Origin of the sequence: Serratia sp. JUb9, assembly GCF_014298095.1 — a bacterium.
Classification (GTDB): Bacteria; Pseudomonadota; Gammaproteobacteria; order Enterobacterales; family Enterobacteriaceae; genus Serratia_B; species Serratia_B rhizosphaerae.
This window is the reverse complement of sequence record NZ_CP060416.1, coordinates 1-57,671: the sequence shown is the minus strand read 5'-3', so window position 1 is coordinate 57,671 and position 57,671 is coordinate 1. Positions and strand designations below refer to the sequence as shown.

Annotated in this window: 50 protein-coding genes, 1 tRNA gene and 3 rRNA genes (1 of these 54 running past the window's edge); 19 read left to right on the top strand and 35 right to left on the bottom strand. The window is 55.1% G+C overall.

The annotated features are described in order from the left end of the window. A protein-coding gene (gene slmA, locus HF675_RS00270) for a nucleoid occlusion factor SlmA (protein WP_015962367.1) crosses the window boundary here: on the top strand, window positions 1-517 show its 3' portion. 80 nt of this gene lie to the left of the window's left edge; 517 of the gene's 597 nt are visible here — the last part of the coding sequence; its start codon lies beyond the left edge, outside the window; its stop codon occupies window positions 515-517. A 46-nt stretch (window positions 518-563) separates the two neighbouring features. Here slmA and pyrE read toward each other — a convergent pair whose 3' ends face one another. Next, a complete protein-coding gene (gene pyrE / locus HF675_RS00265) occupies window positions 564-1,205 on the bottom strand; it encodes an orotate phosphoribosyltransferase (RefSeq protein ID WP_105233090.1) in 642 nt (213 codons plus the stop codon). Between the two features lie 85 nt (window positions 1,206-1,290). Then, window positions 1,291-2,007 (bottom strand): ribonuclease PH, encoded by a 717-nt coding sequence (gene rph / locus HF675_RS00260; protein WP_105233091.1) that lies wholly within the window; start codon window positions 2,005-2,007, stop codon window positions 1,291-1,293. A 194-nt stretch (window positions 2,008-2,201) separates the two neighbouring features. On the opposite strand from rph, the gene HF675_RS00255 reads away from it, so the two are divergent. Then, on the top strand, window positions 2,202-3,065 hold the full coding sequence (locus HF675_RS00255) for a YicC/YloC family endoribonuclease (RefSeq protein WP_061321841.1): 864 nt from the start codon (window positions 2,202-2,204) through the stop codon (window positions 3,063-3,065). Between the two features lie 116 nt (window positions 3,066-3,181). On the opposite strand, the gene HF675_RS00250 is transcribed toward HF675_RS00255, so the two are convergent. The 16 genes from HF675_RS00250 to HF675_RS00175 all read right to left on the bottom strand — a co-directional run bounded on the left by HF675_RS00250 (window position 3,182) and on the right by HF675_RS00175 (window position 16,269). Then, window positions 3,182-3,574, bottom strand: a complete 393-nt coding sequence (locus HF675_RS00250) for a DUF4150 domain-containing protein (protein ID WP_105233093.1) — start codon at window positions 3,572-3,574, stop codon at window positions 3,182-3,184. Window positions 3,575-3,583: 9 nt separating this feature from the next. After that, complete coding sequence (locus HF675_RS00245) at window positions 3,584-4,189, bottom strand: DUF3540 domain-containing protein (RefSeq protein ID WP_160029424.1); 606 nt, start codon at window positions 4,187-4,189, stop codon at window positions 3,584-3,586. Window positions 4,190-4,204: 15 nt separating this feature from the next. Next, window positions 4,205-5,275, bottom strand: coding sequence for a pentapeptide repeat-containing protein (locus HF675_RS00240; RefSeq protein ID WP_111737966.1), 1,071 nt, complete (start codon window positions 5,273-5,275; stop codon window positions 4,205-4,207). Next, window positions 5,272-7,812 carry a DUF2169 domain-containing protein gene (locus HF675_RS00235; RefSeq protein ID WP_187043885.1) on the bottom strand — a complete coding sequence of 847 codons (2,541 nt, stop codon included), beginning with the start codon at window positions 7,810-7,812 and terminating at the stop codon, window positions 5,272-5,274. Before HF675_RS00235 ends, HF675_RS00240 begins: the two co-directional genes overlap by 4 nt. Before the next feature lie 217 nt (window positions 7,813-8,029). Then, window positions 8,030-8,176, bottom strand: coding sequence for a hypothetical protein (locus tag HF675_RS23720; RefSeq protein WP_238404488.1), 147 nt, complete (start codon window positions 8,174-8,176; stop codon window positions 8,030-8,032). A 239-nt stretch (window positions 8,177-8,415) separates the two neighbouring features. Beyond that, entirely contained in the window at window positions 8,416-8,802 is a 387-nt protein-coding gene (locus HF675_RS00225; protein ID WP_187043884.1) for a DUF3592 domain-containing protein, read from the bottom strand. 118 nt (window positions 8,803-8,920) lie between these two features. Beyond that, window positions 8,921-9,295 (bottom strand): hypothetical protein, encoded by a 375-nt coding sequence (locus tag HF675_RS00220; RefSeq protein WP_111737969.1) that lies wholly within the window; start codon window positions 9,293-9,295, stop codon window positions 8,921-8,923. A 64-nt stretch (window positions 9,296-9,359) separates the two neighbouring features. Continuing rightward, a complete protein-coding gene (locus HF675_RS00215) occupies window positions 9,360-9,707 on the bottom strand; it encodes a hypothetical protein (protein WP_187043883.1) in 348 nt (115 codons plus the stop codon). 91 nt (window positions 9,708-9,798) lie between these two features. After that, window positions 9,799-10,134 (bottom strand): hypothetical protein, encoded by a 336-nt coding sequence (locus HF675_RS00210; RefSeq protein WP_255427318.1) that lies wholly within the window; start codon window positions 10,132-10,134, stop codon window positions 9,799-9,801. A gap of 142 nt (window positions 10,135-10,276) precedes the next feature. Continuing rightward, entirely contained in the window at window positions 10,277-10,666 is a 390-nt protein-coding gene (locus HF675_RS00205) for a DUF3592 domain-containing protein (protein ID WP_187043882.1), read from the bottom strand. A gap of 260 nt (window positions 10,667-10,926) precedes the next feature. Next, window positions 10,927-11,307, bottom strand: coding sequence for a hypothetical protein (locus HF675_RS00200; RefSeq protein WP_099050061.1), 381 nt, complete (start codon window positions 11,305-11,307; stop codon window positions 10,927-10,929). An 11-nt stretch (window positions 11,308-11,318) separates the two neighbouring features. Further along, complete coding sequence (locus tag HF675_RS00195; RefSeq protein WP_187043881.1) at window positions 11,319-13,580, bottom strand: type VI secretion system Vgr family protein; 2,262 nt, start codon at window positions 13,578-13,580, stop codon at window positions 11,319-11,321. Window positions 13,581-13,910: 330 nt separating this feature from the next. After that, window positions 13,911-14,291 (bottom strand): hypothetical protein, encoded by a 381-nt coding sequence (locus tag HF675_RS00190; protein WP_187043880.1) that lies wholly within the window; start codon window positions 14,289-14,291, stop codon window positions 13,911-13,913. A 26-nt stretch (window positions 14,292-14,317) separates the two neighbouring features. Beyond that, a complete protein-coding gene (locus HF675_RS00185; protein ID WP_187043879.1) occupies window positions 14,318-14,707 on the bottom strand; it encodes a hypothetical protein in 390 nt (129 codons plus the stop codon). Between the two features lie 92 nt (window positions 14,708-14,799). Then, complete coding sequence (locus HF675_RS00180; protein ID WP_187043878.1) at window positions 14,800-15,168, bottom strand: DUF3592 domain-containing protein; 369 nt, start codon at window positions 15,166-15,168, stop codon at window positions 14,800-14,802. 219 nt (window positions 15,169-15,387) lie between these two features. Further along, window positions 15,388-16,269 carry a LysR family transcriptional regulator gene (locus HF675_RS00175; protein ID WP_187043877.1) on the bottom strand — a complete coding sequence of 294 codons (882 nt, stop codon included), beginning with the start codon at window positions 16,267-16,269 and terminating at the stop codon, window positions 15,388-15,390. Window positions 16,270-16,378: 109 nt separating this feature from the next. Between HF675_RS00175 and HF675_RS00170 the strand changes: the two genes are divergently transcribed. Continuing rightward, entirely contained in the window at window positions 16,379-17,458 is a 1,080-nt protein-coding gene (locus HF675_RS00170) for a linear amide C-N hydrolase (protein WP_187043876.1), read from the top strand. A gap of 249 nt (window positions 17,459-17,707) precedes the next feature. Beyond that, window positions 17,708-18,325, top strand: coding sequence for a trimeric intracellular cation channel family protein (locus tag HF675_RS00165; protein ID WP_105233101.1), 618 nt, complete (start codon window positions 17,708-17,710; stop codon window positions 18,323-18,325). Here HF675_RS00165 and ligB read toward each other — a convergent pair. Continuing rightward, the gene (gene ligB, locus HF675_RS00160) at window positions 18,300-20,024 is read right to left on the bottom strand and encodes an NAD-dependent DNA ligase LigB (protein WP_187043875.1); all 1,725 of its coding nucleotides are present in this window, start codon (window positions 20,022-20,024) and stop codon (window positions 18,300-18,302) included. The two genes, HF675_RS00165 and ligB, sit on opposite strands and share 26 nt — an antisense overlap. A gap of 282 nt (window positions 20,025-20,306) precedes the next feature. On the opposite strand from ligB, the gene gmk reads away from it, so the two are divergent. Genes gmk through recG form a run of 5 tightly spaced genes read left to right on the top strand, consistent with a single transcriptional unit; the run spans window position 20,307 to window position 26,163 of the window. Then, the gene (gmk, locus tag HF675_RS00155) at window positions 20,307-20,930 is read left to right on the top strand and encodes a guanylate kinase (protein WP_015962386.1); all 624 of its coding nucleotides are present in this window, start codon (window positions 20,307-20,309) and stop codon (window positions 20,928-20,930) included. 54 nt (window positions 20,931-20,984) lie between these two features. Then, window positions 20,985-21,260, top strand: a complete 276-nt coding sequence (rpoZ, locus tag HF675_RS00150; RefSeq protein ID WP_015962387.1) for a DNA-directed RNA polymerase subunit omega — start codon at window positions 20,985-20,987, stop codon at window positions 21,258-21,260. Between the two features lie 18 nt (window positions 21,261-21,278). After that, the gene (gene spoT / locus HF675_RS00145) at window positions 21,279-23,384 is read left to right on the top strand and encodes a bifunctional GTP diphosphokinase/guanosine-3',5'-bis pyrophosphate 3'-pyrophosphohydrolase (protein WP_015962388.1); all 2,106 of its coding nucleotides are present in this window, start codon (window positions 21,279-21,281) and stop codon (window positions 23,382-23,384) included. 5 nt (window positions 23,385-23,389) lie between these two features. Then, window positions 23,390-24,085, top strand: a complete 696-nt coding sequence (gene trmH, locus HF675_RS00140; RefSeq protein WP_105233103.1) for a tRNA (guanosine(18)-2'-O)-methyltransferase TrmH — start codon at window positions 23,390-23,392, stop codon at window positions 24,083-24,085. Continuing rightward, on the top strand, window positions 24,082-26,163 hold the full coding sequence (gene recG, locus HF675_RS00135) for an ATP-dependent DNA helicase RecG (RefSeq protein ID WP_111738128.1): 2,082 nt from the start codon (window positions 24,082-24,084) through the stop codon (window positions 26,161-26,163). Before trmH ends, recG begins: the two co-directional genes overlap by 4 nt. Before the next feature lie 43 nt (window positions 26,164-26,206). Here recG and gltS read toward each other — a convergent pair whose 3' ends face one another. Beyond that, window positions 26,207-27,418, bottom strand: a complete 1,212-nt coding sequence (gltS, locus tag HF675_RS00130; protein ID WP_105233104.1) for a sodium/glutamate symporter — start codon at window positions 27,416-27,418, stop codon at window positions 26,207-26,209. 241 nt (window positions 27,419-27,659) lie between these two features. Between gltS and HF675_RS00125 the strand changes: the two genes are divergently transcribed. Together HF675_RS00125 and HF675_RS00120 are read left to right on the top strand one after the other, a co-directional pair. Next, window positions 27,660-29,054, top strand: a complete 1,395-nt coding sequence (locus tag HF675_RS00125) for an NCS2 family protein (RefSeq protein ID WP_105233105.1) — start codon at window positions 27,660-27,662, stop codon at window positions 29,052-29,054. A 151-nt stretch (window positions 29,055-29,205) separates the two neighbouring features. Beyond that, window positions 29,206-30,867, top strand: a complete 1,662-nt coding sequence (locus HF675_RS00120; RefSeq protein WP_187043874.1) for an AsmA family protein — start codon at window positions 29,206-29,208, stop codon at window positions 30,865-30,867. A gap of 30 nt (window positions 30,868-30,897) precedes the next feature. Here HF675_RS00120 and fabY read toward each other — a convergent pair whose 3' ends face one another. The 5 genes from fabY to typA all read right to left on the bottom strand — a co-directional run bounded on the left by fabY (window position 30,898) and on the right by typA (window position 35,811). Next, a complete protein-coding gene (gene fabY, locus HF675_RS00115; RefSeq protein ID WP_105233107.1) occupies window positions 30,898-31,845 on the bottom strand; it encodes a fatty acid biosynthesis protein FabY in 948 nt (315 codons plus the stop codon). A 21-nt stretch (window positions 31,846-31,866) separates the two neighbouring features. Then, window positions 31,867-32,304 carry a D-aminoacyl-tRNA deacylase gene (dtd, locus tag HF675_RS00110; protein WP_015962395.1) on the bottom strand — a complete coding sequence of 146 codons (438 nt, stop codon included), beginning with the start codon at window positions 32,302-32,304 and terminating at the stop codon, window positions 31,867-31,869. Further along, entirely contained in the window at window positions 32,301-33,185 is an 885-nt protein-coding gene (locus tag HF675_RS00105; RefSeq protein ID WP_105233108.1) for a virulence factor BrkB family protein, read from the bottom strand. Before HF675_RS00105 ends, dtd begins: the two co-directional genes overlap by 4 nt. 46 nt (window positions 33,186-33,231) lie before the next feature. After that, a complete protein-coding gene (yihX, locus tag HF675_RS00100) occupies window positions 33,232-33,822 on the bottom strand; it encodes a glucose-1-phosphatase (protein ID WP_160029392.1) in 591 nt (196 codons plus the stop codon). Window positions 33,823-33,987: 165 nt separating this feature from the next. Further along, window positions 33,988-35,811, bottom strand: a complete 1,824-nt coding sequence (typA, locus tag HF675_RS00095; RefSeq protein WP_105233110.1) for a ribosome-dependent GTPase TypA — start codon at window positions 35,809-35,811, stop codon at window positions 33,988-33,990. A 371-nt stretch (window positions 35,812-36,182) separates the two neighbouring features. Here typA and glnA point away from each other — a divergent pair, with 371 nt between their 5' ends. The 4 genes from glnA (at window position 36,183) to HF675_RS00075 (ending at window position 40,553) form a co-directional block, all read left to right on the top strand. Then, window positions 36,183-37,592: a glutamate--ammonia ligase gene (gene glnA / locus HF675_RS00090; protein WP_105233111.1), complete on the top strand. Its 1,410-nt coding sequence runs from the start codon at window positions 36,183-36,185 to the stop codon at window positions 37,590-37,592. Between the two features lie 257 nt (window positions 37,593-37,849). Continuing rightward, window positions 37,850-38,899: a nitrogen regulation protein NR(II) gene (glnL, locus tag HF675_RS00085; RefSeq protein WP_105233112.1), complete on the top strand. Its 1,050-nt coding sequence runs from the start codon at window positions 37,850-37,852 to the stop codon at window positions 38,897-38,899. 8 nt (window positions 38,900-38,907) lie between these two features. After that, entirely contained in the window at window positions 38,908-40,320 is a 1,413-nt protein-coding gene (gene glnG / locus HF675_RS00080) for a nitrogen regulation protein NR(I) (RefSeq protein ID WP_105233113.1), read from the top strand. Window positions 40,321-40,430: 110 nt separating this feature from the next. Then, a complete protein-coding gene (locus HF675_RS00075) occupies window positions 40,431-40,553 on the top strand; it encodes a YshB family small membrane protein (protein WP_145961165.1) in 123 nt (40 codons plus the stop codon). A 41-nt stretch (window positions 40,554-40,594) separates the two neighbouring features. Here the strand turns inward: HF675_RS00075 and hemN are convergent, their stop codons facing one another. Then, window positions 40,595-41,968 carry an oxygen-independent coproporphyrinogen III oxidase gene (gene hemN, locus HF675_RS00070; RefSeq protein WP_187043873.1) on the bottom strand — a complete coding sequence of 458 codons (1,374 nt, stop codon included), beginning with the start codon at window positions 41,966-41,968 and terminating at the stop codon, window positions 40,595-40,597. 235 nt (window positions 41,969-42,203) lie between these two features. Then, entirely contained in the window at window positions 42,204-42,749 is a 546-nt protein-coding gene (gene yihI, locus HF675_RS00065; protein ID WP_105233116.1) for a Der GTPase-activating protein YihI, read from the bottom strand. A gap of 737 nt (window positions 42,750-43,486) precedes the next feature. Here yihI and yihA point away from each other — a divergent pair. Then, window positions 43,487-44,137 (top strand): ribosome biogenesis GTP-binding protein YihA/YsxC, encoded by a 651-nt coding sequence (yihA, locus tag HF675_RS00060; RefSeq protein WP_105233117.1) that lies wholly within the window; start codon window positions 43,487-43,489, stop codon window positions 44,135-44,137. Between the two features lie 490 nt (window positions 44,138-44,627). Here yihA and polA read toward each other — a convergent pair whose 3' ends face one another. Continuing rightward, entirely contained in the window at window positions 44,628-47,426 is a 2,799-nt protein-coding gene (gene polA, locus HF675_RS00055; RefSeq protein ID WP_187043872.1) for a DNA polymerase I, read from the bottom strand. A 535-nt stretch (window positions 47,427-47,961) separates the two neighbouring features. On the opposite strand from polA, the gene HF675_RS00050 reads away from it, so the two are divergent. Then, window positions 47,962-48,870, top strand: a complete 909-nt coding sequence (locus HF675_RS00050; RefSeq protein ID WP_105233119.1) for an acyltransferase — start codon at window positions 47,962-47,964, stop codon at window positions 48,868-48,870. 31 nt (window positions 48,871-48,901) lie between these two features. On the opposite strand, the gene dsbA is transcribed toward HF675_RS00050, so the two are convergent. From dsbA to HF675_RS00035, 3 genes are all read right to left on the bottom strand, one after another. Then, entirely contained in the window at window positions 48,902-49,525 is a 624-nt protein-coding gene (gene dsbA / locus HF675_RS00045; protein ID WP_015962409.1) for a thiol:disulfide interchange protein DsbA, read from the bottom strand. Window positions 49,526-49,554: 29 nt separating this feature from the next. Continuing rightward, complete coding sequence (locus HF675_RS00040) at window positions 49,555-50,541, bottom strand: serine/threonine protein kinase (RefSeq protein ID WP_187043871.1); 987 nt, start codon at window positions 50,539-50,541, stop codon at window positions 49,555-49,557. A gap of 84 nt (window positions 50,542-50,625) precedes the next feature. Beyond that, the gene (locus HF675_RS00035) at window positions 50,626-50,895 is read right to left on the bottom strand and encodes a YihD family protein (protein ID WP_105233121.1); all 270 of its coding nucleotides are present in this window, start codon (window positions 50,893-50,895) and stop codon (window positions 50,626-50,628) included. Window positions 50,896-51,044: 149 nt separating this feature from the next. On the opposite strand from HF675_RS00035, the gene mobA reads away from it, so the two are divergent. Both mobA and mobB read left to right on the top strand, forming a co-directional pair. Next, a complete protein-coding gene (gene mobA / locus HF675_RS00030) occupies window positions 51,045-51,638 on the top strand; it encodes a molybdenum cofactor guanylyltransferase MobA (RefSeq protein ID WP_187043870.1) in 594 nt (197 codons plus the stop codon). Continuing rightward, on the top strand, window positions 51,631-52,143 hold the full coding sequence (mobB, locus tag HF675_RS00025) for a molybdopterin-guanine dinucleotide biosynthesis protein MobB (protein WP_187043869.1): 513 nt from the start codon (window positions 51,631-51,633) through the stop codon (window positions 52,141-52,143). Before mobA ends, mobB begins: the two co-directional genes overlap by 8 nt. A 92-nt stretch (window positions 52,144-52,235) precedes the next feature. Here the strand turns inward: mobB and rrf are convergent. The 4 genes from rrf to HF675_RS00005 all read right to left on the bottom strand — a co-directional run bounded on the left by rrf (window position 52,236) and on the right by HF675_RS00005 (window position 57,362). Continuing rightward, window positions 52,236-52,351: ribosomal RNA gene (gene rrf / locus HF675_RS00020) — 5S ribosomal RNA — on the bottom strand. A gap of 179 nt (window positions 52,352-52,530) precedes the next feature. Continuing rightward, window positions 52,531-55,438 (bottom strand): 23S ribosomal RNA (locus HF675_RS00015). 221 nt (window positions 55,439-55,659) lie between these two features. Then, window positions 55,660-55,735, bottom strand: a tRNA-Glu gene (locus tag HF675_RS00010). 87 nt (window positions 55,736-55,822) lie between these two features. Continuing rightward, window positions 55,823-57,362 (bottom strand): 16S ribosomal RNA (locus HF675_RS00005). Together the 16S, 23S and 5S rRNA genes with 1 tRNA gene alongside form the textbook arrangement of a ribosomal RNA operon. Window positions 57,363-57,671 lie beyond the last annotated feature (309 nt).

Genomic DNA, 57,671 nt, shown 5'->3' with positions numbered 1-57,671 from the left:
CGGCAGCCAGCGCATCACCACGGCAAAACTGGCTGCGAATGTCGGTGTCTCTGAAGCCGCGCTGTACCGGCATTTTCCCAGCAAGACGCGGATGTTCGACAGCCTGATCGAGTTTATCGAAGACAGCCTGATCACGCGTATCAACCTGATCCTGCAGGATGAAAAAGAGACCTTCAGCCGCCTGCGGCTGATTCTGCTGCTCGTCCTCAGCTTTGCCGAGCGCAACCCGGGGTTAACGCGGATTATGACCGGCCATGCGCTGATGTTTGAACAGGATCGCCTGCAGGGTCGGATTAACCAGCTGTTTGAACGCATCGAAGCGCAACTGCGCCAGGTGTTGAAAGAGCGCAAGCTGCGGGAAGGGAAAGGTTTTATCGTGGATGAAACCATGCTGGCCAGCCAGCTGCTGGCATTCTGCGAAGGCATGCTGTCACGCTATGTGCGTTCCGAATTCCGCTACCGCCCAACGGAAGAGTTTGAAGGACGCTGGCCGCTGCTGGCGGCGCAGTTACAGTAAGATAACGCCGGGCATGCCCGGCGTTATTATATCGTCAGCCGCGCGATTAAATGCCGTACTGTTCGCGGTAAGCGCGCACCGCCGCCAGATGCTCCGCCATTTCCGGCTTTTCTGCCAAATAGGCGATCAGATCCTGCAACGTGACGATAGAGATGACCTTGCAGTGATAATCGCGCTCCACTTCCTGAATCGCTGACACTTCGCCACGGCCGCGCTCCTGGCGGTCGAGGGAAATCAGCACACCGGCCAGGCTGGCGCCGCTGGCGTTGATAATCTCCATAGACTCACGAATAGCGGTACCGGCGGTGATCACATCATCCACCAGCATCACGCGCCCCTGCAACGGGCTGCCGACCAACGAGCCGCCTTCGCCGTGGGTTTTCGCCTCTTTACGGTTGAAGCAGTAAGGCACGTCGCGATCGTGATGTTCGGCCAGCGCGACGGCGGTGGTGGTGGCGATCGGAATGCCTTTATACGCCGGGCCAAACAGCAAATCGAAATCAATGCCGGCATCCACCAGCGCCTCAGCATAAAAACGCCCTAACAGCGCAAGGTCGCGCCCGGTATTGAACAGGCCGGCGTTGAAGAAATACGGGCTGGTGCGGCCGGATTTCAGGGTGAATTCGCCGAACTTCAATACCTGCTTGTTAAGCGCAAACTCGATAAACCGGCGCTGATAGGCTTTCATGACTGCTTCTCCTCGTCTTGATACTGATTCATACTGCGCCCGATCGCCGGGCGTAAAAAAGGCGACTTTTCAGTCGCCTTAAAAATTATTCTGCCAGCGCCGCTTTCTGCGCCTGGAAAATAGTGTCGATGCCCCCTCGGGCCAGCGCCAGCAACGCCAGCAGCTCATCATGGCTGAACGGCTCGCCTTCTGCGGTGCCCTGCACCTCGATCATGCGGCCATCCTCCATCATCACCACGTTCATATCGGTTTCCGCTGCGGAATCTTCCACATATTCCAGATCGCAGACCGGCTCGCCGCCCACGATGCCGACAGAAACGGCGGCCACCATGCCTTTCATCGGGTTAGCCTTCAGCTTGCCGGCGGCAACCAGCGCATTGAGCGCGTCGGCCAGCGCCACGCAGGCGCCGGTAATCGAGGCGGTGCGGGTGCCGCCATCCGCCTGCAGCACGTCGCAGTCGAGCGTAATGGTGAACTCGCCCAGTTTTTTCAGATCGACCGCCGCACGCAGCGAACGGGCGATCAACCGCTGAATCTCCAGCGTGCGTCCGCCCTGCTTGCCTTTCGCCGCTTCACGGGCGTTGCGGCTGTGGGTCGAACGCGGCAGCATGCCGTATTCTGCAGTGATCCAGCCTTGCCCCTGGCCTTTCAGAAAGCGCGGTACGCCATCTTCAACCGTGGCGGTGCACAGAACTTTGGTATCGCCAAACTCAACCAGCACTGAACCTTCAGCGTGTTTCGTGTAGTGACGGGTGAGTGTCAGGGGGCGAACTTGTTGTGGTGCTCTGCCAGCTGGACGCATGGGGCTTTCTCCGACGTTAAATCATCATTGGCTGCGCATTATACCCAAAATATCGCCAGTTGCAGCAACGTGACGAGATAACCGCCCAAAGTGCCCGCCGCGCGGCGATCTTGTCGCATCGTGACGTTATGCCTATCTTGCCCGCGGCGGCAACGCTATAATCGAACCATCATTTCTTAATTCGGGTACGCATAATGATCCGCAGCATGACCGCCTACGCCCGGCGTGAAATCAAGGGTGAATGGGGCAGCGCAGCTTGGGAGCTGCGTTCCGTTAACCAACGTTACCTGGAAACCTATATCCGCCTGCCGGAGCAGTTCCGCAGCCTGGAGCCGGTGGTTCGCGAACGCATCCGCGGCCGCCTGACGCGCGGTAAAGTGGAGTGCAACCTGCGCTTTGAGCTGGATCCCAGCGCGCAAAGCTCGCTGATTCTGAACGAAAAGCTGGCCAAACAGCTGGTGGAAGCCGCCAACTGGGTGAAAATGCAAAGCGACGAAGGGGAAATCAACCCGATCGACGTGCTGCGCTGGCCGGGCGTGATGTCCGCACAGGAGCAGGATCTGGACGCCATCAGCGCACAGCTGCTGCAGGCATTGGACGGTGCGCTGGATGACTTTATCGCCGCGCGGGAAAGCGAAGGCACCGCGTTGAAAGCGCTGATCGAACAGCGCCTGGACGCCGTCGGCGAAGAAGTAGTCAAGGTGCGCGCGCAGATGCCGAATATTCTGCAATGGCAGCGGGAGCGCCTGGTCAGCAAGCTGGAAGAAGCGCAGGTGCAGCTGGAAAATACCCGTCTTGAGCAGGAACTGGTGCTGATGGCGCAGCGTATCGACGTGGCCGAAGAGCTGGACCGCCTGGAGGCGCACGTTAAAGAAACGCGCAACATCCTGAAGAAAAAAGAGGCCGTGGGCCGTCGCCTCGACTTTATGATGCAGGAGTTCAACCGCGAATCGAACACGCTGGCCTCTAAATCCATCAATGCCGACGTCACCACCTCCGCGATTGAGCTGAAGGTGCTGATCGAGCAAATGCGCGAGCAGATTCAGAATATCGAGTAATACCGCCAACCACCGGCATGGCTCCAGACATATGATTAACACGAAAACGGCTTCCGCTGGCGGAAGCCGTTTTTTTTATGTCGCTACGCGACGATCGGCCATGATTTTCACGGCGCTTACGGCGCCAGCATCAAGACCTTAAACTGGCTGGGCACAATACGCATCCCCACCGTATTGGTGGAGTTCTGCAAGGATACGCTGGTCAGGCGGGTGGCCGGCGTGCCCTTAAGCAGGACGGTAAACGAGCCGGTCAGGTGGCGCGACGGCCCCATCACCGTGCCGGACGCCACGCCGGTGGCGACGCCCGCATTATCGCCATTGGTCAGCGGCGTCACCGTCGCCATATTGTGGGCCGGCATGCCCATAAACAGAATATTCAGCGCGTTGGGGATCGCCGTCGGCCCCAGCGCGATATCCGGGTAAGGCACCGGCGTCGGTGCGGGCATCGGCGTCAGGCACACGTCCGGGAAGGCCAGATCGACGCCCATCATTTGACAGTTGGCAAACATCGCGGCTCCTTAGCCCATATGGATCTGTTCAGAATCGACTTTGGTGATCGCCTTGGAGGTAATCACCGTGTTGTGCGCGTGCAGACGCGCGTAATCATCGGCCCGGATATCCACCTGCCCGGCCCGCACCTGCTCGGTATTGCGGGTATGACGGAACAGGTTCTGACTGACCTGGGTCACCGTCTGCCATACCGATTCGGCGCGCTTGCCGACCATACGGGTCAGGCTGACCCAGGCGGAAAGCTTATCGCCGCTGTAGTTCATCTCGCCGATATGGCAGTCCCCTTGCTGCGCCTCCACCTTCAGGGTGACGCCGCTCAGGCTTAACTCTCCGGCGCTGCGGATATGCAGATCCCCCGGCAGCGACAGCTCGGCGCTGCCTTCATCGGCCCGCTCCAGCACCGCCAGCAGCCACGCCTTGTCCGCCGCGCCGGCGATCAGCACGCTGTCCCCGACCGCCGGGGCAATCAGACAGCTTGCCGCCCGGCGGCAGTGCCAGCCGCGGCCTTCGCACTCCACCATCAGGCTGCCGTCGGCAAAACAGTGGGTTACCCGGCCAGCGGCCTGCAGCGGCGGCAGCGCCGCCTGAGCCAGTTTATGATTGATATTGTTCATCACCTCTCCTTAACCTCAACCTCGGCTGTGGCGCTGGGCGCTCCAGGCTTCGGCGGCCAGTAATTCTTCATCGTATTCCAGCATCCCTCTGCGATTTGGGATGTGCGCGCCGTCCTGGCGGGCACGGTGAAAGCGGGTTCGGGAAAAACGGACGTCGGTAAAATCCGCCTGACGCAGATCGGCGCCGGAAAAGTCGCTATAGGTCAGATCGCAGAAGCGGAAACGGGTCCCCACGGCAATCGCCTGCTGCAAAATGCTCTGAAACAGCCGGCTCTGACTGAAATCGGCGCCGCTCAGCAGCGCATTGACCATAATCGCCTGATCGAACTGGCTGCCCTGACACTGAGCGCCGCTCAGGTCGGCCTCCATAAACAGCGCCTGACGGGCGTCGACCTGTCGCAGGTTCGCCCGCTGCAGCGAAGCGCCTTTAAAATTGCACTGGGTCAGCTGCGCGCCGCTGAAATCCGCCTCGTCAAGGCGGTTATCAGTAAACTGGCAGCCGGTAAACTGCTGGCGGGCATAGCTTTTATTCCGCTGGTCGCATTCAAAGAACACCACCCGCTCGAAGCTGGCGCCGCCGAAATCGACGCCGCGCAAATCGATACCGTAAAAGGTGGTCATCAGCAGCCGACACTGGGAAAACTGCGCCTTATCCAGCGGCGTTTCAAAGAAGGTGCTGCGATCCAGCGCGCTGCGGCTAAAACGGCTTTGCTGCAGCTCGCAGCGCATAAACTGGGTGGTATCAAACTGGCCGTCAGAAAAGTCGCCGGCCGTCAGCACACATTCGTTAAAGACGCACTCGCGCAGCGCCGTACTGGCTGCCCGGAGGTTTGCCATGCCGCACTGGTTAAACACCGTCTGCGCCAGCTGCGCCCCATCGGCCTGAACATCGTTCAGCTCGCACTCGGTAAACACCGCTTCATGCAGGTTGGCGCCGCGCAGATCGGCACCGTTTAGCGAGACTTCCTGAAAGATACCGCCAGACAGGTCGCAGTTGCGCAGATCGAGCCCATCCAGCACCAGCTCGCTAATTGCTTCGCCGCCTTTCACCCGCTGCTGTAAATCTGTTGCGCTAAGATGGCTCATACTGTCTCCCCGTCACGGCCCGGCAACGTTTTAACCCGTTTGGTCCAGGCGCCGTTCAGGCTGGTTTCACTGTCGGTAATGGCCTGCGAGAGATCGGCCCGGAACAGATTGGCGCCGTTAAAACAGGTACCGCCCAGCAGGCTTTTTTGCAAAATCGCCCCCATCAGGTTGGCGTCGCTGAAGTCGGCCTGGCGGAAATCGCTGCGCACAAACAAACTACCCACTAAATTAGCCCGGGTAAAGTCTGCGCCCTGGCAGCAGGCTTCGCTGAGATCGCTGTTTTCCAGCTTCGCCAGCGTGAAACGAGCGCCGCGCAGCGCCGTCTGGCGCAGGTTGCACTGCTTCAGGGTGGCGTTGCTAAAGTCTGCGCCGCTCAGCACGCTTTCCGATGCCGCCGCACAGGTCACCAGCGTCGCGCCGTCAAACCGCGCCTGCTCGGCGTGGCTCTCCACCCAGGAACAGCTTTCAAGGCTGGCGCCGCTGAAACAGGCCGCCTCCAGCGTGGTTTTCATAAAGGTGGTTTTATGCAGCCGGGCCGAACTGAAATCGGGCGCCGGCAGCGTCAGCTCCATAAAGACGCAGCCCTCCAGCCGCGCCCGTCGGAAACGGCAGCGGGTCAGCCAGGTTTCACGCAGCAGCAGGCCATCCAGAACGGCATCGTCAAAAATACAGTCGTCGAACAGCGTCTGCTGCAGCTGGGTTTCTTTAAAACGCGCGCCGCTGAAATCGCTGTGGCAACACTGGGCCAGCGCCAGGCTGGCACTCTCCAGATCGCATTCCCGCAGCGAGCTGTGATGCAGTTCGCAGCGCGCCAGCATCGCCTCGCGCAAGCAGGCGCCATCCAGCCGGCTGTGGCTGAGGTCGGCACACTCCAGCAACGCCCGACTGAAGTTGGCGCCGCGCAAATCCATACCGGAAAGGTCCGCGCCGGTCAGATCCATACCGCTGAAATCGCCCCCCTGTGCCAGGGTGCGCTGTACGCGGTCGCGAATGATCTGCGCCAGGTCGCCCTTCAGACGCCGGGCCGGCGGCTGGCTCTGTACCGACATCAGGTACATCTGGTGCAACGCCGCCTGACTCTGCGCCAGCTTCTTCTCGCTGATGGCATCCTTATTCTGGTGCAGCATATCCTGCATACGCTGCATCGATTCCGGCCCCCGGGGGCCGTTTTCATCCTCTGCAGCCTCGGGGAAGCGGGCCTCCATCTCGCGCTTGCGCTCTTCGGCTTCGAGACGCTGCGCTTCCGCCTGCTGTTCAAGCTTGTCGATAAACTCCGGCAGTTCGTCCAGCGGCGGGATCTCCGGCTCTTCGAACTCTGGCAGCAGGTCATCTACGCTGTCGCCCTGAGCCTCCAGCCGTGCCCGATGCTGTTCACGTAACAGGTTGGCGCGATTCTTCATATTGTCGCGCATCGGGCTGGGGCTCTGCTCCACTTCACTGTCGATCCAGGGGCCGATGGCGGCTTCCGGCACCAGGTCCTTTTCCCGGAAGGCAAACAGCGCGCCGCGCTCTTTATCCATTCGCTGGCTCAGCACCTTGCGATAGTGGCTGGCCGAACGGGCGGCGCCAACGTTCTCCAGAGCGGGCATCAGCTGCAGCACATCAGCGGCGTCATCTTCATTGATGCGGGTATTGCCCTGCCAAATAAGGATCATCTGCTGCAGATGCGGGAAGAACCAGACGGTGGTGGCGCGCAGCGCGATTTCTTCGAATAACGTCTCATCGCCGCGCTGGCGGTTGATAAAGCAACGGGCCTGCCACGGCGGCAGCGTGCCCTCCTGCAGCGGCTGTTCCGGATGCATATTCCAGATGCGCCAGCGCGCCTGAGGAGGCAGCGCATCACGCTCCTGCCACCACTGATCGGGCGAGGCGGCGTTAAACACCCGCCAGTCGATATCCCGGGCAAAGCCGGGGAAGTCCTGCTGCAGCCAACGGGCATCATATTTTTTACCCATGCGCTTAAAGCGTCGCGGCCACAGCAGATCCAGCGCGCCAAAACCCGCCGGTTCCGGCTGCTGACCGGCGGCGGTGATGCGCTCTTGCATTGATTCGATATTGGGCAACGGACGCAGCTGATAGCCACCGACTGCCACCGGATGCAGACCAACGCCGTGAGGGTTTTCATCATGGCCTTCACCGCCCCAGGCGCGGCTCCAGTCCAGCCGCATCTGTTCAAAGGGCTGCGGCGGCGTTGGCCGATCCCCGGCCCAGTAGCGATCGCCATATACCGCCAGGGTTTTGCTCAGACCTTCTATCTCGATACGCGCCGCAACGGCGGTTTTATCCGACTGGTGATGGCTGTAGGCATAACCCGTGGCCAGAAACTCCGCCCGGGCTTTGGGGATCGCCATATCAATCACCCCGCCGCTGGTCTGCAGCTCGCTGGCCGCCAGCTGCCACAGCTCCACTTCCGGCCGCAGCTGCGGCGCCTCCCCCATATCCGCCAGCGCCATCACCGAAACGCCAAGGTGGTTATGGCCCTGCCAGCGATAAGGGCGATTTAATACGCTAAGGCGCAGGGGTTTGATAATTTTCATAGGAGGAGTTCACCATGGCCAAAATAATCATCCGCTAATCGTTTGCATGGAGAATATCATTCTCAAGGTGATAAGTTAACAGAAAAACCATGCGCGACATTCCACTATATAAAAATAAAGTTACCGTCATATTAAACTTGGATTATCCATTAACGCGAACGACCAATATCTCATTACCCTTTCTAAAAAATCAGAGTAAAACCATTGATAAATAACATCAATGGCTAACAATAACGGGTTTTCCAGCGTTATCTTTAATAAAAACAAAATCATTTTTACCATTAGCCTTGGCCTGATATACCAATCCAAGTTGATAAGCCGAAAGCGCAATCAGCAACACGGTTTCCCGGTGTTTTTCCAACATCCACACTTCTTTTTTTCAGGATTCTCCAACTGCAAATCCATCTCAACAACAGGGTTATTATTTATGAATACGTCGCTTTGCTTTAGCGAAAGGATAGTCACGTAAACGTCTGCTCCCCGTTCAGTCATCACCTGTTCACGTTGGCGGTTTCTTTTGACGATCCGGTTGGCAAAATAATAGCACACCAAGATAATCACAAAGGTTAATATTACATTGGCGACTTCCAGTATGGATATCATTTAATCCCCGAGAATTAACGGCTTATCATACAACGCAATTTTATGCGGCTTTGCAGGATCATACTTTATCGTGGCTATATAGCCTTCCTTAAGAAATCCGATCTCTTTAAAAGTTAATGGCTTCATTATTGTGCTTTCAACGAGCTCATTGTCTTTTGTTTTAAATCGGAACGTAAGTTTATAAACAGGTTTACCACCATCCCAACTACTTGTTTGAACTGTATTAACAATTTCCGCATCTGTAGCCACACCATATTTTAAAACTGCATCCTGAGAAAAACCATCCTTTAAATATGGTAAAAAATTCGTATAGAGGAACCGTGCCATGGGGAAAACGCCGAAAACCAGCGCGATTATTACCATTGTTATAATAAACGCATTACTCATTCGCCCCCCTATTTTTATAACACATCACACTAGTGGTGAAATTTAAAAAACAATTAAAACATTAGACTAATTAATACCCCTACCTCAACTGGAGTAATACTCACTCGAAGATTCACCCCTAATTAAATTCTATTCCAACAACCGCTAATTTACCTTTACCACCTTTTTTTACCTTTATATTTAATCCTTTTTTAATCATATGTATCTGACTTGGTTGAATCAATGCTTTTGCTGTGTATAACTTAGTTTCACCATTAAGATAAAAACTGATATCATAAAAGAAATCATTGCCATACTTAGCATTCGTTTGCTGCCAAGATTCAATTCTTGAATCTAAAATATCGCCTTGCCAGCGGTCACTTGATAAATAAACCTTCAATTCACCAAGATCAGTCCTATCTTTTTTATCAAGAAAATAAAAAAAAGCAACTGCAGCAATAGATAAAGCAATCCCACCGTACATAAAATACTTTGAATAATCTTCCAGAGCCATTAAAACCCTCTATTTCTAAGTAATAATAAAAAAGAGAATACTCTGGCACAGAGTGGAATCATTATCACTCCATATCGCCAGGAACCAAGTAAATTTTTTTAGGATTTCCAGGTAGATAGTACAAAGTAACCGTGTTATTTCTCATGATTTTCACCATATCTTCTGGTGTGAAGAAACGTTTAGCATGAGTTATAACAATGCCATTATTAGTTGGAAACTCTAACTCTACATAGAACTTCATGTTCCCCGTCCCAGACGCTCCAATGTTTTTTTTATTAATAATTTTTGCTTCTACCTTTACACCTTCCTTCCTGTATTTTTTATCATCACTTCCAGATTTAAATATAATATATACAACCCACCCAATAAGCAAAATGCTAAAAATTGTAGCCCATAGCACTGAGTCAGTCATTTATAACTCCTATGGTATATATTTATCCCCACGACATTTAAATTTATTATTCTTCGTTACTCAACTTATTATTCAAACATCAGGATATTCATTATCTCTTTAAACTTGCGTGATAGTAATCGATTTTACTATATTTTGGATTGACACGATAATATACAATGGGTATTTCCTTACCAACATAATAATTATCAAGGTCCGTAGTGTCGATATTTAGCGTCTGATTATCTTTAGTATAATTAATATTGTTGGCAGAAAATGTGTAAGTCATAACTATATCCAATTTCCCAAGATCATTTGGTGCCCTAGGAAAATACTTTACGATATGCGCCACAGAATAAACAGGATCTTTTTTATCATCAAATGCAAAATATAACCTTGCAAAAAATAAATGATGAGAAATATTAATATCGCAAAAAACGCCCCCCATCCAAAAAATTCTGAAAATACCCCCATCATGTTCCTCACACTATTATATTAATTGTTTTTATAAAATATGTTAAGGGAGATAAAGTTTATAATAACATATACTATTGATAGATATAAGGCCAAATACTCACTTCACGTATTGATTAGTTATCACCTAATATTAGGGGCTTATCAAACAATGCTATTCTCTTCGGATTTTTTGGATCATACTTTATTGTTGTTCCATTACCGGGAGAAAACCGCTCTATCTCTTCAAAAGAAAGCGCTTTTGTTAGACTCGACTCAACTTCTACATTATCCATAGTTTTAAACCTAAACGTTAATTTATATATAGGCTTATTCCCCCCCCAATAACTTGTTTGGCTGGATGAAATAATATCGGCGTTAACTGCAAGGCCATTTTTTATAACATCGCTTTGCATTGCTCCATTTTTAAACTGGGGAATAACATCACAATATAAAAAACGCCCAATAGAAAATACAGCAACAACACCTAATAAAACCTTAAATATTGTGCTTACCATATCCCACATAGCCTATCCTATAAAATCAGAGTTAGTAAAATCTGACTTAGATTAATATTACTATGATAAATAAAATTTTAAGCCTAGTAGAATTCCCAGCAACTCCTCCAGTTCCACCAATAAGGTGATTATTACCCTGCCAGCGTTAATATGCCAAGATGCAGGGTTTGATAATTTTCAAGATATAGCCTTTCATTTACGATAAACTTGCGGCTATATGATTTTGTCTAACCTTTATTAGTAATAATATAAAAATTGAAATTTTTATTTCACTCAAAATCAATACCAATAACTGCTATTTTTTTTGGAGGAACCCCTTGATACTTTATTGTTAGATTCAATCCTTTCTTTAACTTACTTGCTTCTGACACCTTGACAACTGCCGCAGCATTATATTTTTTTGTACCACCATCTAAATCGCACTCAAAAGTAAACGAATAGAAATAATCAATATTGTGTTTTGCCTGTAACTGTTTCCACGAGACCAATTTAGCAGAGGCCACATCTCCATTCCATAAGTTTTGGCTACTCCAGTTTTTTATCTCCTCCTGTCCTTCTTTATTTACTTTAATCCCTTTAAAAGAGACAAACACAATAATTATTGCAACTATCCAAACAGCCATAGATGCATACTCTGAGATAAAACTCACATATCCTCCTTTCATATAAAAATATGTATTGCACTAAGAGCAACGTTCTGCAATGAATTTTCTATTCGACTAAGAGATCGTACATAATTCATAGGTTCAGTAACTACACTAGTTAGAGATGTCGATATAGTCAGGGGAGTCCAACTGATTGCAGATCCATTTAATGAGACACTAACCCCCGTTACAGCTGCATTTACCGATTTAAACGAAGTATGATCCTTTATAAACTCATTAACTTTGCTAGATTTTATTTCTTTATTTTTATCATTATGAACAAAGTCCGGTGTATCTATAAAAACTTTAGAAGTACTACTTATTTTTATTAGATTAGGACTAGAGATATGTATTTCACCATTAGTAACATCCTGCGTCCAGTCACCACCATTGACATTAACGGTTAACCCACCATCAGTAATGGTTTCCGTCTTGCCACCAGCTTTGATATTAGTGACCTGCCCACTATCAAAATCCTGCGTGATCTTGCCGGTTACATGATGTGTTTCATCGCCAGTAATGGTGGTATCACGCTTATCTTTAACCTTGACCAAATCACCGCCACTGGTGATTTCGAGATCGCGGCCATTGGTGATCGTCGTTTTTTCACCGTCTTTAAAGGTTTTCGTTTCCTTTTTATCCACCGTCGTGGTGCGGGTAGCGTGATAATTAAAGACCGCATCCCCCGTTACGTCATCCTTCTGCTCTTTAAGAATGGTGGTGGTGCGAGTACCATCGATCGTCACATCTTTATTATTCTCTACCGAAACCCGCATATCTTTTTCCGCATGCATCGACAGCATTTCGGCACCGGGTTTGTCTTCGAAATAGAGATGGCTGGAATTATCAAGATGCCCGTCTTTACTGCGGGTCATAAAGCCCATCTGGGTGGCCGCTGCCGGCAGCGCCCACGGCGGCATGCTGGCTTCGTTATATACCCTGCCCGTCACGATGGGGCGGTCCGGATCGCCGTTGATAAAATCGATCACCACTTCGTCGCCAACGCGCGGGATCTGCACGCCGCCAAACCCCTGACCAGCCCAGGCGCTGGAAACACGCACCCAGCCCGAACTGGTGTCATCGCCATTCGCCAGACGGTCCCAGTGGAACTTCACCTTCACCCGGCCGTATTTATCGGTCCAGATGGATTCGCCCTGCGGCCCTACCACCTTCGCGGTCTGCGGACCGTAGGTACGCGGCCAAGGCGTCGCCTGCTCCGGGCGGAATACGACGGAGGATGGGATCACCGAAAAGTCCAGCCGGTGAACGCTTCCCCCGTCGCTGCCGCTGGCGTAGCGGTTCTCTTCAAACTGGTAGTGCACCGCCGTGGTCAGATACTCGCCGTTATCGCTGAAAAACGGCGCGTTCAGCAGTGCAAAAGTATATCCCGGCGCCAGCCCAACGGCGGTGCCTGTTCCCTGTATCTGCTGGTGATCCACCTGCCAGCGCTCCTGACGGATGCGGGCATAGAACTCGCCGTGGCCGTGTTCCACGTAGCGCCCCGGCCAGTCGTAAACGTCGATGCTGCCCGGTGATGGCGAGGCCGGATTCTGGCGCGCCTGGAACAGCCAGGCGTTGGGCTTGCGGAAGTCGTAGTCGTCCAGGCTGTAGATGCCCGGTGTGACGCTGTCTTCCAGCGCCCACTGACTGATGCCTTCTTCGTCGGTACTGCCGCCGGAAGGCGTGACATGGTAGGGAATGCTCTCGTAACCGCTGAACGGCTGTTGCTGCTGCGGCGCATCCGTCAGCATCAGGGTGTGTTTGTCCGCCTCATGGCTGAAGTGATAGGTAATGCCCTCCAGCTCCATCAAACGGCTGATAAACGCCAGGCTGCTCTCCTGGTACTGCACGCAGTATTCCCAGGGGCGATAGCTGCCCGTCAGCCGATCTTCAACATTCACCTGGCTTTCGCCCAGCAGGCTCTTCACTATCTGCGGCACTGTCTGACCCTGGAAGATACGCAGGTTACGGTCACGCTTCATCGGCCACAGATCCGGTTCCATGGTCAGGCGATACTCCGCGTAGCGGGTACCGGACAGCTCCACCGCACTTACCGCCACTCGGGTTACTTTGCCGTTCAGGTAGCGTTTGCCCATCAGGGAACGCGTCGGGATGGTCACCGTAATCGGCTGCCCCAGCAGGCTGCTGCGATCGATGCGCGCATCCGTGCTCAGCAGCGTTACGCTCAGTTCGAACGGCTCCGATAACGCCTCGCGCCCGGAGAGTTTCCAGAAAAGCAGCCCGGGAACGGGTAGCTGGACGGTAATACGATCTAACATGACGGAAGTCCTTTGCCTGACAACGTTAATGCGATAGTGAAGAATCGTCTTTATATCAGGATAGGCCACGATAGTGAAATATAGAATCAGAATATGATGAATATCATCACGTTTATTTATAACATTATAAAGATCGGGTGTTTTGCTCCGCGTAGCTATCCATATCATAAGCCAATAACAGAGTCCTCCAGCACCGCTTCCCTTAAATGCAAGAGGGTGCAATGCGCTACGTTCTTTATCCTCACGCTATTTTAGCACTTGGCAAACAGCGTGCGATACGGCGACTCAACTTACTAAAATAAATTACATCCGGTATTAACACGTTATTGCTCAGTCAAAGTCTATACCAATAACGGCCATTTTCTTAGGCGGAACCCCTTGATGCTTTATCGTCACGACTTGCCCTTTCCGCAACTTTCCAGCCTCTGAGGCTTTAACCACTCCTGCAGCGCTGTACCGCTTTAAGTTACCGTCCAGCTCGCTTTCAACAGTAAACGAGTAGAAGTAATCAATATTGTGTGTTGCCTGCAGTTGTTTCCATGAGATGAGCCTGCCCGTGGAGATACTACCTTTCCATAAATCTCTACCAATCCAATTTTGAATTTCCTTAATATCGTCCTTTTGACCTCTAAGTCCCCTTATAGAAATAAAAACAAGAGTAAATATAACTGACCACGCAAAGATAAACGGATACTCTGAAATAAAACCCATAAAAACCTTCTTATGTGAGAAATTACTCACCCATAATCCACAGACATTACTGCAATTTTTTCTGGCGGAACCCCATCATATTTAATGATGATCGGCAACCCTGCTTTTAATTTATAAACCTCTGACACCCTGACGACTGCGGCAGCACTATACTGCTTATTTTCCCCACCAACACTTATCTCAAAGACAAATACAAAATAATAGTCAAAGTTATTCGTCGCGTTAGTCTGCCGCCAGCTAACAAGTAATGCTTCTTTTATCTCACCTTTCCATCGTTCTTTACTTAGCCAGTATTTTATTTTTATTAGGTCATCACCCTGCCCCTTCAACCCTCTTAGCCCTCCAATAATCATAAAAAACGTTAAGGCAAGTGATGCCATAATGATTAAACCTGAATGTTGACTAATAAAACTCACTCTACCCTCCAGTAAATGTAAGATATATACAGACACGTTCTATTAATTCTCGCTCCACCGGCTAATCACCTATGCCCATATAGAATAGCATGCTAGTTATTAGCATTCCCAACAACAACGATATTGTCCGGATTATTCCTTTGATATTTTATAGTAATTACTTTACCTGGCTTATATTCTTCAGAATAAAACACAGAAACATTAACATCTTTATTGGCAGCGATCTTTTCACCCCCAACGGTGAACTCGACTAATAAAGAAAGAAACAGACGCCCATCAGCAGTTTGGTTATCATGTGGCCTTGCACTAATTACTATGGCCTCCACTTCTTGAGCACTTTTCATAACAGACTCATTATTTTTATTAGCTCTTAATGTATTCCTCACGCCATAAAAGACAACGACGAGCACAGAACATGTAACAATTATATTAACCCAAAGAGCAACATCGGCTAATCCCATTAAAATCCCCACCGGCGCTTATAAATTGAAAAATCCTTTAATATTACAGGGTTTGGTACCGTTTTCCCTTAACATGTTCCATTCATAATTAATCTGATCGTAATACATTCAGGCATAACCTAAATCTTTCGTCACCGAGTGGCAATGGGACCACAGAGAATATCTTCTATTTCAGGATAGAATCGGCGGCGATCCCGGAACATTCTCTACCGGAACCGCCTAAGACTCCTCGCGGTATATCCGCTGTACCTGCTCAATCAACCGCAGCAACTCATCATCGGCGCCCGGCTTCCAGAGCGCAACCATCGGGTGCGTCAGGCCGCTCTGGCCCAGCTCGGTGTCGAGCCGACTTACCGCCGGCCATTGCTGGGCCTGAAAATGCGTCGGTAAAAATGCCCAACCCTGCCCGGCGCTCAGCGATGCCTGCAGCAGCGGCAATTCATTGATTACCCGGATACGGTCGGAGATCTGTAAGCGCTTGGCCATGGCATCCGGCAGGTCGCTGAACGGAATAAGCTGAGTGTGTGCAGCCAGCGCAATCAGCGGAATCGGGTCGGCATCAGGAAAAAACCCCTCGCGGGCATACACCGCCATCTCCAGCGCCCCTAACGCCCGCCATTTAAACCGATCGCTGATGCTGCGATTAAGCGCCTGATAGACGCCCAGGTGCGCCGCCCCGCCTGCCAGCAGCTCTTCCGCCTCCGTCCTTTCCATCATGCGCAGATCCAGCGCAATACCATGCTGATACAGCGCCGCCGACAGCGCACTCAAAAACGACCTTGGCGTAAACGCGTCATAGCACAGCACCACGCGCTGGCGAACCTGCTGCGGAATATGCTCCGCCAGTTGGCAAAAGGTTTCCGCTTCCTGCAGAAATAATCTCGCCTGGCGATACAGGCGCTGCCCGGCATCCGTTAACCGCAGCGGGCGCGTATGGCGATCGAACAGCGCATAGCCCAAGTCCAGCTCCAGGTACTCGACCAGTTCGCCGACGGTTGTGCGATCTTTCCCCAGGCGTTTGGCTGCCCGCGTTAAATTGCCGCTCTCACATACGCTGGCAAACGCTTCTATCTGGGCTAAAGAAAATCGAATCTTTCCCACTGATGATCCTGTCCGGTTTGGGGGATTTTCCCCCATTAAGTCACTCTTGGCCGCGCGACCCACGCCTTACCATCCCCGGGCACCCCTCGCATAATGGTAAGGAGATAACATGAAAAAATTTGCTTCCAGCGCATCAGCGCTGCTGGCCGGCGCGATACTCAGCGCCAGCCTGACCACCGGCGCACAGGCCTGCACCCGCGCGTTTATGAATATGTACCCCGGCTATATGGTCAGCGCCCGTAACCTGGATTTCTTCGGTCCGGTCGATCCCTCTTTGGTGATCACCCCGCGCGGCGTGGCGCATAACGGCGGCGACAGTAAGAATGCCGCCCACTGGCAAACCCGCTACGGCAGCGTGGTGGTCTATGCCGATGGCGTATTCCCGATGGATGGCATGAATGAAAAAGGGTTGGCGGGGCATACGCTGTTTTATATGAACGGCAGCCAGGTTCAGCAAGGCAACCAGGATAAACCGGTTCTCGAAAGCCGCGCCTGGCTCAGTTATATTCTGGACAATTACGCTACCGTCGATCAGGCAGTAAATGCTATCCGCAACGATGTGCGTCTGGTCGCCGCACGCCTGCCGATTGATTACGCCTCCGACACCAAACATATCGCCATTGAAGACGTTAGCGGTGATTCCGCGATTATTGAGATTGATAACGGCAAAGTTAATGTTTATCACGACAAAAACTACCGGGTGATGACCAATCCGCCGTCTTATGCGCAACAGCTGAAAAACCTGGCTAAATACCAGCACGCCAAACGCCGCGACATTCCCGGCGGGCTAGAAGCGGATGAGCGCCTGGTGCGCGCCAGCTACGATCTGCAAAACCTACCGCAGCCGGATAACAAAGATCAGGCTCAGGGATTTATTTTATCAGTCATCAACAACGTGGCTTACCCGATCGGTTCACCAGCAGAGCCTGACGAACAGAAAGTGTCCGATATGTATGAAAAATACAGTAAACGCCCGGAGCAAAATAAAGGCGTCGGCACCTACTGGACCGCAATTTCCGACCTGAGCCACGGCGAATATCACTTCAAATCGACCTTCGCGGCCTCACAGGTCTGGGTATCGCTACACGATATCAACTTTAGCCAAGGCCAACCGGTACGGCAAATCAAGCACCTGAATGACTACGCGCAGCAAGGATGGGAGGGCAATATTCTGGCGCAGGCGAAGTAACGCCAGGCCCGCGCCACACGGCGCGGGCTAGTGCACAAATAGTTTCACCAAGAAATCAGCACGAAATAATTTATGCCTGAGTTTTAATAAAAAACGGCAACAATGCTGTAAGCAGAGAAGAAACCACACTTTGACATTAGTTATAGTAATCCGAATTGATATCGGTGAGAAAAACTCAGTGGCGGCATAATAGGTTGATCATTACCCTTCAGTTAAAAGTTCCGTTCTAGCCGCACAGCGAATTCCCCCATGTTACTGAGTATCCTTTATATCATTGGCATCACCGCAGAAGCCATGACCGGCGCGCTGGCTGCCGGCCGCCGTCAGATGGATATGTTCGGCGTGCTGATCATCGCCTCCGCCACGGCGATCGGCGGCGGCTCGGTGCGCGATGTTCTGCTTGGCCATTACCCTCTTGGCTGGGTTAAACACCCCGAGTACATCGTGATTGTCGCCATTGCCGCCATCGTCACCACCTGGCTCGCCCCGCTGATGCGCCATCTGCGCCGGCTGTTTCTGGTGCTGGATGCCGTCGGCCTGATCGTGTTCTCCATTATCGGCGCACAGGTGGCGCTGGATATGGGCCACAGCCCGATCATCGCCGCCATTGCCGCGGTGATCACCGGCGTGTTCGGCGGAGTATTGCGCGATATGTTCTGCAACCGCATCCCGCTGGTCTTCCAAAAAGAGATTTACGGCGGTATCGCTTTCGCTGCGGCCTGGCTCTATATCGGCCTGCAGTACCTCGACCTGCCGCATAACGTCGTGGTGCTGATTACGCTGTTTGCCGGCCTGAGTGCGCGCCTGCTTGCCCTGCGCTTCCGGCTTGGGCTGCCCGTTTTCAATTATCAGCATCCGGATCACTAACCGCATCGCCGGCAAACCCGGCGATATGCTGCTGCCGCAGGATATTTGTCACGCGCAGTAGCGCCGGCTGTCGGAAGAATTCAACCAGCTGCGCCGCCCGTTTGTCCCCGATGCCGGCCTGCCGCTGCCATATGTGCGGCGGCAGCCTTTTGGCCTGTTGCCACCCCGTCACATCGGCAAGTTGATCGGACGACAGCGGCGCCCCCAGCGCCAGCAGCCAGCGGCTGAAAGGCTGCCGCCGCGCCAGCATAAATTGCTGATAGAGACGCCGTGCCTGCTTATCCCCCATCCCCGGCAGCGTCCGCAAACTCTCCGGCGTCAGCATCAGCCAGTCCGCCAGCTCTTTTACCTGCCCATGGTCAACCAACATCCGCCAACTGGCCTCACTGATGCCGTTCATCATCAGCCCCTGCGGGCCGCTCAGCCACACCAGCCGCGCGATAAACTGTTGCCGACAGCCTTCCTGCAGGGTAAAGCAACTGAGCGCGTGGTAGCGCGCGGCATCCGGCGCCGTCAGCACCGGCCGTTCCACGCTGCGCCATGCCACGCGGGTAACCAGAGGAATTCCTTGCCCCTTCAGGCTGACGGCAACCTGATCGCCAGGCACGATGTCCCAATACCGCCAGCGGGCAAGCGAACCGATATTGACGCGCCGTATCCACTTGTCATCCAGCCGCAGAGGGTCCAGCGCCAGCACCACCGTAATTTTACCGGTACGCCCGATGCGGAACATCACCTGCTCCACGCGCGTCACCTGCTCTGCCGGCGGATATTTCCACGCTACCGCCCACAACGCCGGCTTATTACGCCAGTAGCGCCCGGACGGCGAACTTGCCTGATGCAGCACCACGCCATCGGTCACAAAGGGCAAGGGGCTGGCAAACCAGGCGTCACGCCAACGGATAACGTCTTCAACCGAGTTCACCGGCTGCGTATAGTCGCGCGCCAGCGTAAACCCCCACGCCGCCAGCTGCGCCAGCCGCTGCGACATCGCGGGCGGGCCGTCGGGCCAGGCCCAGATGAAAATGCCCAGCTGCGTAAGCCGCTCAGAGGGCTGATTACGCATCAATGTACCGGCAACGCTGGCGCGTGCGTTGACGCCGCCATGCAGCTGCTGACGATGACCGGTCATCAGCAAAAACAGCTCTCCCTGCAGCACCAGAAGGTCCGGCGCGTTCGCCAACGTTAACGGCACGCCGGGGATTGCCCTGACCTTTTCCAGCCAGTCTTCGCCCAGCCTGCCGTTGCCGCGGCTGATCGCCTGCGCCAGTTTACCGTGCCGGTACACCAGCGTCACGGCGACGCCGTCAACCTTGGGCTGCAGCCACACGTCGCGGCGCTCCGCCAGCCATTGGGCAACCGCCCGGCGATCGGCCAGCTTACGCAGCCCGGTATGGGCGACCGGATGAGGCACCTTTCCCGCCGGTAACTGAGGCAGAGGAATTACCCCCGTCCGGCCGGCGCAAACTCGCCAAAATCGCTGTTTTTGCCGCAGGCTGTCGTAAAGTTCGTCGCTAATCAAACTTTTCCCGCGTTGATAATAGGCCGCGTCCCAGCGCACCAGCTGCTCTTCCAAAGCATTCAGTTCATTGCGCAGGCGCTCCGCCGGCCAGTGCGGGCAGGTTTCTGCCTGCGCGCCGACGGAGATGACCATCGCGAGAATAAAAAACACGGCGCCGTAAAAAAGGTGTCCTTTCATTCCTCCTCCCTGGTGCCATGCAGTAAATCCGCTTTTCAGCGCGGCGGCGACGCATAAAATCATCGGGCGCAAAACGCATCGCAAAATAAATTTTCGTTTGCGAAAAACCATCGAAATAACGCGATACGCAAGGCACTTTGTAATTTTCGCCGTGTTTTTCCGCCAAAGCCGCGGGCAAAATGCGCGCAAACGCTGCATCAGCGGCGTTAGCCGTGTATACTGTGCGGAGAAAATACACATCTGCTGTAATTGGCACATCAACCGCTATCAACGAACATCATCATGGCTCAAGGCACGCTTTATATTGTCTCTGCACCCAGCGGCGCAGGTAAATCAAGTCTGATTCAGGCTTTGTTAAAGACCCAACCGCTGTACGACACGCAGGTTTCGGTTTCACACACCACGCGCGACAGTCGCCCGGGTGAAAATCATGGCGAACACTATTTCTTTGTGTCGCACGACGAATTCCGCCGCATGATTGCGCAGGATGCCTTCCTTGAGCACGCCGAAGTGTTCGGCAACTACTACGGTACCTCGCGCGCGGCTATCGAGCAGGTGCTGGCGACCGGCGTGGATGTTTTCCTGGATATCGACTGGCAGGGCGCGCAGCAAATTCGCGCCAAGATGCCGCAGGCGCGCAGCATCTTTATCCTGCCGCCGTCGAAGGAAGAGCTGGGCCGCCGCCTGCGCGGTCGCGGGCAGGACTCCGATGAGGTGATCGCCAAGCGCATGGCGCAGGCGGTAGCGGAAATGACGCACTATGCGGAGTATGATTATTTAATCGTGAACGATGATTTCGATCTGGCGCTGTCCGATCTGAAAACCATTATTCGCGCCGAGCGCTTGCGTTTAGGTCGGCAAATGCTGCGACATGACGCTTTAATCAGCAAACTATTGGCAGACTGAAGACAGTTTCAGTATTATGCCCAGTCTTTTCGTCACCTGTGGAGTAGCACAAATATGGCACGCGTAACTGTTCAAGACGCTGTAGAGAAAATTGGTAACCGTTTTGACCTGGTGTTGGTCGCTGCTCGTCGGGCACGTCAAATCCAGGTCGGCGGCAAAGACGCGCTGGTTCCTGAAGAGAACGATAAGTACACCGTTATCGCTCTGCGCGAAATCGAAGAAGGCCTGATCAACAGCCAGATCCTCGATGTGCGTGAGCGCCAGGAACAGCAAGAGCAGGAAGCCGCAGAAATTCAGGCGGTTACCGCGATTGCTGAAGGCCGTCGTTAATTAAATAGCGAGTCTGCCTTGTACCTGTTTGAAAGCCTTAACCAGCTGATTCAACGTTACCTGCCTGAGGAGCAAATTAAGCGCCTCAAACAGGCATACCTCGTCGCGCGTGATGCTCACGAGGGTCAGACACGCTCCAGCGGTGAGCCTTATATTACTCACCCGGTCGCCGTGGCCTGCATCCTGGCGGAGATGCGTCTCGATTACGAGACGCTGATGGCCGCCCTGCTGCATGATGTCATTGAAGACACCCCGGCAACCTATCAGGATATGGAACAGCTGTTCGGCAAAAGCGTCGCCGAACTGGTTGAGGGCGTATCCAAGCTCGACAAGCTCAAATTCCAGGATAAAAAAGAAGCGCAGGCGGAAAACTTCCGCAAGATGATCATGGCGATGGTGCAGGATATCCGCGTCGTGCTGATCAAGCTGGCCGACCGTACGCACAATATGCGCACCCTCGGTTCGCTGCGCCCGGACAAACGCCGGCGCATCGCACGTGAAACCCTGGAAATCTACAGCCCGCTGGCGCACCGCCTGGGCATCCATCACCTGAAAACCGAGCTGGAAGAGCTGGGTTTTGAGGCGCTTTACCCTAACCGCTACCGCGTCATCAAGGAAGTGGTCAAGGCCGCGCGCGGCAACCGTAAGGAAATGATCCAAAAGATTCTTTCCGAGATCGAAGGACGGTTAACCGAAGCCGGCATCGCCTGCCGCGTCAGCGGACGGGAAAAACACCTCTACTCCATTTACTGCAAGATGCACCTGAAAGAACAGCGCTTCCATTCGATTATGGATATCTATGCGTTCCGGGTGATCGTCAAGGAAGTGGATACCTGCTACCGCGTGCTGGGCCAGGTGCATAGCCTGTACAAACCGCGCCCGGGGCGGGTTAAAGACTATATCGCCATTCCCAAGGCCAACGGCTACCAGTCGTTGCATACTTCGCTGATCGGGCCGCACGGCGTGCCGGTCGAAGTGCAGATCCGTACCGAAGATATGGATCAGATGGCGGAAATGGGGGTGGCGGCGCACTGGGCATACAAAGAACAGGGCGAGAGCGGCACTACCGCGCAAATCCGCGCCCAGCGCTGGATGCAAAGCCTGCTGGAGCTGCAGCAAAGCGCCGGCAGCTCCTTCGAATTTATTGAAAGCGTCAAATCCGATCTGTTCCCGGATGAGATTTACGTTTTCACCCCGGAAGGCCGCATCGTCGAACTGCCGGCCGGCGCCACGCCGGTCGACTTCGCTTACGCCGTGCATACCGATATCGGCCATGCCTGCGTCGGCGCCCGCGTCGACCGCCAGCCTTACCCGCTGTCGCAGGCGCTCACCAGCGGCCAGACGGTGGAAATCATCACCGCGCCGGGCGCACGGCCGAATGCCGCCTGGCTGAACTTTGTCGTCAGCTCAAAAGCGCGCGCCAAAATCCGCCAGATGCTGAAGAACCTTAAGCGCGACGACTCTGTCAACCTCGGCCGTCGTCTGCTGAACCATGCGCTGGGCGGCAGCCGCAAGCTGGCCGAAATCCCGCAGGAAAATATTCAGCACGAGCTGGAGCGCATGAAGCTGGCGACGCTGGACGATCTGCTGGCGGAAATCGGCCTCGGCAACGCCATGAGCGTGGTGGTGGCGAAAAACCTGCAGGGCGACCAATCCAGCCTCGGCGCCTCTTCCGGCGTGCGCAACCTGGCAATCAAAGGCGCCGACGGCGTATTGATCACCTTTGCCAAGTGCTGCCGGCCAATTCCTGGCGACCCGATTATCGCCCATGTCAGCCCGGGCAAAGGGCTGGTGATCCACCATGAATCCTGCCGCAACATCCGCGGTTACCAGAAAGAACCGGAAAAATTCATGGCGGTCGAGTGGGATAAGGAAACCGAGCAGGAATTCATCGCCGAAATCAAAGTGGATATGTTTAACCACCAGGGGGCGTTGGCCAACCTGACGGCGGCGATCAATGCAGCTGAGTCCAATATTCAAAGCCTGAATACCGAAGAGAAAGACGGCCGGGTCTACAGCGCCTTTATCCGCCTGACCACTCGCGATCGCATCCATCTGGCAAATATCATGCGTAAAATCCGTATCATGCCGGATGTAATCAAAGTTAACCGTAACCGAAACTAGCGCCTATGAGCCCCGAACGCTATGCGCGGATTTGTGAAATGCTCGCCACCCGTCAACCGGATCTGACGGTTTGTCTGGAACAGGTTCACAAACCGCATAACGTCTCCGCAATTATCCGCACCGCCGACGCCGTCGGCGTGCATCAGGTTCATGCCGTTTGGCCAACGACCCGCATGCGGACGCTGGTTTCTTCCGCCGCCGGCAGCAACAGCTGGGTCAACGTAAAAACGCACCCTACCATCGGCGATGCGGTCGGCCATATGAAGGGCCAGGGCATGCAAATTCTGGCGACGCACCTGTCTGACCGTGCAGTGGATTTTCGTGATATCGACTACACCCGCCCAACCTGTATTCTGCTCGGGCAGGAAAAAACCGGCATCACCGAAGAAGCGCTGCAGCTTGCCGACCAGGACATCATCATTCCGATGATCGGCATGGTGCAATCGCTCAACGTCTCCGTGGCTTCCGCCCTGATCCTGTACGAAGCGCAGCGACAGCGCCAAAATGCCGGCATGTACCGCCGCGATCGCAGCATGCTGGATGCTGAAGAGCAACAGCGCCTGCTGTTTGAGGGTGGCTACCCGGTACTGGCCAACGTCGCCAAGCGTAAAGGCCTGCCGCGCCCGCATATCGATGAAAACGGCGCAGTGATCGCCGAGGCCGAATGGTGGGCCGCCATGCAAGCAACGGTGCGCAGATGAAAGGCCGCCTGCTGGATGCGGTTCCGCTCACCACGTTGACCGGCGTTGGCGCCAGCCAGGCAGCCAAGCTGGCTAAAATCGGGTTGGAAACCATTCAGGATCTACTGCTGCACCTGCCGCTGCGTTACGAGGACCGCACCCGCCTGTACCCCATCAATGACCTGCTGCCGGGCATTTTCGCCACGGTAGAAGGCGAAGTCCTGCGCAGCGATATCAGTTTTGGCCGCCGCCGTATGCTCACCTGCCAAATCAGCGACGGCACCGGCATCCTCACCATGCGCTTTTTCAATTTCAACGCGGCGATGAAAAACAGCCTCGCGACCGGACGCCGCGTTACCGCCTACGGGGAAATCAAGCGCGGCAACCACGGTGCGGAAATCATTCATCCGGAATACCGCCTGCAGGGCGAACATGACGACGTCGAGCTGCAGGCCTCGCTGACGCCGGTCTACCCCACTACCGAAGGCGTCCGTCAGGCTACGCTGCGTAAGCTGACCGATCAGGCGCTGGAGCTGCTGGATACCTGCGCCATTACCGAACTGCTGCCGCCGGAACTGAGCGGCGGCCTGATGAGCCTGCCGCAGGCGCTGCATACGCTGCATCGTCCGCCGCCGGATATCCAGCTGGCCGATCTGGAATTGGGCAAACATCCGGCGCAGAAACGGCTGATTATGGAAGAGCTGCTGGCACACAACCTCAGCATGCTGGCGGTACGCGCCGGCGCGCAGAGTTATCACGCCCAGCCGCTTCTGCCGGACGACAGATTGAAAAAAGCGTTTCTGGCCCAGCTGCCGTTTGCCCCGACCGGTGCGCAACAGCGCGTGGTGGCGGATATCGAAGCGGATATGCAAAAAGATTTCCCGATGATGCGTCTGGTTCAGGGCGACGTCGGCTCCGGGAAAACGCTGGTGGCGGCGCTGGCCGCGCTGCGCGCCATTGCCCACGGTAAGCAGGTGGCGCTGATGGCGCCGACCGAGCTGCTGGCGGAACAGCATGCCAATAACTTCCGCCAATGGTTTGCGCCGTTGGGCATTGAAGTTGGCTGGCTGGCCGGGAAGCAGAAAGGCAAAGCGCGCATCGCGCAGCAGGAAGCGATCGCCAGCGGTCAGGTTTCGATGGTGGTCGGCACCCACGCCATTTTTCAGGAGCAGGTTCAGTTCAACGGGCTGGCGCTGGTTATCATTGATGAACAGCACCGCTTTGGCGTCCATCAGCGTCTGGCGCTGTGGGAAAAAGGTGAAGAGCAGGGTTTCCATGCCCACCAGCTGATCATGACCGCCACGCCAATCCCACGCACGCTGGCGATGACCGCCTATGCCGATCTGGACACCTCGGTCATCGACGAACTGCCGCCGGGCCGCACGCCGGTCACCACGGTGGCGATCCCGGATACCCGCCGGGCGGATATTATTGAACGCGTCAGAAACGCCTGCCAGCAGGAAGGCCGTCAGGCTTACTGGGTCTGCACGCTGATTGAAGAGTCCGAACTGCTGGAAGCGCAGGCGGCGGAAGCCACCTGGGAAGAGCTGAAAGCGGCGCTGCCGGAGCTGAAGGTGGCGCTGGTGCACGGCCGGATGAAGGCGCAGGAAAAACAGGCGGTGATGCAGGCCTTCAAGCAGGGGGAGCTGCAGCTGCTGGTTGCCACCACGGTGATCGAAGTCGGCGTCGATGTGCCGAACGCCAGCCTGATGATTATTGAAAACCCGGAGCGGCTGGGCCTGGCCCAGCTGCACCAGCTGCGTGGCCGCGTAGGTCGCGGCGCGGTCGCCTCACACTGCGTACTGCTGTACAAAACCCCGCTGAGTAAAACCGCGCAGAAGCGCCTGCAGGTGCTGCGCGACAGCAACGATGGCTTCGTGATCGCCCAGCGCGATCTGGAAATTCGCGGCCCCGGCGAGCTACTCGGCACCCGGCAAACCGGCAATGCCGAATTCAAAGTCGCCGATCTGCTGCGCGACCAGTCGATGATCCCGGAAGTACAGCGGGTCGCGCGCCATATCCACCAGCAATACCCCGAACACGCTCAGGCGCTGATTGAGCGCTGGCTGCCGGAAAAGGCACGCTATTCCAACGCATAAAAAAGGGCGCCGAGAAGGCGCCCTTTTGCTGTCCAGTGGTTACTCAGCCAACCGCCGGGAAGACCGGCAGCAGCAGGTACAGCTTGATAATGATGGCGTTGGCGATATCGATAAAGAACGCCCCCACCATCGGCACTACCAGGAACGCCAGGTGCGATGGGCCGAAACGATCGGTAATCGCCTGCATATTGGCAATCGCGGTCGGCGTAGCGCCCATCCCGAAGCCGCAGTGCCCGGCAGCCAGCACTGCCGCATCATAGTTTTTGCCCATCACCCGGTAGGTGACGAAAATCGCGTACAGCGCCATCACCAGCGTCTGCACCGCCAGGATCGCCAGCATCGGCAGCGCCAGTGACGCCAGCTCCCACAGGCGCAGGCTCATCAGCGCCATCGCCAGGAACAGCGACAGACTGACGTTACCCAGCACCGATACCGCACGCTCAAACACGGTATAAAAGCCGGTGAATGCCAGCGTATTGCTGAGGATCACCCCGACAAACAGCACGCAGACGAAGTTCGGCAGTTCAAATACCGTGCCGCTCAGCAGGCCGGCGATAAGCTGGCCCAGGCTGAGGCAGATGGCGATCATCGCAATGGTTTCAATCATCACCAGCGAGGTAATCAGACGACCGCTCTCCGGTTTTTCAAAGCCGCTCGGCTGGACGCTGTCATCCGGCGAACCTTCCGGCGAGGAAGAGTGCTTCACCAGATAGCGCGCCACCGGGCCGCCAATCAGGCCGCCCAGCACCAGGCCGAAGGTGGCGCAGGCCATCGCCACTTCGGTGGCGTTTTCAAAGCCGTAACGCTCAATAAACAGCTTACTCCAGGCGGCGCCGGTGCCGTGGCCGCCCGACAGGGTGATAGAACCGGCGATCAGGCCCATCAGCGGGTCCATCCCCAGCATCTTCGCCATACCGATGCCGATGGCGTTCTGCACCACCAACAGTCCCAGCACCACAAACAGGAAGATAACCAGTGCCTTACCACCGGCGCGCAACCGCGCCAGGTTGGCATTAAGGCCGATAGTGGCAAAGAAGGCCAGCATCAGCGGATCTTTCAGCGACATGTCGAAGCTGATTTCCCAGTTAACGGTCTTTTTTAAAATCAACAATAACAGCGCAACCAGCAAACCACCGGCGACGGGGGCAGGAATGGTGTATTTTTTCAGCAGAGGAATGCTTCTAACGCACTTGCCCCCAAGGAGCAAAACCAGAGTTGCGGCAACCAAAGTGCCATAAGTATCAAGATGAAACATCCAGGTACTCCATGTGAGGGGATAAATCCAATTATATTAATAAGTTATATAAAACCACTTAGTTTTTTAAACTCGATGAATGCTGGATTAGAAGGAAAAAGTGCTAAGAAGACAAGAAAAAATGCATGAAAATGCGACATAAATAAAAATAAGCGGGGAAGAAAAGTTAGGCGCAACCGTTTGCTTTTAGTGTCCAGACGATTAAAATGCCTGCTTTGCCGTTTCGGAAAAGTGCCACACCATGACCATGCAATCCGCCGAGCTTGAATCCGCGCAAAACGCCTCCGCCTCCCCGCCCAAAAGCGAACTGATCTACCGCCTGGAAGACCGCCCGCCGCTGCCGCAAACGCTGTTTGCCGCCGGCCAGCATCTGCTGGCGATGTTCGTGGCCGTGATTACGCCGGCGCTGCTGATTTGCCAGGCGCTGGGGCTGCCGGCGCAGGATACTCAGCACATTATCAGCATGTCGCTGTTCGCCTCCGGTCTGGCCTCTATTTTACAAATCAAAACCTGGGGTCCGGTCGGCTCCGGCCTGCTGTCGATTCAGGGCACCAGCTTTAACTTCGTATCACCGCTGATTATGGGCGGCATGGCGCTGAAAAACGGCGGCGCAGACGTGCCGACCATGATGGCGGCGCTGTTCGGCACCCTGATGGTCGCCTCCTGCACCGAGATTCTGCTGTCGCGCGTCCTGCACCTGGCGCGCCGCATTATTACGCCGCTGGTATCAGGCATTGTGGTGATGATTATCGGCCTGTCGCTGATTCAGGTCGGCCTGACCTCCATCGGCGGCGGCTACGCGGCAATGAACGACCACACCTTCGGCGCGCCAAAAAACCTGCTGCTGGCCGGCGCGGTGCTGGCGGTGATTATTTTGCTCAACCGTCAGCGTAATCCCTATCTGCGCGTTGCCTCGCTGGTAATCGCCATGGCGGTCGGCTATCTGCTGGCCTGGGCGCTCGATATGCTGCCCGCCAGCCAGCCCGTCAGCAACAGCGCGTCGATCACCATCCCTACCCCGCTGTATTACGGGCTGGGCTTTGACTGGAACCTGCTGCTGCCGCTGATGCTGATCTTTATGGTCACCTCGCTGGAAACCATCGGCGATATCACTGCCACCTCTGACGTATCCGAACAGCCGGTGCGCGGCCCGCTGTATATGAAACGCCTGAAGGGCGGCGTGCTGGCCAACGGTTTGAACTCCATGCTGTCGGCGGTCTTCAATACCTTCCCGAACTCCTGCTTCGGCCAGAACAACGGGGTGATCCAACTGACCGGCGTCGCCAGCCGCTACGTCGGCTTTGTGGTGGCGCTGATGCTGATCGCGCTGGGTCTGTTCCCGGCGGTCGCCGGCTTTGTGCAGCATATTCCTGAGCCGGTACTGGGCGGCGCCACCATTGTGATGTTCGGCACCATCGCCGCGTCCGGCGTACGTATCGTTTCACGCGAGAAGCTTAATCGCCGCGCCATCATGATTATGGCGCTGTCGCTGGCGGTCGGTATGGGCGTTTCTCAGCAGCCGCTGATTCTGCAGTTCGCGCCGGACTGGCTGAAAACCCTGCTCTCCTCCGGTATCGCCGCCGGCGGGATTACTGCCATCGTACTGAATCTGGTGTTTCCGCAGGAGAAAGAATAATTCCACTGCGGGGGCGTGTGACCCGGCTTTATCGTTGAAAACGGCCGCCTGCGGCCGTTTTTTTATTGTCAGTCAGACCATTACCCTTGAGATAGCCGGCCAATTGCGGCATAAACGGGGTATCTTTTTTGACCGCTAGGGTGTGCAGGCGATGAAATTTATCGGGAAACTGTTGCTATGGCTGCTGGTGGCAGCGGCAATCGTCATCGTATTACTGTATCTGGTCGGGCAGACCCGCTGGGCCGCCGGTCAGATCGGCAACTGGGTGAGTGGGCACAGCGACTACCGCCTCTCTCTCGGTAAAATCAGCCACTCCTGGGATGAACCGGCGCAGATCGGCCTGGAAGACGTCGCGCTGACGCGCACCAACCAGCCGCGGGCGTTAACGGCCAAGCGCGTCGTTCTGGGCCTCAGCCTGCGTCAGCTCACCAACCCGCGTTACTTCCACAGCGTGACGCTGCACGACGGTACGCTCAATGTGCAACCTGGCGCAGCGGCGTTACCGATCCAGGCCGACGTGCTGCAGCTGAGCAATATGGCATTGCACGCCGGCGACGCCGACTGGCAGCTTAATGCGCAGCGGGTTAACGCCGGGATTACGCCATGGCGGCCTCAGTCCGGGCACCTGCTGGGCGACAACAACCGCTTCCAATTCAGCGCCGGCTCGCTGACCCTGAACGGCATCCCCGCCTCTCAGGCGCTGGTGCAAGGGCAAATCAAAGATCATCAGCTGCTGCTGGAGGATTTCGGCGCCGATCTGGCCCAGGGCGACCTGACCGGTAAAGCGACACGTGCCGCCGACGGCAGCTGGCTGGTAGACCGTCTGCGCCTGAACAAGGTACGGCTGCAAACGCCGCTGTCGCTGGAACAATTCTGGCAGCGCTTTACCACTCTGCCGCCGATCACACTGCAACGCTTTGACCTGATCGATGCACGGCTGGAGGGCAAGGGGTGGGCGTTTAACGATCTTGACCTGTCCCTGCAAGACGTCACGTTTCAGCAGGGAGACTGGCGCAGCGAGAACGGCGTATTGCATGCCAACGCCAGCGATATTATCAATGGCCGCTTCCATCTGGTGGATCCGATTATCAGTACGCGGCTGTCGCCGGCCGGTATCGCCATTGAGCAATTCACCTCGCGCTGGGAAGGCGGTTTGCTGCGCGCCAACGGCAGTTGGCTGCGCGCCACCAAACGTTTGCAGCTGGACGACGTCACCGTCGCGGCGTTGGAGTATACGCTGCCGCAAAACTGGCGTGAGCTGTGGCTCAAACCGCTGCCGGCATGGCTGTCGCAGGTATACGTCAATAAGCTGACCACCAACCGTAACCTGATTATCGATATCAATCCGGCGTTCCCGTTCCAGCTGACATCGCTGAACGGTTACGGCAGCAATCTGCTGCTGGCGCACGATGGTCAGTGGGGAATCTGGTCCGGTTCGCTAAACCTGAGCGCCAGCGAAGCAACGTTCAATAAAATCGACGTCCGCCGGCCTTCGCTGGCGCTGACGGCGGACCAGCGGCAAATCGCCGTTACCGAGCTGAGCGCCTTTATGCCTAATGGCCTGCTGGATGCCAAGGCAACCGTCACGCAACTGCCGGGCAAGCCGTTTTCGCTGTCTTTATCCGGTCGTTCGGTGCCGCTCAATACCCTACAGCAATGGGGCTGGCAGCCGGTGCCGCTGGAGGGCGACGGCAACCTGCAGCTGCAGGTTCAGGGGCTGTTAAACAGCGACGGGCCGTTCCGGGATTCCGTACGGGGTAATCTGCAGGCCACGGCGAAGGACGGGCAAACGGTCAATCAGCAACAGCCGTAAACCAATAAGGGCGCATAGCGCCCTTATTGGTTATTCGGGAATGGCCTCGCAGCCGCCCTGATCCAGCGGGACTTCCGGCTCGGCCGGCAGCACCATGTAGATGCCCTCAAACACCGCCCCTTTATCATCATCGCCAAACAGCACCACTTCCGCCTGCACGCGGGCACGGCGGCCGCGCGCCAGTCGGTCAAGGTCGCCGCTCAGCGAGCTGAGATCGGCCACCGCGCGCGGGCGACCGGTGATAGGTTTACTGTAACGGATATGCGCATCCGCCAGAATGATGGTGCCGCCCAGATGGCGCTCGCGCAGCAGCAGCCAGATCAGCCCCCAGGCGGTCAGCGTCGCCAGCGAGAACAGGCTGCCGGCAAACAGCGTGTGGTGCGGATTCTGATTGCCGACCTCCGGCATGGTGGTGACAAAACGCTGGCCGGTATACTGGCTGATGCGCACCCCCATCTTTTCACTGAGCGGAATATGATCGTACCAGGCCTGCTGCAGCTGCCCGCACCAGTCGGGACGGTGCAGAATATCGTCCAGCGTCGCCACCGGCTTAATCATCAGGAAGTGGCGGATCGGCGAGGTTTGCGGCGCGCTGATCTCCCCCTGGCTTTCAAACCCCAGTTTGGCGAAGAACGCCACCGCGTCCTCACGCGCGCTGCACACCACGCGCTTCACGCCTTCCTGACGCGCCACCGACTCCAGCGTCATCGCCACCAGCGTACCCAGCCCTTTGTCCTGCACGCCGGGATCGACCGCTAAAAAACGAATCGCCGCTTCGTTATCCGCATTGATATACAGCCGGCCAACGGCGACGATTTTGCCATTCTCATCCACCACCATTTGGTGGTGCGCCATGGCGTCATAGGCATCCTTTTCCGAACCCACCGGCTGGTGCAATGGCTTGCGCAGCATTTCCCAGCGAAACTGGTAATAATCCTTCAGTTCTTGTTCTGTAACGGGTACTCGTAGGTGATACATAGACGCCTTCTCTCCAAATTTTTAAACCTGTAGCCAGAACGTCACCGGACCGTCGTTCACCAGCGCGACCTGCATATCCGCCGCGAACTCGCCGGTCTGTGTTTCCACGCCGCGTTCGCGGCATTGGCCAACAAAATACTGATATAGCCGATCGGCCTGCGCAGGCTCTGCGCCGCGCGAGAAACCGGGCCGCATGCCCTTTTGCGTGTCCGCGGCCAGCGTAAACTGGGAAACCACCAGCACGCTGCCGCCGGCCTGTTGAACGTTAAGGTTCATCTTGCCGTTATCATCACCAAAAATGCGGTAGCCCAGTACGCGTTCACACAAACGCTCGGCTTTCTGTTCGTTATCATCTTGCTCTACACCCAATAACACTAACAAACCTGGGCCAATTTTGCCTACCGTCTCGCCGTTTACCGTGACGCTGGCGTTTAATACTCGCTGAATCAATGCAATCATGACGGTTTATCCTGCTGTTGCTGCTCAATTTTTTGCTGTTTGTACGCGCGGTACTCCGCGAACGTGGCGGCGATCTCCGCGCCGAGCAATACGATACACCAGCTCCAGTAGACCCACAGAAATAAAATCGGGATCACCGCCAGCACGCCATATATCAGCTGATAAGAAGGAAACATGGTGACGTACAGCGCAAAGCCCTTCTTACCCAGTTCGAACAGCAGCCCGGCGACCAACGCGCCGACCAGCGCATCCTTCGGCGGTACCCGGACCGTCGGCACCACGCTGTACAGCAGCCAGAAAGAGACCCACGACAGCAGCAGCGGGAAAATACGCAGCAGCTGATCCACCAGGCTGTTCACGCCGGTTTGCGCCAGCCAGTTCAGCGACAGCAGGTAGGAGCTGATCGCCATACTGGCCCCGACCAGCAGCGGCCCCAGCGTCAGCACCATCCAGTACACTGCAAACGAGTAGACGATCGGCCGCTTGTTTTTACTGCGCCAGATGGTGTTGAGCACGCTGTCGACGGAGGAGATCAGCAGCAGCGCGGTAACGATCAGGCCGCAGGTGCCGACGGCGGTCATTTTGTTGGAATTGGCGACGAACTGCTCAAGGTAGCGCTGGATAACATTGCCGGCCGCCGGCACAAAATTGGAAAAAATAAAGCTCTTCAGCTGCTCGCTGATATCAGAAAACATCGGGAAGGCGGCAAACAGCGCGAACACCACGGTGATCAGCGGCACCAGCGACAACAGAGATACATACGCCAGATGGCCCGCCAACATGGTCAGGCCATCGCTGTCGATGCGCTTGAGCAGCAGCCGGCCGTAGGTGACGCCCGGTTTTACGGATGACGGCAGCTTCTTGCTACGGAAAAACGACATACTCACTCCTTGTCAGTTCGTATGTCTTAAGCTTAACCCGCCTGGCTTAACCGGCAAAATAGGCCGGCACCGTATCGCGATCGGTCACCCATACCGCCGTAATGCCCATGGCCCGCGCAGCCGCTATGTTGTCGGGATGATCGTCAAAGAATACCGCCTGTTCCGCCGGCGTGTTTTCCGCATCCAGCACCCGCTGATAAATGGCCGGCTCCGGTTTACGCAGGCCGAGATCCTGCGACAGGTAGAGATGGTCCGCCGCCGCCGCCACTTCCGGGTAATGCTGCGGCCAGTAATTACAGTGCAGGCGGTTGGTGTTCGACAGCACCACCACCCGGTGGCCCTCATTGCGCAGGCGCTGCATGATGGCGATCACCTCCGGGCGCAGCGCGACAAATACCGCCTGCCAGCCGGCGGCGAACTGCTCAAAGCTCAGCGCGATGCCCATTTCGTCGCACAGGCGGGCGGCAAACTCTTCATCGGTCACTTCCCCTCGCTCGTGGCGCTGAAACACCTCGCCCATGCTAAAACGTTCCGCCAGCGCCGCCAAAGGCGTGCCGCTCAGATTGCTCCATACGCCCAGCACACGTTTGAAATCGATATCGACGATCACGTTACCTAAATCAAAGATATACAGCATAGTCCTCTCCTGACGACCGGTGAGGTTTCACTGTAGCGGGAAAAGCAGAGACTGAACAGATAAGGCGGAGAAAAGCGCATAGCGCGCCGCAGAAAGGGGGGAAAGCAGAAGAAAAAACTCAGGGCGCCCGGCAGGCGCCCCAAGCAGTGCGTTCTAAATCAGCAATTACGCTTCTTTAGGACCGCGGCTTGCACGTTTGCGATCGTTTTCCGTCAGGTGACGTTTACGAATACGCACAGACGTCGGCGTGACTTCAACCAGTTCATCATCATCGATAAATTCCAGAGCCTGCTCCAGAGTCATCTTGATAGCCGGAACCAGCGTGGTCGCTTCGTCAGTACCGGAAGCACGCATGTTGGTCAGTTTCTTACCGGTCAGGCAGTTCACGGTCAGGTCGTTGGAACGTGAGTGAATACCGATGATCTGGCCTTCATACACTTCCGCACCGTGGCCCAGGAACAGCTTGCCGCGATCTTGCAGACCATACAGGGCGAACGCTACCGCTTTACCCTGGCCGTTGGAGATCAGCACGCCGTTCTGACGCTGGCCGACTTCGCCCGGACGCAGATCGTCGTAGTGGCTGAAGGTGGAGTACAGCAGGCCGGTACCGGAGGTCATGGTCATGAACTCGTTACGGAAGCCGATCAGGCCGCGGCTCGGGATCACATAGTCAAGACGCACACGGCCTTTACCATCCGGATCCATGTTTTTCATGTCGCCCTTACGCTCACCCATCGCCTGCATCACGGAACCCTGATGCTGCTCTTCGATATCCAGCGTGACGTTCTCGAACGGCTCTTGTTTACGGCCATCGATTTCACGGAAGATAACTTTCGGACGGGAAACGGCCAGCTCGAAGCCTTCACGACGCATGTTTTCGATCAGCACCGACAGGTGCAGTTCGCCACGGCCGGACACGCGGAACGCGTCGGCATCGTCGGTTTCTTCTACGCGCAGCGCCACGTTGTGCACCAATTCCTTGTTCAGACGCTCAAGGATCTGGCGAGACGTCACGAACTTGCCTTCTTTACCGCAGAATGGCGAGGTGTTGACGTTGAAGAACATGCTGACGGTCGGCTCATCAACGGACAGCGCAGGCAGCGCTTCCACGTTGGCCGGATCGCAGATGGTGTCGGAGATGTTCAGCTCGCCCAGACCGGTGATGGCGATGATGTCGCCCGCTTCCGCCAGGTCGCTGTCGATACGCTCCAGACCCAGGTGGCCCAGCACTTTGCCCACTTTACCGTTGCGCGTCTTGCCTTCGCTGTCGATAACGGTGACCTGCTGGTTCGGCTTCACTTTACCGCGCTTGATGCGGCCGATGCCGATAACGCCCAGGTAGTTGTTGTAGTCCAGCTGGGAGATCTGCATCTGCAGCGGGCCATCCAGATCAACTGCCGGCGCAGACACGTGGTCGACGATCGCCTGATACAGCGGCGTCATGTCGTCAGCCATATCGGTATGATCGGTGCCGGCGATGCCGTTCAGCGCAGATGCATAGATGATTGGGAAATCCAGTTGCTCATCGGTGGCATCCAGGTTTACGAACAGGTCGAACACCTGATCGACAACCCAGTCAGGACGCGCGCCCGGACGGTCAACCTTGTTAATGACCACGATCGGCTTCAGACCATTTGCAAACGCTTTCTTGGTCACGAAACGGGTTTGCGGCATCGGGCCATCCATTGCATCCACAACCAGCAGCACCGAGTCGACCATTGACATCACACGCTCTACCTCGCCGCCGAAGTCGGCGTGTCCCGGGGTATCCACGATGTTGATGCGGTAGTCATTCCAATTAATGGCGGTGTTTTTTGCGAGGATGGTAATCCCACGCTCTTTCTCCAAATCGTTGGAGTCCATTACGCGCTCGGCGGCTTCCGCACGCTCTCCGAAAGTACCGGATTGTTGCAGCAGCTTGTCGACCAGGGTGGTTTTACCATGGTCAACGTGGGCAATAATGGCGATATTACGCAAATTTTCGATCACAGCTTTGCCTCAGGCATTAGAAATAGCGCGCTATTGTACACGTATTAAGCGAGGGACTAAACAAGATCACAGCCATCTCTGATAAACAATGCTAATCAGGTTAGTTTGTGATCCCTTTCACGGTGCAACGCGTCATCTTTGGACGCATTTTGCACCATTATAGTGCCCTGCGCGGGGTTGTTTGCACACTTATGGTGCAATTCATTCCTATTGGTGCATACTCGGAATGGGTAAAAGCCGCCCAGAATGGCGCAAGGTTGCCATTTTTAAACTTGGCACGCTTTTCGCTTTAGTCTACACAAGGTGAAAAAAAGCCAGTAGTAAAGATTCGTTCCACGACGACGACAACGATAAATCCGGGAGAGTTAAGTATGTCCGCTGAACACGTTTTGACGATGCTGAATGAGCATGAAGTGAAATTCGTAGACCTGCGTTTCACTGACACCAAGGGTAAAGAACAACACGTCACCATTCCTGCACACCAGGTAAACGCTGATTTCTTCGAAGAAGGCAAAATGTTTGACGGTTCGTCGATCGGCGGTTGGAAAGGCATTAACGAATCTGACATGGTGCTGATGCCGGATGCCAGCAGCGCGGTACTGGATCCGTTCTACGAAGAACCTACGCTGATCATTCGCTGCGACATTCTCGAGCCGGGCACCATGCAAGGCTACGACCGCGACCCGCGCTCCATCTCCAAACGTGCGGAAGACTTCCTGCGCTCTTCCGGCATTGCCGACACCGTGCTGTTCGGGCCGGAACCTGAATTCTTCCTGTTCGACGACATCCGCTTCGGCAGCAGCATCAGCGGCTCCCACGTGGCTATCGACGATATCGAAGCCGCCTGGAACTCCGGCACCAAATACGAAGGCGGCAACAAGGGTCACCGTCCAGCGGTCAAAGGGGGTTATTTCCCGGTGCCGCCGGTCGACTCTTCCCAGGACCTGCGTTCAACCATGTGTCTGACCATGGAAGAAATGGGCCTGGTGGTTGAAGCTCACCACCACGAAGTAGCAACCGCCGGTCAGAATGAAGTGGCAACCCGCTTCAACACCATGACCAAGAAAGCCGATGAAATCCAGATCTACAAATACGTGGTTCACAACGTAGCGCACGCATTTGGCAAAACCGCGACCTTTATGCCAAAGCCGATGTTCGGCGATAACGGTTCCGGCATGCACTGCCACATGTCACTGTCCAAGAACGGCACCAACCTGTTCGCCGGCGACAAATACGGCGGCCTGTCTGAAACCGCACTGTTCTACATCGGCGGCGTCATCAAGCACGCTAAAGCCATCAACGCCCTGGCCAACCCGACCACCAACTCTTACAAGCGTCTGGTTCCGGGTTACGAAGCGCCGGTGATGCTGGCTTACTCTGCGCGTAACCGCTCCGCCTCCATCCGTATTCCTGTGGTTTCCAGCCCGAAAGCGCGCCGTATTGAAGCCCGCTTCCCGGATCCGGCGGCCAACCCGTACCTGTGCTTCGCTGCACTGCTGATGGCCGGCCTGGACGGCATCATCAACAAGATCCACCCGGGCGACGCCATGGATAAAAACCTGTACGACCTGCCGCCGGAAGAAGAAGCCGAGATTCCAAAAGTGGCCGGTTCTCTGGACGAAGCGCTGGCCGCGCTGGATGAAGACCGCGAGTTCCTGACCCGCGGCGGCGTCTTCACCGACGACGCGATCGACGCCTACATCGCGCTGCGCAAAGAAGAGCTGGACCGCGTGCGCATGACGCCGCACCCGGTTGAATTCGAACTGTACTACAGCGTTTAAGTTTGACCTGCGCCGCCGCGTGCGGCACCACCTATTTTAGTTGTCGTTTTTTTGTTGCCGTGGAAACTTTCAGCCCATCTTCGGATGGGTTTTTTTCTCCACACTCTTTTTCTGCAAATCCACGCCATTTAGCAATCATCACAGATGGAGTAGGATGGATGCACCAAAACAGTGCAAAGCGTCTGCGCTTAGTCTGCCGGCTGACCGGGTAAGCAAGCTCAGCCCGTGCGCCGCACCCTGGAAGATGAAGGGCATATATGACAACTGAACCACTGCCCGATGCGGGGCAGATCCTCAATTCTCTGATCAACAGCGTACTGCTGCTGGACGATCGGCTGGCGGTGCATTACGCCAACCCTGCTGCGCAACAGCTGTTGGCGCAAAGTTCCCGTAAACTGTTCGGCACGCCGCTGCCCGATTTACTCGGCTATTTTTCGCTGAACGTCGATCTGATGCGCGAAAGCCTGAATACCGGCCAGGGGTTTACCGATAACGAAGTGACGCTGGTGGTCGACGGCCGCGCGCATATTCTGTCGCTGACCGCTCAGGCGCTGCCGGAAGGCTATATCCTGCTGGAGCTGGCGCCGATGGACAATCAGCGCCGTCTGAGTCAGGAACAGCTGCAGCATGCCCAACAGGTCGCCGCACGCGATCTGGTGCGCGGGCTGGCGCACGAGATTAAAAACCCGCTCGGCGGACTGCGCGGCGCGGCGCAGCTGCTGGCCAAAGCGCTGCCCGACCCGGCCCTGACCGAATATACCAAGGTGATCATTGAGCAGGCCGATCGCCTGCGCAATCTGGTCGATCGCCTGCTGGGGCCGCAGCGGCCCGGTCAGCACATCACGCAAAGCATCCACCAGGTGGCGGAGCGGGTATGCCAGCTGGTATCGCTGGAAAAACCGGAAAACGTCACGCTGGTGCGCGATTACGACCCCAGCCTGCCTGAACTGGCGCACGACCCGGAACAAATTGAACAGGTGCTGCTGAATATTACCCGCAACGCGCTGCAGGCGCTGGGGGAGACCGGCGGCACCATCCGCCTGCGCACCCGCACCGCGTTTCAAATCACCCTGCACGGCACGCGCTACCGGCTGGCGGCGCGCATTGATATTGAAGACGACGGCCCCGGCGTGCCGGCGCAGCTGCAGGATACGCTGTTCTACCCGATGGTCAGCGGCCGCGAAGGCGGCACCGGCCTGGGATTATCCATCGCCCGCAGTCTGATCGATCAGCATTGCGGCAAAATTGAATTTAACAGTTGGCCTGGACATACCGAATTTTCGGTTTACCTGCCTATTCGTCAGTGAGGTTTGCTATGCAACGAGGGATTGTCTGGATCGTCGATGATGACAGCTCCATCCGCTGGGTGCTTGAGCGCGCCTTAACCGGCGTCGGCATGCGTTGCGCAACGTTCGACAGCGGTAACGCCGTACTGGAAGCGTTGGCCACGCAAACTCCCGACGTTTTACTGTCCGATATCCGCATGCCGGGCATGGACGGATTAGCGCTGCTCAAACAGATCAAACAGCGTCACCCGATGCTGCCGGTGATCATTATGACCGCCCACTCAGATTTGGACGCTGCGGTCAGCGCCTATCAGCAAGGGGCGTTCGACTATCTGCCGAAGCCGTTCGACATTGATGAGGCCGTCGCGCTGGTGGAGCGCGCCATCAGCCACTATCAGGAGCAGCAGCAGCCGGCGCGCAGCCAGCCCGCCAGCAGCCCGACCGCCGATATTATCGGCGAGGCACCGGCGATGCAGGACGTATTCCGCATTATCGGCCGCCTGTCGCGTTCATCCATCAGCGTGTTGATCAACGGCGAATCCGGCACCGGTAAAGAGCTGGTGGCGCATGCGCTGCATCGCCACAGCCCGCGCGCCAAATCGCCGTTCATCGCCTTGAATATGGCGGCGATCCCCAAAGACCTGATCGAATCCGAACTGTTCGGCCATGAAAAAGGCGCGTTTACCGGCGCCAATCAAATCCGTCAGGGGCGTTTTGAACAGGCCGACGGCGGCACGCTGTTCCTGGATGAAATTGGCGATATGCCTCTGGACGTGCAAACCCGTTTACTGCGCGTGTTGGCGGATGGCCAATTCTATCGGGTAGGCGGCTATGCGCCGGTGAAAGTGGACGTGCGCATTATTGCCGCCACGCACCAAAACCTGGAACAGCGGGTGCAGGAAGGCAAATTCCGCGAGGATTTGTTCCACCGCCTGAACGTGATTCGCGTTCACCTGCCGCCGCTGCGTGAGCGTCGTGAAGACATCCCGCGGCTGGCGCGCTATTTCCTGCAGGTGGCCGCCAAGGAACTGGGGGTTGAGGCGAAAAACCTGCACCCGGAAACCGAAACCGCGCTGACGCGCCTGCCGTGGCCCGGCAACGTCCGCCAGCTGGAAAATACCTGCCGCTGGCTGACGGTGATGGCCGCCGGTCAGGAAGTACTGATTCAAGATCTGCCTGCCGAGCTGTTTGAAGCCTCGCCGCCGGAGAGCGGCGCACCGGCAGGCGCCGGCAACTGGGCGTCGTTGCTGGCGCAGTGGGCCGAAAGCGCGCTGCGCTCCGGTCATCAAAACCTGCTCTCGGAAGCGCAGCCGGAAATGGAACGCACGCTGCTGACCACGGCGCTGCGCCACACGCAGGGCCATAAACAGGAGGCCGCGCGCCTGCTGGGCTGGGGCAGGAATACCCTGACGCGCAAGCTGAAAGAACTGGGGATGGAATAAACGCCGCGCCCAATGTTGAAAACATCGTTGGGCGCACAAAAAAACAGCAATTTTAGACTTTACAGTCAACGCACTCACAGTATGATCGGGGCGAAAAACCGGAGGTCGCCATGCTGGATTCTCTTATCGCTTTTATTTCACAAGGTGCGGACGTCAGCGCCGCTGCGGGCCATACGCCGCAGGCCGCCGTTGCCGCCGTGCTGTGCGCCGCCCTGATTAACTTCTTCAGTTAAGGCCACGGCCGCAAACAATGCGGTCGTGGCGGGCAACGCCGTCAGATCACCCGGGAGAACTGCTGCGCGCGCGCCTGCTTGCGCAAATAGATATCAAAACACATGCAGATATTGCGTATCAGCAAGCGTCCCTGCGGCGTCACGCGTATACCCTGCTCATCCCGCTCCACCAGCCCGTCGTGTTCGAATGGCGCCAGCAGCTGCAGATCCTCAGCAAAATAATCAACGAAGTTAATACCGTACTGCTGCTCAACCGACCGGTAGTTCAGCTGGAAGTTGCAGATCAGCGTTTTGATCACCTCGCGACGCAGGCAGTCGTCTTCGCTCATCGTCAGCCCGCGCCACAGCGCATTTCCCTGCTGTTCGACGCTGTGATAGTACGCTTTCAGCGCCTTCTGGTTCTGCGCGTAGCTGTCCCCAAGCATGCTGATGGCCGACACGCCCAGCCCCAGCAGGTCGCTGTCGCCCTGGGTGGTGTAGCCCTGAAAATTACGGTGCAGCTTCCCTTCGCGCTGCGCCACCGCCAGCTCATCGTCCGGACGGGCGAAATGATCCATGCCGATAAACTGATAGCCGGCGTCGGTCAGCAAGGCGATGGTCTGCTGCAGGATATCCAGCTTTTGCTGCGCGCTGGGCAGATCGGCCTCTTTGATCTTGCGCTGGGCGGCAAACAGGCTCGGCAAATGGGCGTAGTTAAACACGCTGAGCCGGTCCGGGTTCAGTTCGGCAACCCGCTCAAGGGTGAAGGCAAAGCTCTCCGGCGTCTGCTTCGGCAGGCCGTAAATCAGGTCGATATTGGTGGAGTGAAAGCCCAACGCTTTGGCGCGCTCAATCAACGCAAAAATGAACGCCTCATCCTGTTCACGGTTGACCAGCTGCTGCACTTCTTTGTTGAAGTCCTGCACCCCCATGCTCAGGCGGTTAAAACCTTCAGCGCGCAGGTGATCGAGCACGTCCAGCTCGATTTCACGCGGATCGACTTCGATCGACATTTCAGCCTGCGGCAGGAAATCAAAATGCTGGCGCAGCATAGCCACCAGCCGGCTAATCTGCGTTTTACTCAGGTAGGTCGGCGTACCGCCGCCCCAATGCATCTGGCTGACCTGACGCCCGGCAAACAGCGGCGCCCGGGCGGCGATTTCCTGCGCCAACACCGCCAGATAGTCATCCGCCTTATGCGTCTGACGCGTCACCTGCTTGTTGCAGCCGCAGAAGTAGCACAGCTTGTGGCAAAACGGGATATGGACATATAACGACAGCGGCCGCTCGGGATAGCGCCCGGCGGCACGTTGGAATGCTGCCTCATCGTAGCTTTGGTTGAACTCCAAAGCGGTTGGGTATGAGGTATAACGCGGGCCTGAATAGTTATATTTTTGGATCAGGGCCAAATCCCAGACGATAGCCTGTTCTGACATTGCTCACTCCTTCCGATCGCCCCAAGGTGTAGCAGGCGACGGACGCCACGGCTCAGAACCCCTTGGGTTTACGTTTTCTGCCGGGCCGGGAAATGGGCAATTGTCGTTGCTGTCTGGCCACGGAAGCGCTGCGAAGGCGCGCTTTGCGCCTCGACAGCCGCCATAGTTTACCGAATAACCACAGCAGATAACATGTTAACAGTAGGGCTATTAGCAGAATTGGCCACATAACCGGTTAGCGCGCGTTTTTCGGACCGCCGCTTTTCAGCAGTTTCAGGATATCTTCCTGCTTTTCCTCTTCTTCATCGATGTCATCGTCATCGTCGCCCAGCTCGATGCCCAGCTGCGCCATCAGCGCATCGATGCGGTCCAGCGTTTGATCGACATAAGCCTGCTCTTCGCCGGTCAGCTTGTCGCCATCGTCGATGCGATCCAACAGCGCATCCAGACGCTCATCATTTTCCAGCTTCGCCAGCTCTTCTTCCGGCGACAGACGCGGCTTCACTTCGGCCTTGGGCTTAGTCTGCGGTTTGACGTTGGCTTGCGCTTCCACCAGCAACGGCACCGGCGTTTTGCTGCCGATGCGCGGATCTTTCACATCCCCGGCTCCTGATTTCTTTTGCTTAGCATTTTCAACCTGGGTGCGTGAACCGGAAGCATGGCCACGGCGCTTTTTCAGGCGCTTACGCTCGCGAGCTTCCATATCAAGCTCAACACGACTTTTCTTTTTCGCTTTTGACGTCGCCGCTTTGCCGCGGGGCGCTTTTGATGACTGGTTCATGGCATATGCTCTTAGGTGTATGTAGATTCAGTATAGAATTGCGGCGGAATCTAGCAGAAAGCAGACAAATAAAAAAGGCGACAGGTTAAACCTGTCGCCTATTTCATACCTTCATACGAAGGATATTCCTGCTACGCACTCCATGCGCACACTCAACATCCCGGTTTTTCCTTCTGCTATCAGCGCATTCCCTGCAATTTAGCCTTTCATCCTGGAAAGAAAAATCATCCCTGTACGCAATCCTTTCGTATCCGCTCATCCTGAGCGCGCGTCCCGCGAGCATCCGACTGCTAATACTTCACCATCCTTGTGTCGTTCACTAATCCTAAGCGAACAAGCCAACGCCGTTTGAAGTCATCCTGTCACTCATCGCACTTCCTGTGCGCTCCCTGAGGTTTTTCGCTCATCCTGAACGTTCCCGATTCCTTCACATCCTGCGTTGGGCGCTACTTTACGCGGATTACGCCCGCGCTCAAGGTACTCACCGCGCATTAGGCGGACTATTTACACCCAGCAAAAAACAATTGTTTGTTTTTTAAGAAAATATAAGTTTATAGCCGATAAATAAAGCGACATATCCCCCTATTGGAATGGCAAATGTCTTACACGCCGATGCGGTTTTCCCAACGGAAAATTATCGCTCTGGGGCTGAAAATCGGAGAAAGCGCCCCTTTTTCACGCTGATGCAGTTATAATCGCCCACCAGAAAGCCCTTCTTCACTTGGAGACGAAACATTTTGACCAGCAAAAATTACAACTACCACATGACCCATTTCGTCACCAGTGCGCCCGACATCCGTCATCTGCCGCCGGATGCAGGGATCGAAGTGGCATTCGCCGGCCGCTCTAACGCCGGCAAGTCCAGCGCGCTGAATACGCTGACTAACCAGAAGGGCCTGGCGCGCACCAGTAAAACCCCGGGACGCACCCAGCTTATCAACCTGTTTGAAGTAGAAGACGGAATCCGTCTGGTCGACCTGCCGGGTTATGGTTACGCCGAGGTGCCGGAAGAGATGAAGCGCAAATGGCAGCGTGCGCTGGGTGAATACCTGCAAATGCGCAATAGCCTGAAAGGGCTGGTCGTGCTGATGGATATCCGCCATCCGCTCAAAGATCTCGACCAGCAAATGATTCAGTGGGCGGTGGATGTCGGTACACCGGTTCTGGTGCTGCTGACCAAAGCCGACAAGCTGGCTTCCGGCGCGCGCAAAGCACAGGTCAACATGGTGCGTGAGGCAGTACTGGCATTTATGGGCGATGTTCAGGTCGAGCCGTTCTCTTCACTGAAAAAACTGGGCGTCGATAAGCTGAGCCAGAAACTGAACACCTGGTTCAACGAAATCCCGCCGGAAGTTCTGCCGGAAGAAGACGATATCGGCGGCGAGTAACACCGCAGGCCACATGATAACAAGGGTCCGTCAGCGGGCCCTTTTTTGATCGCGTCAGAAGGTTTTGTTATCTAATTACAGATCTGACCAAAAATCATCAGAAAAAGTTATGACGATATGGCAGAAACATGGCGGCCAGTGAGAGGCAATAGTCGGGGAACTCCGCGGAGAGGCAACACCATAAATCGGTTAATATTCTGTTTTTACAATAAAAAACGCCCCAGTCAATACTGACTGGGGCGGCTAATATTCAGCCAAATCCGATTACGTGAAGTAAAAGGTCTGAAAGATAGAACATCTTACCTCTGTACCCTACGCCTGTAACTTTACATCATTTTTTCACGAGGCAAAAGAATTTTCTGTAGTTTAGTTACAGCAAGAAGGGGGGAATAACGGCGATGTTGCGGAAACAATCGCCGTATAATGTAGCTAAATTACGAAAATAGCTGGGTTTTTCGCCGTTTAGCGTAACGTTCGGACAGTTGCGTAATTAATGCGCTTCTTCCCAGTTATTCCCGGTGCCTACGTCCACTTTTAGCGGCACCGCCAGCGTCATGCTACTTTCCATCAGGTCGCGAATGCGCTGGCTGGCTTCTTCCAGCACCGACTCGTGTACTTCAAACACCAGTTCATCGTGCACCTGCATAATCATGCGCACCAGCGGTTCCTTCTGTTCCAGCAGCCAGCTATCCACGGCAATCATCGCGCGTTTGATGATATCGGCCGCAGTGCCCTGCATCGGCGCATTGATCGCCGCACGCTCCGCTGCCTTACGGCGCATACCGTTGCTGGAACGCACATCCGGCAGATAGAGCCGGCGGCCATCCAGCGTGCTGACGAACCCCTGCTCGGAAGCCTGCTGACGCGTACGCTCCATATAATCCAGCACGCCAGGATAGCGCTCAAAATAGAGATCCATATAGCGCTGCGCTTCATTACGCGGAATCCCCAGTTGGCGCGCCAGACCAAAGGCGCTCATGCCGTAGATCAGGCCGAAGTTGATCGCCTTGGCGCTGCGGCGCTGTTCACCGGTGACCTTATCCAACGGCACGCCAAAGACTTCAGCAGCCGTAGCCCGGTGAATGTCCTCACCGGCGGCAAAGGCTTTCAGCAGCCCCTCATCCTGCGACAGATGCGCCATAATGCGCAGCTCAATCTGTGAGTAGTCGGCAGCCAGAATGCGGTATCCCTTCGGCGCGATAAACGCCTGGCGAATACGCCGCCCTTCCTCATTACGCACCGGGATGTTCTGCAGGTTCGGATCGCTTGATGACAGCCGGCCGGTAGCGGTCACCGCCTGATGATATGACGTATGCACCCGGCCGCTGACCGGATTGATCATCTGCGGCAGCTTGTCGGTATAGGTGGACTTCAGCTTCGCCAGTCCGCGATATTCCAGAATCACTTTTGGCAGCGGGTAGTCCAGCGCCAGCTCGGCCAGCACTTCCTCATTGGTCGACGGCGCGCCCCCCGGCGTCTTTTTCAACACCGGCAGCTTTTGCTTCTCATACAAAATCGCCTGCAGCTGCTTGGTCGATGCCAGGTTAAACGGCTCTTCCGCCAGCTCGTGCGCCTGCGTTTCCAGCTCGGCCAGCCGCTTGGTCAGTTCCTGTGAATGGGTCGCCAGAATATGCTGATCGATCAGCACGCCGGTACGCTCGATACGGGAAAGCACCGGCAGTAGCGGCATCTCAATCTCGCTGAACACTTTGCGCTGGCCGTCACTCTCTTTCAGCTTCGGCCACATGGCCAAATGCAGCTGCAGGGTGACATCCGCATCTTCTGCCGCGTACGGTGCCGCCTGCTCCAATGCAATCTGATTGAATGTCAGCTGATTCTTGCCTTTGCCGGCAATCTCTTCAAAGGTGACGGTTTTATGGTCGAGATAGCGATCGGCCAGGCTGTCCATATCATGACGGCCGCCGACGCTGTCCAGTACGTAGGATTCCAGCATGGTGTCATAAGCGATACCGCGCAGATTGATGTCATACCGCGCCAGCAGGCTCTTGTCGAACTTCAGGTTCTGACCGACTTTCAGCGCTTTCTCATCTTCCAGCAGCGGCTTTAGCGTTTCCAGCACATAAGCGCGATCCAGCTGCTCCGGCGCATCCAGATAGTCATGTGCCACCGGCAGATAAGCGGCAATGCCGGGCTCAATCGCGAACGACAGGCCAATCAGGTTCGCACTCTGCGTATCCAGGCCATCGGTTTCGGTATCGAAGGCGAACAGCTCGGCTTTTTTCAGCCGTTCCAGCCATTCGGCAAACGTTTTTTCATCCAGGATGGTGACATAGCCATCCTGTGACAGTTTGGCTTCCACCGCGGCTTTTGGCGTCTCCGCCGCTGCGCCGGATGATTTTGCCGCGCTGGCTGCCTTGGCGCCGCCTTTTTTACCCTGCAGCCAGGTGCCGGACTCAACGTCCGCCAGCCAACGCTTAAACTCATACTGTTTGAACAGCTGATGCAGCTGATCGACATCCGGCGGCAAGACGTTCAGTTCGCTGCAGCCCACCTCCAGCTCAACATCGGTTTTGATGGTCGCCAGCTGATAGGAGAGGTAGGCCACCTCTTTGTTCTGTTCCAGCTTGGCGGCCATGGTTTTGGCGCCGCGGAAACTCAGGGCCGCAATGCTGTCCAGATTGGCATACAGCGTATCCAGCCCGCCCAGCCCTTGCAGCAGCGCCTGTGCTGTTTTCTCACCCACGCCCGGTACGCCGGGGATGTTATCGGAGGAATCGCCCATCAGCGCCAGGAAATCAATGATCAATTCCGGCGGAATGCCGTATTTATCACACACTTCCTGCGGCCCCAGAATAGTGTTGTTCATGGTGTTGATCAGCGTAACGTTTGGCGTCACCAGCTGCGCCATATCTTTATCGCCGGTGCTGATCAAAACGGCATGGCCGGCTTTTTCCGCCTGCAGCGCCAGCGTGCCTATGACATCATCAGCCTCAACGCCCGGCGTCACCAGCAGCGGCAGCCCCATCGCCTTGACCATGCGGTGTAAAGGTTCGATCTGCGCACGCAGATCGTCAGGCATTGGCGGACGGTGGGACTTGTACTCCGCGAACAATTCATCGCGGAAAGTTTTGCCTTTGGCATCGAACACTACCGCCACATGGGTTGGCGCGTACTGCTGCAGCAGGCTACGCAACATATTCAGCACGCCGTACATGGCGCCGGTCGGTTCACCGGCAGAGTTAGTCAGCGGCGGGAAGGCATGATAGGCACGATAGAGGTAAGAGGAACCATCTACCAGGATCAAAGGGTTTTCAGCAATCTGGGCCATAGCGTTTCTTTTTGATGATGGACTTACGGTAAGGATGCCATAGCTAGCCGTCGGAGACGATCCTTAGCGCGCATTACGATGAAAAATGATCGCCTCTTGCAAAGCGATCCGCAGGATCTTTCCTGTGGATAACTTTGTGCATAGAAAAGAGAATGAATTATAACAATGGGTTAGTTGTTATAATAACAAATAAAAAAGTCAATAAAATCATGGCGTTTTATGGTAAGCATCGCTTAGCCGCCATAATTTTCATTTTTTGAGATTTGTGGATATAAGTTACACGTGTAGTTTCGCACGCCGTTAATCAAATTCGGCGCCTCAATTACCCTAGCACAATCTGGAAAGGTTGCACGAAAATTCAGCAAATTGTGACCATAAAAAACGCAGCGAAGGCGAACCCCGCATGGCGCCAAAGAAAACAGTTACGCTTTGTGGGCGCTTTCCTCCCCCTGTTTCTGCTAAAATGCGCCCTTCACGCGCGGAAGCGTATGGTATGCCTGCAACGCTGTCTCCAACCAACCGTCAACCGATAACCATGCCAAGATTGTTAGCCCCTGTTATTTTTATTATTTCTACCTTATTGACCATCCTGTTGACGGTATTGTGTTCCATTCCCATCACGCTGGCCGGTATTGTAAAACTATTGGTTCCCGTACCGGCGATCTGGCGGGGCATTTCCGCCTTTGCAGATTTTATGATGTGGTGTTGGTGCCAGGGGCTGGCTCTGCTGCTACGCATCAACCCGCAGCTTAGCTGGGATATTGAAGGGTTAGAAGGATTAAGCCGCAAGAACTGGTATCTGCTGATCAGCAACCATGAAAGCTGGTCAGATATCGTCGTGCTGTGTGTGCTATTTCGCAATCATGCCCCGATGAATAAATACTTTCTTAAGCAGCAGCTCGCCTGGGTGCCTTTTGTCGGCCTGGCCTGCTGGGCGCTGGATATGCCATTTATGAAACGCTATTCACGCGCTTATTTACTTAAGCACCCGGAAAAACGCGGCCAGGATATCGAAACCACCCGCCGCTCTTGCGAAAAGTTTCGCCTGCGGCCGACTACCATCGTCAATTTCGTGGAAGGATCCCGCTTTACCGAAGCGAAAAAAATTAAAACCAATTCGCCCTATCGCAATTTACTGGCGCCAAAGGCCGCCGGCATCGCCTTTACCCTCAGCGCACTGGGCAGCCAGTTCGACAAAGTACTCAACGTTACGCTGCACTATCCGGATAACAGCGAACGTCCGTTTCTGGACATGCTCTGCGGACGTCTGAAGCGGATCGTGGTGCGCATTGAAACCTTGCCTATCGATGAAAGCCTGCATGGCGATTACTTCAACGATAAACAATATAAACGGCAATTCCAGCTCTGGCTAAATACGCTCTGGCAGGAAAAAGACCGCTTATTGGATAAGCTAAAACGCCAAACGAAAAACGCCGGTCAATGACCGGCGTTGCAACGTTCGGATTAAGGAAAGGTTATTTCTTTTCGCTCAGGAATTTAACCACGTCAGCAAACTGCTTCACGTATGCATCCATTGAGCTGGTATCCAGACCGTCGTTCTTAACCATGTATTTACCGTTAACAAATACCGCTGGCACACCGCGCAGCTGCAGATCTTCCGCAGCTTTTTCCTGCTGAACGACCAAAGACTTCACCACAAAGCTGTTCAGCGCCGCGTCATAGTCCTCTGCCTTCACGCCCGCCTTCACAAACACGTTGCGAATATCGTCCGGCGTCTGCACGGTTTGAGTTTTCTGTACCGCTTCAAACATTGGCTGGGTGATCTTGTCTTCCACGCCCAGCGCCATCGCCACGGCCCATGCCTGAGTCAGCTGTTTGCCCAGCGGGCCCAGGAACTCAACGTGGTACTTGGTCATTTTGGTGCCCGCCGGCAGCGCTTTTTTCACCGCGTCTGAAACATGGTAAACCTCTTCAAACTGGTAGCAGTGCGGGCAGTAGAACGAGAAGAACTCCAGCACCTGCGGCTCGCCGGTTACCGGCTTATCCAGGGTCACATACTGGGTACCATCGCTAAACTGCGCGGCGGAGGCGCTAAACGCCATAACCATACCAACGAGCGCCAACCAAATCTTTTTCATAAGACTAAACTCTCCATTGTGTTAAATCTTCAATACATCGGCATCAACTGCAGAGGAGGTTCCTGTAGCAGCTTAGCCTGTTCAGTAAATGTCGCGGTCTGAGACAACCAGAAATCAGACTCCGCCATCCACGGAAAACTTCTTGGGAATGCAGGATCCTGCCAGCGACGCGCCACCCATGCCAGGTAATACACCATGCGCATCGCACGTAGCGGCTCAATCAGCGCCAGTTCACGTCGATCGAACTCGGCAAACTCGCCATAGGCTTCTAACAATATATCCAACTGCAACAGCTGCTCGCTACGCTCACCGTGCAGCAGCATCCAAAGATCCTGCACCGCAGGACCATTGCGCGCATCGTCAAGATCGACGAACAGCGGGCCATCGCGCCACAGGATATTGCCCGGATGGCAATCACCGTGCAAACGCAGCGGTTGCCAGTCCAGGTGCCAACTCTGCTTAATAGCCTGAATCAACGTATCCGTCGCGCCAAGGAAGGCCTCTCGCTGTGCCGCCGGCACCAAATCACAGCTCGCCAGAATCTCTCTGGGGGCGGTGAGGTACTCCTCAATACCGATAGTCGGACGCTCGGCAAACAGCTTTTCTCGACCGGTTTGGTGGATGCGCCCCAAAAAGCGGCCTACCCATTCCAGCTGATCGAGATTATCTATCTCATACTGCCGTCCGCCGACGCTGGGGAAAACGGTAAAATAGAAGCCACCGAAGCTCTGTAACGTTTTCCCCTGCAGCCGTAACGGTGCAACCGCAGGCACTTCGGCATTGGCCAGGTCGAGCGAGAACTGATGCTCTTCCTCTATCTGCGCGGCGTTCCAGCGCTCGGGACGATAAAACTTCACCACATAGCGACGACGTTCTTCATCGGTAAACTGATAAACGCGGTTTTCATAACTGTTGAGCGCCGTCAGCCCGGAATCAACGCGCAGACCAACCCCTTCTAATGCGGCCATAATCAGATCGGGAGAAAGGGTATCAAAATTAAACGCAGAATCGTTCATAACAACATTCATTTTAGCCTGATGACAGCACGGGGGACGGGAATGAAAAATAGTAGCATCAGATGCCCCTGCACCGCAGCAAAGCTAGTCCTTAATCACGCCGCGAGCGCGCAATAATGCCGTTTTGAAATCTTCTTCGTAGTCTTTTTTCAGGCCGGGGATCTGTTCCGTCGCGGCGCTGCCGCGCATTTTCAGATGATAAATTAAAATATCATCGCTTAACTCGGCCAAATTGCCCTGGAAACCCGCTTCCTGCGCCAGTTTTTGCAGAAACTGCATCAGATTGAGGTCGGGCTGTTCCTGCCAGGCCGGATGCAATAGCTCAATCAATTCATCCACGCGATGCGTTTTCATACTCATTCGTCCAATGAAGTTAATAAACCCACAAAGTAGCAGGCTTGTCAGCACAGGGAAAGGAACAGCTTGTCAATAAAGGTAAATCCTGATGTCCGGGTGGCTTTAGCGCTACAATCAGGGCGCAGGCTTCAAGAAGGAATGGTGTTATGCACACAGATATAACTGGAGTAATTCTGGCAGGCGGCAGAGCCACACGTATGGGAGGGGAAGATAAGGGATTAATCTCGCTTGGCGGACTCCCGCTTTATCGCTATGCGCTCGCACGTCTGGCGCCACAGGTTGGTGCCGTTATCATCAGCGCTAATCGTAATCAGGCAGTTTACCAACAGAGCGGTTTGCCGGTGGTCGGCGATCTGACGACAGATTTCGCCGGGCCGCTGGCTGGCATGCTGGCCGGCTTACGGTCGGCAAAAACCGACTGGGTGGCCTTTGTCCCCTGCGACGTGCCCGATTTACCGCTCACGCTGGTTGAGACGTTATGGCAAGGCAAGCAACAGGCATTAGCGGCCTATGCCAGCGACGGTGAGCGCGCACACCCAACGCTGGCGTTGCTGCATGCAAGCCTGGCGCCGCATTTGGCCGAGTATTTAGCGCGGGGAGAACGTAAGCTGATGCTGTTCCTCAAAGAGGTTGCCGCCAAGCAGGTGGTATTCAACGATCGATCTCATGCCTTTCAGAACCTGAATACTCCCGATGACTGCCGGCGCTGGCAGCAGGAGAAGGGGCTCAGCAATGACTAAGTTCACCACGCCGCTGCTGGCGATTGCCGCTTATAGTGGCACCGGCAAGACCACGCTACTCAAGCAGCTAATCCCGCTGCTGCGAGAAAAACGCATCAGGGTCGGGCTGATAAAGCATACCCATCATGATATGGATATCGATACGCCAGGAAAGGACAGTTATGAACTCCGTAAGGCGGGGGCCGATCAAACCCTGGTTGCCAGCGATCGCCGCTGGGCGCTGATGACGGAAACGCCGGAACAACGACCGCTCGACCTTCACTATCTGGCAAGCCGCTTCGATCACAATAATGTCGATCTCATTTTGGTTGAAGGCTTTAAACATGAGCCAATAAGTAAAATCATCCTCTACCGTGACGAAATAGGTCAACCGTTCGAAGATATCCAGGATAACTATGTGATTGCAGTGGCCGGCGATCGTACGTTGGATTTTGCCGGCGCCCAACTTGATATCAACGATCCGGCGAGAATTGCCGATTTTATTGTTAGCTGGCTGAATAAATAAACCCGCAGGCAATGATTGCCTGCAGGTTTATTTTTTCTGACCAAACGCAAAAAGCCTCATGCTTTCGCATGAGGCTTCTTACTTTGTTTGATGCCTGGCAGTGTCCTACTCTCGCATGGGGAGACCCCACACTACCATCGGCGCTACGGCGTTTCACTTCTGAGTTCGGCATGGGGTCAGGTGGGACCACCGCGCTATTGCCGCCAGGCAAATTCTGTTTCAATCAACCCGCAACGCTTCCACGTCGCCAGTCAATCCAATCTCGGAACTTCGCTGAAAATTATTCGTATCATCCTGATACTCACCCCTTCGGGGCCAACGCTCCGCGTTGTTCAAAATCGTTCCCGACGATTTTGTCATCCGTCTCTAAAACACCTTCGGTGTTGTAAGGTTAAGCCTCACGGTTCATTAGTACTGGTTAGCTCAATGCATCGCTGCACTTACACACCCAGCCTATCAACGTCTTAGTCTTAAACGTTCCTTCAGGGGCCTTAAAGGCCCAGGGAAGACTCATCTTGAGGCAAGTTTCGCGCTTAGATGCTTTCAGCGCTTATCTTTTCCGCACTTAGCTACCGGGCAATGCCATTGGCATGACAACCCGAACACCAGTGGTGCGTTCACTCCGGTCCTCTCGTACTAGGAGCAACCCCTCTCAATCTTCCAACGCCCACGGCAGATAGGGACCGAACTGTCTCACGACGTTCTAAACCCAGCTCGCGTACCACTTTAAATGGCGAACAGCCATACCCTTGGGACCTACTTCAGCCCCAGGATGTGATGAGCCGACATCGAGGTGCCAAACACCGCCGTCGATATGAACTCTTGGGCGGTATCAGCCTGTTATCCCCGGAGTACCTTTTATCCGTTGAGCGATGGCCCTTCCATTCAGAACCACCGGATCACTAAGACCTGCTTTCGCACCTGCTCGAGCCGTCACTCTCGCAGTCAAGCTAGCTTATGCCTTTGCACTAACCTCACGATGTCCGACCGTGATTAGCTAACCTTCGTGCTCCTCCGTTACTCTTTGGGAGGAGACCGCCCCAGTCAAACTACCCACCAGACACTGTCCTCACCCCCGATTAGGGGGCCGAGTTAGAACATCAAACATTAAAGGGTGGTATTTCAAGGTTGGCTCCATGCAGACTGGCGTCCACACTTCAAAGCCTCCCACCTATCCTACACATCAAGGCTCAATGTTCAGTGTCAAGCTATAGTAAAGGTTCACGGGGTCTTTCCGTCTTGCCGCGGGTACACTGCATCTTCACAGCGAGTTCAATTTCACTGAGTCTCGGGTGGAGACAGCCTGGCCATCATTACGCCATTCGTGCAGGTCGGAACTTACCCGACAAGGAATTTCGCTACCTTAGGACCGTTATAGTTACGGCCGCCGTTTACCGGGGCTTCGATCAAGAGCTTCTGGTTACCCATAACCCCATCAATTAACCTTCCGGCACCGGGCAGGCGTCACACCGTATACGTCCACTTTCGTGTTTGCACAGTGCTGTGTTTTTATTAAACAGTTGCAGCCAGCTGGTATCTGCGACTGGCTTCAGCTCCATCCGCAAGGGACTTCACCTACGCGCCAGCGTGCCTTCTCCCGAAGTTACGGCACCATTTTGCCTAGTTCCTTCACCCGAGTTCTCTCAAGCGCCTGGGTATTCTCTACCTGACCACCTGTGTCGGTTTGGGGTACGATTTCGTGTTACCTGGAGCTTAGAGGCTTTTCCTGGAAGCTTGGCATCAACTACTTCTGCACCGTAGTGCATCGTCATCACGCCTCAGGGTTAACAAGCAACCGGATTTACCAGGTCACTCCCCCTACACGCTTAAACCGAGACAACCGTCGCTCGGCTAGCCTAGCCTTCTCCGTCCCCCCTTCGCAGTAACACCAAGTACAGGAATATTAACCTGTTTCCCATCGACTACGCTTTTCAGCCTCGCCTTAGGGGTCGACTCACCCTGCCCCGATTAACGTTGGACAGGAACCCTTGGTCTTCCGGCGTGCGGGTTTTTCACCCGCATTATCGTTACTTATGTCAGCATTCGCACTTCTGATACCTCCAGCATGCCTCGCAGCACACCTTCAACGGCTTACAGAACGCTCCCCTACCCAACAACGCATAAGCGTCGCTGCCGCAGCTTCGGTGCATGGTTTAGCCCCGTTACATCTTCCGCGCAGGCCGACTCGACCAGTGAGCTATTACGCTTTCTTTAAATGATGGCTGCTTCTAAGCCAACATCCTGGCTGTCTGTGCCTTCCCACATCGTTTCCCACTTAACCATGACTTTGGGACCTTAGCTGGCGGTCTGGGTTGTTTCCCTCTTCACGACGGACGTTAGCACCCGCCGTGTGTCTCCCGTGATAACATTCTTCGGTATTCGGAGTTTGCATCGGTTTGGTAAGCCGGGATGGCCCCCTAGCCGAAACAGTGCTCTACCCCCGAAGATGAGTTCACGAGGCGCTACCTAAATAGCTTTCGGGGAGAACCAGCTATCTCCCGGTTTGATTGGCCTTTCACCCCCAGCCACAAGTCATCCGCTAATTTTTCAACATTAGTCGGTTCGGTCCTCCAGTTAGTGTTACCCAACCTTCAACCTGCCCATGGCTAGATCACCGGGTTTCGGGTCTATACCTTGCAACTAGACGCCCAGTTAAGACTCGGTTTCCCTACGGCTCCCCTATTCGGTTAACCTTGCTACAAAATATAAGTCGCTGACCCATTATACAAAAGGTACGCAGTCACACCACGAAGGTGCTCCCACTGCTTGTACGTACACGGTTTCAGGTTCTATTTCACTCCCCTCGCCGGGGTTCTTTTCGCCTTTCCCTCACGGTACTGGTTCACTATCGGTCAGTCAGGAGTATTTAGCCTTGGAGGATGGTCCCCCCATATTCAGACAGGATAACACGTGTCCCGCCCTACTCATCGAACTCACGACCTGTGCATCTTCGTGTACGGGACTATCACCCTTTACTGTGCGACTTTCCAGACGCTTCCACTGACACACAAGCCGATTCAGGTTCTGGGCTCTTCCCCGTTCGCTCGCCGCTACTGGGGGAATCTCGGTTGATTTCTTTTCCTCGGGGTACTTAGATGTTTCAGTTCCCCCGGTTCGCCTCATGCCACTATGTATTCATGACATGATAGTGTGTCGAAACACACTGGGTTTCCCCATTCGGGTATCGTCGGGTGTAACGGTTCATATCACCTTACCGACGCTTTTCGCAGATTAGCACGCCCTTCATCGCCTCTGACTGCCTAGGCATCCACCGTGTACGCTTAGTCACTTAACCTCACAACCCGAAGGTGTCTTTCGACATCGTCGCGTTGCTACATTTGAGAGACTCTATGACAGGTTACTCCTCATCCCGAACATCTACGGGGGACAAGTTTCAGCTGCCATGTTTCAATTTTCAGCTTGTTCCAGATTGTTAAAGAGCAAATATCTCAAACATGACTCGCAAGCCAGTTTTGAGATATCGTTTGATACCGTCTTTCACCCGATATCAGCAAGTGGCGTCCCCTAGGGGATTCGAACCCCTGTTACCGCCGTGAAAGGGCGGTGTCCTAGGCCTCTAGACGAAGGGGACACGATATATGTCGGCTTCGCAGACGCTTTGCTCGTTCTTTTCATCAGACAATCTGTGTGGACACTGCACAGTCAGGATATCTTTAGGTAAGGAGGTGATCCAACCGCAGGTTCCCCTACGGTTACCTTGTTACGACTTCACCCCAGTCATGAATCACAAAGTGGTAAGCGCCCTCCCGAAGGTTAAGCTACCTACTTCTTTTGCAACCCACTCCCATGGTGTGACGGGCGGTGTGTACAAGGCCCGGGAACGTATTCACCGTAGCATTCTGATCTACGATTACTAGCGATTCCGACTTCATGGAGTCGAGTTGCAGACTCCAATCCGGACTACGACGTACTTTATGAGGTCCGCTTGCCTTCGCAGGTTCGCTTCTCTTTGTATACGCCATTGTAGCACGTGTGTAGCCCTACTCGTAAGGGCCATGATGACTTGACGTCATCCCCACCTTCCTCCAGTTTATCACTGGCAGTCTCCTTTGAGTTCCCGGCCGAACCGCTGGCAACAAAGGATAAGGGTTGCGCTCGTTGCGGGACTTAACCCAACATTTCACAACACGAGCTGACGACAGCCATGCAGCACCTGTCTCAGAGTTCCCGAAGGCACCAAAGCATCTCTGCTAAGTTCTCTGGATGTCAAGAGTAGGTAAGGTTCTTCGCGTTGCATCGAATTAAACCACATGCTCCACCGCTTGTGCGGGCCCCGTCAATTCATTTGAGTTTTAACCTTGCGGCCGTACTCCCCAGGCGGTCGATTTAACGCGTTAGCTCCGGAAGCCACGCCTCAAGGGCACAGCCTCCAAATCGACATCGTTTACGGCGTGGACTACCAGGGTATCTAATCCTGTTTGCTCCCCACGCTTTCGCACCTGAGCGTCAGTCTTCGTCCAGGGGGCCGCCTTCGCCACCGGTATTCCTCCAGATCTCTACGCATTTCACCGCTACACCTGGAATTCTACCCCCCTCTACGAGACTCTAGTCTGCCAGTTTCAAATGCAGTTCCCAAGTTAAGCTCGGGGATTTCACATCTGACTTAACAAACCGCCTGCGTGCGCTTTACGCCCAGTAATTCCGATTAACGCTTGCACCCTCCGTATTACCGCGGCTGCTGGCACGGAGTTAGCCGGTGCTTCTTCTGCGAGTAACGTCAATGTAGTGCCGTATTAAGACACTACCCTTCCTCCTCGCTGAAAGTGCTTTACAACCCGAAGGCCTTCTTCACACACGCGGCATGGCTGCATCAGGCTTGCGCCCATTGTGCAATATTCCCCACTGCTGCCTCCCGTAGGAGTCTGGACCGTGTCTCAGTTCCAGTGTGGCTGGTCATCCTCTCAGACCAGCTAGGGATCGTCGCCTAGGTGAGCCATTACCCCACCTACTAGCTAATCCCATCTGGGCACATCCGATGGTGTGAGGCCCGAAGGTCCCCCACTTTGGTCCGAAGACGTTATGCGGTATTAGCCACCGTTTCCAGTGGTTATCCCCTCCATCGGGCAGTTTCCCAGACATTACTCACCCGTCCGCCGCTCGCCGGCAAAGTAGCAAGCTACTTTCCGCTGCCGCTCGACTTGCATGTGTTAGGCCTGCCGCCAGCGTTCAATCTGAGCCATGATCAAACTCTTCAATTAAAAGCTTGATTCGCTAAGTTAATAGCTGTTGCTCAAAGATTTACTGCATGAATTTTACTTCAGTTAGTCACTCTTCAAGACTTGATATTTTTTGCATCCGAGGATGCTGGATATCGTCTTGTGAGTGCCCACACAGATTGTCTGATAAATTGTTAAAGAGCATCGCCGGAGATAATTCTCATCGGCGCGGGCTGCGTATACTACGCTTTTCGCCCGGAGAGTCAAGCGTTTATTTCGCTTTCTTCTCGCTGACCCGGCGGCTTGTCAGTCGTTGTTCCCGGTCAGTGGAGGCGCATTATAGGGAGTTCT

Excerpts from the sequence above, each read along its gene's own strand:
- pyrE (WP_105233090.1), bottom strand. The coding sequence starts at position 1,205 with ATGAAAGCCTATCAGCGCCGGTTTATCGAGTTTGCGCTTAACAAGCAG.
- rph (WP_105233091.1), bottom strand. The coding sequence starts at position 2,007 with ATGCGTCCAGCTGGCAGAGCACCACAACAAGTTCGCCCCCTGACACTC.
- HF675_RS00255 (WP_061321841.1), top strand. The coding sequence starts at position 2,202 with ATGATCCGCAGCATGACCGCCTACGCCCGGCGTGAAATCAAGGGTGAA.
- HF675_RS00250 (WP_105233093.1), bottom strand. The coding sequence starts at position 3,574 with ATGTTTGCCAACTGTCAAATGATGGGCGTCGATCTGGCCTTCCCGGAC.
- HF675_RS00245 (WP_160029424.1), bottom strand. The coding sequence starts at position 4,189 with ATGAACAATATCAATCATAAACTGGCTCAGGCGGCGCTGCCGCCGCTG.
- HF675_RS00240 (WP_111737966.1), bottom strand. The coding sequence starts at position 5,275 with ATGAGCCATCTTAGCGCAACAGATTTACAGCAGCGGGTGAAAGGCGGC.
- HF675_RS00235 (WP_187043885.1), bottom strand. The coding sequence starts at position 7,812 with ATGAAAATTATCAAACCCCTGCGCCTTAGCGTATTAAATCGCCCTTAT.
- HF675_RS23720 (WP_238404488.1), bottom strand. The coding sequence starts at position 8,176 with ATGTTGGAAAAACACCGGGAAACCGTGTTGCTGATTGCGCTTTCGGCT.
- HF675_RS00225 (WP_187043884.1), bottom strand. The coding sequence starts at position 8,802 with ATGAGTAATGCGTTTATTATAACAATGGTAATAATCGCGCTGGTTTTC.
- HF675_RS00220 (WP_111737969.1), bottom strand. The coding sequence starts at position 9,295 with ATGGCTCTGGAAGATTATTCAAAGTATTTTATGTACGGTGGGATTGCT.
- HF675_RS00215 (WP_187043883.1), bottom strand. The coding sequence starts at position 9,707 with ATGACTGACTCAGTGCTATGGGCTACAATTTTTAGCATTTTGCTTATT.
- HF675_RS00210 (WP_255427318.1), bottom strand. The coding sequence starts at position 10,134 with ATGGGGGGCGTTTTTTGCGATATTAATATTTCTCATCATTTATTTTTT.
- HF675_RS00205 (WP_187043882.1), bottom strand. The coding sequence starts at position 10,666 with ATGTGGGATATGGTAAGCACAATATTTAAGGTTTTATTAGGTGTTGTT.
- HF675_RS00195 (WP_187043881.1), bottom strand. The coding sequence starts at position 13,580 with ATGTTAGATCGTATTACCGTCCAGCTACCCGTTCCCGGGCTGCTTTTC.
- HF675_RS00190 (WP_187043880.1), bottom strand. The coding sequence starts at position 14,291 with ATGGGTTTTATTTCAGAGTATCCGTTTATCTTTGCGTGGTCAGTTATA.
- HF675_RS00180 (WP_187043878.1), bottom strand. The coding sequence starts at position 15,168 with ATGGGATTAGCCGATGTTGCTCTTTGGGTTAATATAATTGTTACATGT.
- HF675_RS00170 (WP_187043876.1), top strand. The coding sequence starts at position 16,379 with ATGAAAAAATTTGCTTCCAGCGCATCAGCGCTGCTGGCCGGCGCGATA.
- HF675_RS00165 (WP_105233101.1), top strand. The coding sequence starts at position 17,708 with ATGTTACTGAGTATCCTTTATATCATTGGCATCACCGCAGAAGCCATG.
- ligB (WP_187043875.1), bottom strand. The coding sequence starts at position 20,024 with ATGAAAGGACACCTTTTTTACGGCGCCGTGTTTTTTATTCTCGCGATG.
- gmk (WP_015962386.1), top strand. The coding sequence starts at position 20,307 with ATGGCTCAAGGCACGCTTTATATTGTCTCTGCACCCAGCGGCGCAGGT.
- rpoZ (WP_015962387.1), top strand. The coding sequence starts at position 20,985 with ATGGCACGCGTAACTGTTCAAGACGCTGTAGAGAAAATTGGTAACCGT.
- trmH (WP_105233103.1), top strand. The coding sequence starts at position 23,390 with ATGAGCCCCGAACGCTATGCGCGGATTTGTGAAATGCTCGCCACCCGT.
- recG (WP_111738128.1), top strand. The coding sequence starts at position 24,082 with ATGAAAGGCCGCCTGCTGGATGCGGTTCCGCTCACCACGTTGACCGGC.
- gltS (WP_105233104.1), bottom strand. The coding sequence starts at position 27,418 with ATGTTTCATCTTGATACTTATGGCACTTTGGTTGCCGCAACTCTGGTT.
- HF675_RS00125 (WP_105233105.1), top strand. The coding sequence starts at position 27,660 with ATGACCATGCAATCCGCCGAGCTTGAATCCGCGCAAAACGCCTCCGCC.
- HF675_RS00120 (WP_187043874.1), top strand. The coding sequence starts at position 29,206 with ATGAAATTTATCGGGAAACTGTTGCTATGGCTGCTGGTGGCAGCGGCA.
- fabY (WP_105233107.1), bottom strand. The coding sequence starts at position 31,845 with ATGTATCACCTACGAGTACCCGTTACAGAACAAGAACTGAAGGATTAT.
- dtd (WP_015962395.1), bottom strand. The coding sequence starts at position 32,304 with ATGATTGCATTGATTCAGCGAGTATTAAACGCCAGCGTCACGGTAAAC.
- HF675_RS00105 (WP_105233108.1), bottom strand. The coding sequence starts at position 33,185 with ATGTCGTTTTTCCGTAGCAAGAAGCTGCCGTCATCCGTAAAACCGGGC.
- yihX (WP_160029392.1), bottom strand. The coding sequence starts at position 33,822 with ATGCTGTATATCTTTGATTTAGGTAACGTGATCGTCGATATCGATTTC.
- glnA (WP_105233111.1), top strand. The coding sequence starts at position 36,183 with ATGTCCGCTGAACACGTTTTGACGATGCTGAATGAGCATGAAGTGAAA.
- glnL (WP_105233112.1), top strand. The coding sequence starts at position 37,850 with ATGACAACTGAACCACTGCCCGATGCGGGGCAGATCCTCAATTCTCTG.
- glnG (WP_105233113.1), top strand. The coding sequence starts at position 38,908 with ATGCAACGAGGGATTGTCTGGATCGTCGATGATGACAGCTCCATCCGC.
- HF675_RS00075 (WP_145961165.1), top strand. The coding sequence starts at position 40,431 with ATGCTGGATTCTCTTATCGCTTTTATTTCACAAGGTGCGGACGTCAGC.
- hemN (WP_187043873.1), bottom strand. The coding sequence starts at position 41,968 with ATGTCAGAACAGGCTATCGTCTGGGATTTGGCCCTGATCCAAAAATAT.
- yihI (WP_105233116.1), bottom strand. The coding sequence starts at position 42,749 with ATGAACCAGTCATCAAAAGCGCCCCGCGGCAAAGCGGCGACGTCAAAA.
- polA (WP_187043872.1), bottom strand. The coding sequence starts at position 47,426 with ATGGCCCAGATTGCTGAAAACCCTTTGATCCTGGTAGATGGTTCCTCT.
- HF675_RS00050 (WP_105233119.1), top strand. The coding sequence starts at position 47,962 with ATGCCAAGATTGTTAGCCCCTGTTATTTTTATTATTTCTACCTTATTG.
- dsbA (WP_015962409.1), bottom strand. The coding sequence starts at position 49,525 with ATGAAAAAGATTTGGTTGGCGCTCGTTGGTATGGTTATGGCGTTTAGC.
- HF675_RS00040 (WP_187043871.1), bottom strand. The coding sequence starts at position 50,541 with ATGAACGATTCTGCGTTTAATTTTGATACCCTTTCTCCCGATCTGATT.
- HF675_RS00035 (WP_105233121.1), bottom strand. The coding sequence starts at position 50,895 with ATGAAAACGCATCGCGTGGATGAATTGATTGAGCTATTGCATCCGGCC.
- mobA (WP_187043870.1), top strand. The coding sequence starts at position 51,045 with ATGCACACAGATATAACTGGAGTAATTCTGGCAGGCGGCAGAGCCACA.
- mobB (WP_187043869.1), top strand. The coding sequence starts at position 51,631 with ATGACTAAGTTCACCACGCCGCTGCTGGCGATTGCCGCTTATAGTGGC.